The sequence below is a fragment of the Escherichia sp. E1130 genome (assembly GCF_005781065.1).
Taxonomy (GTDB): Bacteria; Pseudomonadota; Gammaproteobacteria; order Enterobacterales; family Enterobacteriaceae; genus Escherichia.
In genome coordinates this window covers 288357-346027 of sequence record NZ_VATL01000015.1, presented here as the reverse complement: position 1 = coordinate 346027, position 57671 = coordinate 288357, and the positions used below count along the sequence as shown (strand labels likewise).

The window sequence follows — 57671 nt, the reverse complement described above, 5'->3', positions numbered from 1 at the left end:
CGGATGAATATTTGCTGCAACAGTTGGACGATACAGAAATCCGCGGCCCGGTGTTAATCCTGAATGATGCTTTTGGCGCGTTAAGCTGTGCGCTGGCGGAACATAAGCCGTACAGCATCGGCGACTCATACATCAGCGAACTGGCGACACGCGAGAATTTACGCCTCAACGGGATTGATGAGTCGAGCGTGAAGTTTCTTGACAGCACCGCTGACTACCCGCAACAGCCGGGCGTGGTGCTGATCAAAATACCGAAAACACTGGCATTGCTTGAGCAGCAACTGCGTGCGCTGCGCAAAGTGGTCACGCCGGAAACACGCATTATTGCCGGTGCCAAAGCCCGTGACATTCACACCTCCACGCTGGAACTGTTCGAAAAAGTGCTCGGCCCGACCACCACCACGCTGGCATGGAAAAAAGCGCGCCTGATTAATTGCACTTTCAATGAACCGCCGCTGGCCGATGCGCCGCAGACCGTTAGCTGGAAGCTGGAAGGTACTGACTGGACTATCCACAACCATGCGAATGTCTTCTCCCGCACCGGGCTGGATATTGGCGCGCGCTTCTTTATGCAACATCTGCCGGAAAATCTCGAAGGGGAGATTGTCGATCTCGGCTGTGGTAACGGCGTTATTGGCCTGACGCTGCTTGATAAAAACCCGCAGGCGAAAGTGGTGTTTGTCGATGAATCACCGATGGCGGTTGCTTCCAGCCGTTTGAACGTCGAAACCAACATGCCAGAGGCGTTGGATCGCTGCGAGTTTATGATCAACAACGCGCTCTCCGGCGTGGAGCCTTTCCGCTTTAATGCTGTGCTCTGCAACCCGCCGTTTCATCAGCAACATGCGCTAACCGATAACGTCGCCTGGGAAATGTTCCACCACGCCCGCCGCTGCCTGAAAATCAACGGCGAGCTGTATATCGTTGCCAACCGTCACCTGGATTACTTCCATAAACTGAAGAAGATTTTCGGCAACTGCACCACTATTGCGACGAATAATAAATTTGTGGTGCTGAAAGCAGTGAAGCTGGGGCGTCGTCGATAAGATTGGGAGTTACCTGCCGGATGCGGCGTAAACGCCTTATCCGACCTACGTTCAGCACGTTACCCGTAGGCCGGATAAGACGCGGCAAGCGTCGCATCCGGCAATGTCTGCCCAGTTCTGGAATCGCGCTTCCATAAAACAAAAAATCCCAGTCACATCCTCTGCATTCTCTTGTTTAGCGTTGTTCAACGTTTATTCTTCCGTCACGCAGATAAAATCATCCGTTGCCAATCTGTCAACGGGTGTTATCATATTGCCAATTTGTCAACGGACGTGATGAAGAATGCACCTGATAACTCAAAAAGCATTGAAAGATGCTGCGGAAAAATACCCGCAACATAAAACGGAGTTGGTGGCTCTGGGGAACACGATTGCTAAGGGATATTTCAAAAAACCTGAGTCATTAAAAGCAGTATTCCCATCTCTGGATAACTTCAAATATCTGGATAAGCATTATGTTTTCAATGTTGGGGGCAATGAATTACGTGTTGTAGCAATGGTCTTTTTTGAATCGCAAAAGTGCTACATACGTGAAGTTATGACGCACAAAGAATACGATTTCTTTACCGCCGTTCATCGTACTAAGGGGAAAAAATGATTGCGATTGCCGACATCTTGCAAGCAGGAGAAAAGCTAACCGCTGTGGCACCTTTTCTGGCGGGTATCCAGAACGAAGAACAATACGCCCAGGCGCTGGAACTGGTCGATCATCTGCTGCTCAACGATCCTGAAAACCCCTTGCTGGCTCTGGTGTGTGCCAAAATAACCGCGTGGGAAGAATCAGCGCCTGAATTTGCTGAATTTAATGCCATGGCTCAAGCCATGCCTGGCGGTGTTGCTGTGATTCGTACACTGATGGATCAATACGGTTTAACCCTTTCTGATCTGCCGGAAATTGGCAGTAAATCGATGGTGTCACGCGTTTTGAACGGAAAGAGAAAATTAACGCTGGAACACGCTAAAAAACTGGCAACGCGATTCGGCATTTCCCCTGCATTGTTTATTGATTAACGCGGCCTGCCGGATGCGGCGTAAACGCCTTATCCGGCCTACGTTCAGCACGTTACCCCGAGGCCGGATAAGACGCGGCAAGCGTCGCATCCGGCACTTCATGCACGATTTAAATCTCCAGCGCCAGCCGTGTCCCCTGCGCGATCGCCCGTCGTGCGTCCAGCTCCATAGCCACATCGCAGCCGCCAATTAAATGCACGGTTTTCCCGCTATCAATCAGCGGTTGCGCCAGCGCGCGGTTTGGCTCTTGCCCTGCGCAGATCACCACATGATCCACTGCTAACACCTGCGTTTCGCCATTTATCACCACATGCAGCCCGTCATCGTCGATCTTCTGATAACTTACGCCAGGGATCATTTTCACGCCGCGCGAGAGCAGGGTGGTGCGATGGATCCAGCCCGTAGTTTTGCCCAACCCTTGTCCTGGTTTGCTGGCTTTGCGCTGGAGCATCACAATTTGCCGTGGGCTACGGGGGATCTGCATGCCTTGCGGACTCAAACCTCCAGCCTGTTGCAGGCTACTGTCGATCCCCCACTCATTACAGAACTCGGCGATATTCTGGCTGGTGGATTCGCCCGGCTGACTTAAATACATCGCCGTATCAAAACCAATCCCGCCACAACCGATGATGGCAACTTTGTTGCCCACCGGCGCTTTGTCGCGCAGTACATCGAGATAACTCAACACCTTCGGGTGATTGATCCCGTCAATGGGCGGAATTCGCGGTACGATCCCGCTAGCGAGGATCGTTTCATCGAACGCCTGTAACTGATCCGCCGTCACGGTGTGATTGAGTTTTAGCGTCACGCCCGTCACTTCGATCATGCGGCGGTAATAGCGCAGCGTTTCGTAAAACTCCTCTTTGCCGGGGATCTGTTTGGCGATATTAAATTGCCCGCCGATCTCGCTGTGAGCGTCAAATAACGTTACCTGATGACCACGCGCCGCCGCGTTAATGGCAAACGCCAGCCCTGCCGGACCTGCACCGACTACCGCCAGATTTTTTTTCTGCATGGCGGGAAGGATTGGCATTTTGGTTTCGTGGCAGGCGCGAGGATTCACCAGGCACGAGGTGACTTTGCCAACGAAGATCTGATCGAGACAGGCTTGATTGCAGCCAATACAGGTGTTGATCTCATCGGCTCGTCCCGATTGCGCTTTTGATAGCAGCTCCGCATCAGCGAGAAACGGTCGCGCCATCGACACCATATCGGCATCACCGCGCGAGAGAATGTCGTCGGCAACCTGCGGATCGTTAATCCGGTTGGTGGTCACCAGCGGCAGCGAAACGTGGCCTTTCAGTTTGCGCGTGACCCAGCTAAAGGCACCGCGCGGCACGGGCGTGGCGATGGTCGGAATACGCGCTTCATGCCAGCCAATGCCGGTGTTGATAATGGTCGCGCCCGCCGCTTCAATGGCCTGCGCCAGCTCTACCGTTTCGGCAAAAGTACCGCCGCCTTCGACCAGGTCGAGCATCGACAGTCGGTAGATAATAATGAAGTCGTTGCCAACAAGTTCGCGCACCGCACGCACTACTTCTACGGCAAATCGCATCCGATTGCGGTAATCGCCGCCCCACTGGTCACTACGCTGATTGGTGCGCAGCGTCAGAAATTCGTTGATCAAATACCCTTCGGAACCCATTACCTCTACACCGTCGTATCCGGCCTCCCGCGCCAGTTGTGCGCAGCTGGCGAAATCGTCGATCAGTTGCAGGATCTCTTCATGGGTGAGTTCGTGAGGAACGAAACGGTTGATGGGGGCCTGCAATGCGGAGGGAGCGACCAGATGCGGTTGGTAGCTGTAGCGCCCGGTATGCAAAATTTGCAGGGCGATTTTGCCACCTTCCTGATGTACCGCTTCGGTAATGGTGCGATGGTGTGGGGTCTGGCTGGCGTCGTTGAGCATTGCGCCGCCTTCCATGCCAACGCCTGTTAAATCTGGTGCAATGCCGCCGCTGACGATCAGCGCCACGCCGTGACGGGCGCGTTCGGCATAAAACGCTGCCAGCCGCTCGGCACCGTCCGGGTATTCCTCCAGCCCGGTGTGCATTGAGCCCATCAGCACGCGGTTTTTTAACGTGGTAAAACCTAAATCAAGCGGGGCGAACAGCGACGGGTAGCTCATAAAATTGTCCAGTATGTAAAATAATTGTTATGTGGTCGGATGAGTTCTAATTTAGCCGTCGTCGGGGAAAAGGGAAAAGGGGAATGCGGGGTTTGTGATGGGATTCAAAAAGAATACGCCCGGTGGTAACGCCGGATGCGACGCTTGACGCGTCTTATCCGGCCTACGGGAACGTACATGTAGGGCGGATAAGGCGTTTACGCCGCATCCGCCAGCCGTTGCAAATTACTGCTTACGGAAAAAATCGTTATACAACATATACAAATGCGCGGCACTCCAGGAGAAATTTGGTGCGCCTTGCTGTGCGCCGGTCAGCGGGTTGTAATTTTCCTGAATCGGGCCATCGGCGGTTAACCCTTTGGCGTGCCGGAAGAACGTATCCGCCAGCTTCAGGGCATCATCGCGATAACCGTAACGCTCCATCCCTTTCAGACCAAACCAGAACTGATCCACCCATACGCGCCCGCGCCAGTAGATATCCGCGCCAAAGGCCGGGTTGGTTAACGCCGCCGTTCCCAGCGGGACAAAGGTGTTGAACTCTTTAGGATCGAGCATCACCTTCACCACCGCGTCGGCGTTGGCCTGCGTTGCCGCACCGTTAAACAGCGGCGACCAGCCTTCCGGCCCTTTACCGCGCTCAACAATCGGTTTGCCCGCGCAGCCGTTCGCCAGCGGTTTATCTTCAATGCGCACGTCATAGTAGAACTGTGTAGTCGGGTCGAACATACAGGTGTTGATGTAGTCCGCGAGCTGCTGTGCCAACTGGCGATAGTGCTTAGCCTCTTCCGACTTACCGAGGATGGTTGCCATCTCCGCCAGATAATGATTATCGCTGTACATATAGCTGGCCTGATCCACCGACTCCTGCAATAGCGAGTAGCCCAGCAACGTTCCGTCCTGACTGCGGTTTTCGGCGAATTTCACCGTCCAGTCGCTACGTTTGCCGCCATTAGCGACATATTTATCCAGCTGTTCTTTGTCGATAAACCCAAAGACGGCGGCATCATCACGGCCCGATTCCCACGACGCAGCGACCTGTGCCGGAATTTCCAGACTGTCGTACTGGCCTTTCTCCACCACGTGGGCGTAGTTGTTCAGCCCAGACTGCGTCTCTTCTTTGTCACCTTTTTTCACCGTAAACAGCATCTCGCCATTCTCAGTGTTGTGGGCTTTGTCGCGGGTCGCGCCATATTCCGGCACGCCGTTGCCGTTATGATCGCGGTTACGTAACCACCAGTCGTGATAGGCCACCAGTTTCGGGTACATCTCTGCCAGCCAGGTTTTATCCTGGGTGACGTTATACACTTCCATCACCGACCAGGCGGCAAGGCTGGGTTTGGTGTTACGTTCGTTCCAGTTGCCACCATCGCCGCCACGCTCGGGGCTAAGGTTCCACGCTATCAGGTCGGGGACAAAGCCCACATCCTGTGGACGCACGGTGTCGCCAGGTTGGATCTGCCAGGAGAAGACCGCGCGGATATTCTCTTTGGCGATGTCCGGATTGAAATGCGCCATCGCAAACGCCTGCTTCCAGGTATCCCACGGCCAGGTCTGATTGCCGGAGAACCAGCGTCCGGTCACCGACGGCGTGACGGTGTTATATTTCACCGCGCCGCCCGGTGAGCGCCAGTTACCGTTGAGCGTTTCGATTGCTTTTACCGCGACGCGCGTCTGTTCCGGCGTCGCATCCGGATTGGTTAACCCTTTCTTCAGGTACTCTTCCCAGCGTTGCTGCGAGGCGGTGAGATAAAACGCCGGACGCGCCAGAATATCGCGGATCTGCATCTGCTCTTTGCTAACTTCCTGGGCGGTCAGCAGGTGGGAATAGGTGGTATAGAGCGTGGTTGAACCGTTGATATGCGCCTTACTGGTAAAGCGATTACCGTTGATTTCAGTCTGCACCGGCAGGGATTTATGCACCTGATATTCCGATTCGCCGGAGGTCAGCAGATCCCAGGTGGCGCGCACTTTGCCAAAGGTGACTTTCAGGCCATCACGGGTGGCGCTGATTTTGCGCTGATAGTCAGGGTACTCGCCAGCAATGGTTTTATCGGAAAGCGGTTTCCCTTCTTTCGCTTCCAGTTTTTCCAGCAGTTCGCCGTCCCACACCAGATCCAGCGGTTTATTGCTGATGATTTTAGTTTCCAGTAGTGACGTGCGCGGCGTGGCGAAGCGCAGAGTCATTTCGACCTGCACATCTTTTGCTGTCAGTTTTTGCACCAGCGCGCCGGGAATACTGTATGCCTCCAGCGTGAAGTCGACTTTCTTGCCGTCCTGCCAGACGGTCAGGCGGTCGAAATTGCTGGCCATAAAGTTGATGTATTCTTCCGTCAGCAGCGCTACACCCGGAAAACCGCCCATGGTGTTCGGGCCGTCTGGCAACAAGTGACCATGCCAGGCTCCGAGATCGAAAAACGGATTAAAACGCTGGTGGTCGTCGTAATCGTAATCCTTCATGTACTGCGGCGCGCCGGTACGGTTAATCACGTTTTTATAATTGTCGGCGTTGGCGGCATGGGCGGAAAAACTCATCAGCAGGGCACAGGCTACTGGTGTTAAAATAGTTTTGATTTTCATGAGATTACTGTCCTTATTACCAGTAGAAATATTGCATCAGGAAGATTTGGTCGCTGGGATCGTGAGAGGCATTTTTCATGTAGAAGCGGCTATCAAAAGCCGTTGCGAAACGTCCGCCGCCGTATTCGTACCAGATACCAAACTGCATGAAAGAGGTGGTTTCATCATCAGCGTGGTCAGGGCGATGTTTGGCGTAGGTGTAAGCGGTGGAGAGATAAACGCCCTTTAACGCTTCATACATGGCGCTCACCATCATCCCGCTCTCACTTCCTGGTACGTCCAGCCCGTCGGCGCGTCCGGTATGGTGCCAGGCGCGAGCGGCAAAGTTAGGGGTAAGCAGGCCCGTCAGATAGAGTTGTCCGGTGCCGTCGGTGATTTCCAGACCGTTCATCCAGGTGATGCCTTCGGCAAGGTCATACTGGATGTAACCGTTCATCATTGCCGGATAGGTGTATTTGTCGTCGTAGCGATCGTATTTGCCAAAATGTAGCCAGGCTTTGCTTTCGTCATGATGTCCGGCAGGTGTGGCGGTGACGCTATAACGAAAGTTGCCGCTTAAGTTCTGTACCTTCAGCGCGGTCATAATGTCGCGGGTATTGGGAATGACGTAGCCCAGATCGGGCGTGAAATCGCCCCACCATTGCAGGTCATCCAGCGAGGAATCCTGACGCAGACTGAGCATGATTTCGGTGCCATCGTTGGTACGATAACCGCCATAAAAACGGTTAATCCCACCTTCGAAACCGCCCCAGCTATGGTCAGGCACCCAGGCATTACCGTCGTGGTCGGCCTGCACGGTCCAGCCTTCGCCGTAAATCAGGCCGAACCAGGAGCCGTACTTCATCTCCAGACCACCTTCAATATAGGTACCGTCGCTGTATTTATGTTTATTCTCACCCTCTAAATCCATATATCCACCAACCCCTAATTCGCCGTAAAAACGAAATGAAGGAGAAGATGTTGAGGTAATTGCGGGTGTTTTTGTGTCGTCATGTTCTGCCGGACGTACTTCTTCGCCCATCGCAGAAAAGGCATAGCAAAACGGCAGAGCAAGTAATGCTCTGCATGGTGCACTGATTAATTTCATTGTGTTAATCCATGAGCTAAAGAAAAAGTACAGCCTTTTATCGTTGTAATTATAAAAATAGAAAGGCAGAAACTATTTTCCCTCTCCCCATCCAGGAAGAGGGAAAATGCCTGCTCATTTTTTATTAGTCTGCTTAATCAACATTGCTGGCTGGCGTCGCTTCAATATGGCGCTCTTCAGCCGTTAATCCCTTTATATATTTACTGTATTTCCACCACGCAAATCCGAGGAAGATAACAATACCGCCGACGTTATAAAAAATGATGGTCAGAATATTCGCGCCAGTCGGGAATGTCGAAGCGACAAACCCTACGGCAAATATCGCAATCAGCATTGAAACAATGATAATACCGGTGCGGCGGGAGCCCATACGGAAATCGCGTGGCAGGTGATCTAATTTGGCGCGTAAATTCAGGTAAGCCAGCATGATGAATAACGGCGGAAGCATGGACGCTGCGGCAGTCATATTAATAATGGTATTCATCAGATCCTGCACGGTATTGGAACCGAGCATCGGGATAATCATCAGCGGGATGACGATCAGGAACTGGATCCACGCCGCGCGCGCCGGAACGCCGTTTTCGTTAAGTTCGACGGTTTTCTTACCAAAGATGCCTTCCGGGATTTCGGAGAAGAAAATTTTCACCGGTGTTGCGGTCCACATCAGCAGGGAGCCGAACATCGCGGTAAAGGACACCAGACCGACAAAGCGATTCATCAGCGCTTCCGGTAGACCAAAATACGCCGCCATGCCGTGGAATACCTGCACCGATCCACCGGTAAATTTCAACTCTTTGCTGCTGACGAAGACGTTAATCAGCACTGAGGAGACGGAATACAGTACGCCGATAAAAATCCCGGCGATGATGATCACTTTAACGAACGATTTCGAACCGCCTTTGACGTCGTTAACGTACACCGCGACGGACTCCGCGCCACCTGCGGCCATAAAGATCCAGGTGGTAACGCCGAGGAACGCCCAGTTGAAGTTCGGGATCATCGCGTCAACGGTGATCGGATCGGCAGGCTGTACGCCGCCAACCAGTGCCGTACCTGCCAGTAAAATGTAGGAGAGCGTTAACAGCAGCATCAGCGTTGAAGTGACGGAGGTGATTGGCCCCAGCATTTTCGCCCCGTTGGTGGAAACCCAGGTGGAGAAGGCGAATAGCACCATACTAATAATAGTGGTGGCAATCGGCGTCATAATATATTCGTAGCCGAGGAAGGCATACGAAGCATAAGCAATAACGCGCGGCAACAGCGAGGTGAAAAAGAACAGATTTACGAACCAGTAGGTATAGGCAGTAATAAATGCCCAACGTCCGCCCAGCGAACTTTTTACCCATGCGTAGACACCAGCTTCTGAGTTTTTATTTAACGAAACAAATTCTGCGATAATCAAACAGAAGGGAATAAAATAAAAAATCGTCGCGAGGAAAAACATCGGTGCCGAGGCCAGTCCAAGCTCAATATTATTATTGATAACGTTATTAAAGCTGTAAACGGCGGCAAAAGTCAGCGAGAGCAAGCCGAATTTGCCGATTGTATTACGTTTGGTATCAGACATAACACATCTCCGAAAATGAGTAGGGTAGAGGTGGTGGCAAACTCCTTTTGCCGCCGTAATTGTTATTTGTTATGGAAATAACCATCTTCGATGGTGACTTTGAGAACCACTTTTTTGACCGCGTTATTGCAGATAAACCGATATGCTTCATGGATATCGCAAATAACGATTTGCCCTTCGTGGACCTCTACGGTTTCTCCGCAGCCTTTTAAATATTCACGGTCAGTTTCATCGCGATAATATTCCACTACCTGTAACGTCTCTTTCGGCGCATATTCAATTTTTTGCTGCCCTTGCAGGTAGTAATGCACTTCAAAATAGCGACGATGCCCGGTAAATAGCGCATCGGTCGCGGAGTCTGTCTCCACGCGGTAAGTCAATGAGTCACCGATGGAGTGGGCGACGCCAGGCTGAATGTTGTCGATATTTTCAATCGCTTCAACGCAGCGTTGCCACTTCTTGCCAGAGGCGTAAATCTGGCGGAACTGTTCTAAGTTATCGATGATCCTCATTGCTTATTCTCGCTGTGCAAATTCGTGGAAAAGAACCCTGCGCCGAACTCATACGACGCCAGGCTTTGCGCGGTAGCTTCTCCGCCAGAAACCGGCAGCAACGTAAAGCCGTAGCTGAAGTCACGGAACCAGACGCGCCAGGAGTCCAGCACCTCGCTGCCCCAGGAGTTAGAGCCGAGGCCAAGCAGCTGGTGGTCGAGATTCAGGGTGATGTCATCACTGCGCTGCAGCTCGTTACAGTGCTGGGCAGCGTGGATGTTTTCCTGGGTATAGTGCCAGGCGCTGAAGTTAATTGGGCGCTGCGGAACCACCAGCAGACCGTTGCCGTGGCGGTTAGTCAGTGCCGTCCAGCGGACATGCTGACGGTTGCCGTTGTTCTGCGGGAAGGGATAGTTCTCGAACATGGCATCGACGGTGCTGCGCCAGATATCGATGATGTTAGCCTGCTGGCTGTCGGCGTAGTTTTCGCCCGGTCCACGTCCGTAATACGCCACCTGGTCGTATTCGCCGTTAATTCCCATGGTGAAACCGATGCACGGAATGATGTGCGGATAGTCGCCATAACGTTCGCCGGAAAGCGCCACGTTAACCTGGCCATCGGCAGCGATGCGCCAGATGTAGGTGCAGCGCATCCCGAAGTCAAACACCGGTGGGGCAATAACCGTGCGGCTGATGATCAACACTTCACCATCGCTCTGTTCTACGGCAAAGTCGCGCAGATGTTCCTGCATGATCTGCAAATGATTCGGTTGCCACAGTCCTTCGTACTCCTGCTTGTGGTTGTCGATCATTGGTTTGAAGAAATTGATCTTTGGCTCGCGAGTCAGCAGCGATTCGCCATTCACCTGCCAGGATGTCGGTTTGCCACTCATTTTTGAGAAGGTGATCGCGAAGTTGTAGCCGCGAACGGTGCAGCTCAATCGATCGTCTTCCAGCGTCAGCGGACGCGCATTATTCGGCGCGAAAGGCACTGGCTGCGCGGTGTTTTCCTTCAGCGGGAACTGATACGTGGCGATAGGGTGTCCGGCTTCGCTGTAGCGGGTGCGGGAATCTTTGGTCACCGTAATGTTGAGAAACGCTTCGCGGGCGTCCAGCTGCGGCAGCGTGATCTGTAAGGGGGCTTCGCTGTTCGGCGCAACGTCGCGCAGTTTAATCTGCTGCGTCGCGAGCGTTTCACCTTCGGCGCGCACCTCTGCGTGCAGGGTGTAGTCATCAAGCGTGGTAAACCACAGTTTATTTTCGACTTTCAGCTCGCCGCGAGTCAGATCCAGCGCGTGGATTTTTACCGGCGCAATAACCTGTTTGTACTCTTTCAGGCCCGGTCCCGGCGTCTGATCGGAATAGATCAAACCATCAAGACAGAAGTTATAGTTGTTGGGATAGTCGCCGTAGTCGCCGCCGAATTTATACCAGACATTGCCGTTGTCATCCTGCGCCTGGATCCCGTGGTCGCACCATTCCCAGACATAATGGCCCTGAATGCAATCGTGCTTATAGAAAACGTTCTGGTATTCCGTCAGCCCACCAGGTCCGTTCCCCATCGCATGAGCGTATTCGCAGATGATGCGCGGCTTCGGATGCGGGTATTCACCAAACTCATTCATCAGCGGCACGCGGGTGTACATGGTGGAAATAATATCAACCACTTCAGCATCGCGATCTTCTTCGTAATGCACCAGTCGCGTGTCATCCAGCGCCTTCGCTGCGTGGTACATCGCGCGGATGTTACAGCCGTAGCCGGATTCATTGCCCAGCGACCAGATGATGATCGACGGATGGTTTTTCTGCGCGTGAATATGGCGAACAATGCGCTCGACGTAGACTTTTTCCCACTGCGGATCGTCGGTAATGCGGCTGATATCGCCGACATTAGCAAAGCCGTGCGATTCGACATCGGTTTCCGCCATCACAAACAGGCCGTAGATATCACACAGTTCGTAAAAACGCGGATCGTTGGGGTAGTGAGCGGTACGCACGGAGTTGATGTTGTGCTGCTTCATCAACTGGAGATCTTTCTCGACGCGATCCATCCCAACGGCGCGGCCTTTGCGATGATCGTTGTCGTGGCGGTTGACGCCGTGCAGCATCACATAACGGTTATTGATCCAGAACAGACCGTCACGCACTTTGATATCACGGAAGCCAACGCGTTGTGGCACCACTTCCAGAACGTTGCCGTTGGCGTCTTTCAGCGTCATGACCAGATGGTAAAGATAAGGGGATTCTGCTGACCATTGTTGCGGCTGTTCGACAGTAAAAGCAAAGCTGGCGCTGGTCAGTTTTTCAATTGCCAGATGATCAATGGCGCTGCTGTGCACCACACGCTCGCCGTCGAACAGGGTATATTCCAGCGTCGTGACGACAGGGGAGGCTGCGAGATTTTCCAGTACCACTTCGCAGGATAGCGTGGCATCGCAATAGGCTTCGTCAAAGTCGGTGCGCACGGTGAAATCGTTAATATGCGTGAGTTGTTTTCCGACCAGATAAACATCGCGGAAAATCCCCGCTGACCACCACATATCCTGGTCCTCCACGTAGGTGGAGTCCGCCCATTGCATCACGCGCACACATAACAGGTTGTCGCCGGTTTTAACCATCGAGCTGATGTCAAACTCTGCGGTCAGTCGACTGCCCTTGCTGAAACCAACATACTGACCGTTAACGTAGACTTCAAAATAGGTTTCGACGCCGTCAAATTTAATCAGGGTCTGTTTACCCTGCCAGCCGTCGCTGAGGGTGAAAATACGTTGATAGGCACCGGTTGGGTTATCGCTGGGGACAAACGGCACATCGATGGGGAACGGAAAACCTTCGTCGGTATATTGCAGTTTGCCGTGACCTTCCATTTGCCACATGGCGGGGACGGTAATATGCCCCCAGTCAGCCATTAACTCAGAGGTGAAGGCTTCTGGCACTTGCAGCGGATGGTCAAAAAAGTGGAAATTCCACTGACCGCTTAAGGGCAGAAACAGGCTGCTGGTTTCACGGGCAAAAGTACGCGCCTGCGCAACAGAGTCATATGAAAAAAAGTACGCACGCGGAGCAAGTCGGTTTTCGTGGGTGAGCTGAATGTTTTCCCAGCGATTCATAGGGCCTCCCGGTAGAGAGAAATCGGAACCATTCATGGTGATGGTAGTTTGTGTAATTGCTGGGGAGTTTAGTAAAATTTTTACTAAAATGTAGCGAGTAAATGCATTTACTTTAACTGGATCACGAAAATAAACGGCAGCACTGTCCGGCAAAAACGATTGCCGGACAGTGTGTAAGGGGATTTAACGGGTCGTGCCGCGCAGTTTTAATTTGCTGGGAACGAAGACTAATAGCGGCAGCGCGCGACCATCGCGGGCTTTTTCATACACCAGGTTAACGCCCTGGCTTCCCATCATTTCGGAATGGATGCGCACGGTGGAGAGCGGCGGAAAGGTAAATCGCGCGGTGGGGATGTCGTTCACGCTGATAAGCGAAATATCCTGTGGGATGTTCAGACCACGTTCATGAATTGCCCGCAGTACGCCGATAGCAATGGAATCGGAAGCAACAAACAGTGCCTTCGGATAGTCTTCCCGCGCCAGCATCTGTTTTGCCAGTTCATAGCCCGACGAACTGGAAAAACCGCCGCGCCAGATATCCTCTTCGCGTACCACTTGTTTCAGTCGGCCATATTCCGCAAAGGCGACCTCACGAATATCCGCCTTGCCAGGCAAGTCCTCGCCGCCAATAAAACCAATGCGATTAACGCCCTGATCGATATAGAAGTCGATGATTTCTTTACTGATGCGTGCCAGATCGATATCTACTGCATCGTAATTACTGCCGGGTTCGTGAAAGTCGATAAAACAGATATTGTCGGTCAACGCGCTGGCAGCGGCGCGCAGGGCGGGCGTGGGTTTGCCGACAATTAAAATACCGGTGACGTTTTTAATGTCTGGTAAGCCGCTGTGTTCATAACAATTGGTCAGTTCGATCGCCAGCTTTTCGCACTGGGTTTCAATGCCGTGGCGGATCGCCAGATAGTAAGGATCGTTGATCTCCAGCTCCTGCTGGTAGCTGTAGATAGCCAGAATATGGTGTTGGTTGACTGCACCTGTCTGGAGTTTACGGGCACTACTGGTCTTGTACTCCAGCTTTTCGGCGATCTCGAGAATGCGATGTTTCGTCTCTTCTTTCACATTCAATGTCGGATCGTCATTTAAGACCCTGGATACTGTCGCCAGGGATACGCCAGCTTCGATTGCGATGTCTTTTAGTGTTGCCATGTTTACCTTTTTTACTTTCCCTGATGTGCGCCCCCATTGTAGAGGAAGTGCTTATCGGGTCACCTGTTTTCAGTAAATAAAGCGCGTTTCTTTGACGCTGTAACGGTAACACAGCGGCTTACGAATGTGATCACGCCTGCATTCTCCATTTTTAGCCTACAGGATTGAGAAAAACTTTTGCTATAGTTTAGTAAAATTTTACTCGAAGGGAGGAAGCAATGGAAACCGTGGCTTACGCTGATTTTGCACGTCTGGAAATGCGCGTCGGAAAGATTGTGGAAGTGAAACGCCATGAAAACGCCGACAAGCTGTACATCGTACAGGTTGATGTGGGTGAAAAAACGCTGCAAACCGTGACCAGCCTGGTGCCGTACTACAGCGAAGAAGAGCTGATGGGGAAAACGGTGGTGGTCTTATGCAATCTGCAAAAAGCGAAAATGCGCGGTGAAACGTCGGAATGCATGCTGTTGTGTGCGGAAACCGATGACGGCAGTGAAAGCGTGCTGTTAACGCCGGAGCGGATGATGCCTGCGGGCGTACGTATCGTATAAATAGATCGGATGGCGACGTCGTATCGCCATCCGATTTGATATTACACTTCTTCGACACTTACTCGCATGGCCGCCAGCGCCTTACGCGCCGCTTTGATCACCAGTTCACACTGTTCAATGGTCAGTGTCAGTGGCGGTTCAATGCGGATCGTTTTGGCGTTATTGAGCGTTCCGGCCACCAGTACGCGCTGGCGGAACATCTCGCTGGCAAAGTTATAGCCGATTTCGTTATCAACAAACTCAATCGCCATCAACATCCCTTTACCACGCGCTTCCTGCACCAGATCGGGATATTCCCGCGCCAGTTGACGGAAACCGTCCAGCAACATATCGCCTTTTTGTTCTGCCTGAGCCGGTAAATTCTGCTCCAGCAACACATTGATGGTCGCCAGCGCCGCCGCACAGGCCAGCGGGTTGCCGCCAAAGGTGGTGGTATGCAGGAACGGGTTGTCGAACAGGACAGAGAACACCTCTTCAGTGGCGATGGTTGCGCCAATCGGCATCACGCCGCCGCCGAGGGCTTTTGCCAGACACAGGATGTCCGGCTGTACGTTCTCATGTTCGCAGGCAAACATCTTGCCCGTACGCCCCATGCCCGTTTGTACTTCATCGAGGATCATCAGTGCGCCGAACTCATCGCACAGCTTACGCACGGCGGTGAGATATCCCGGCGGCGGCAGAATTACGCCACCTTCACCCTGAATCGGTTCGAGGATCACCGCAGCCACATCATCACCGGTTTTTTTGCACTCGTTAAGAGCCGTGCGCATGGCTTCGATATTGCCAAAAGGCACATGACGGAACCCTGGCAGCAGTGGCATAAACGGTTTGCGGAAGGTCGATTTCGCCGTGGCCGACAGCGCGCCAAGTGATTTACCGTGGAACGCGCCGCTGGTGGCAATAAAAGTAAACTTGCCGCGCGGTGACTGGTAAGCTTTCGCCAGCTTCAGCGCTGCTTCAACGGACTCGGTGCCGCTATTACAGAAGAAGCTGTATTTCAGTTTACCGGGCGTTAGCGCAGCAAGGGTTTTCGCCAACATCGCCCGTAACGGATCGAGCAGCTCCTGGCTGTGCAGCGGTTGTTTCGCAAGTTGATTCTGTACGGCGGAAACCACAACTGGATTACGGTGCCCCACGTTGAAAATTCCAAAACCTCCCAGGCAGTCGATAAACTCCTGTCCCTGGGTGTCGACAAGCGTATTTAAACCTCCCGCTTGCCACTCTACGGCTCCGTAATCCCCGCCGGCGGTAACAGATTTGCGATACTCTAAAAACCCCGGATTGACATGCTCTTTGAAGTATTCAATCACTTCTCGGTTAAGTGCTTTCATCTCCTCATGATCCAGCGTTCGCTTCTCAATGAGATTCAGGGCGTGGGCGCTGCACGCTAAAGCCGATGCGCTCGAAGGTAACCTGTTCAAAATATGCTCCGGAGGCTCGCGTATCACATGATACCGATTTAAGTATTGCAGGGATTGCGCCACTCCGGCTGCGATCGCGAAAATCGGGATAAACACAAATCGCATTATCATTTGCGTAACATTTAATGCTAAACGTTAACTGTTGTCGTTATTTTGCACGATTTTATCGGGGGTGAATTTTGCTATCGCTGCGCAAATGCACTCTTTCAGGGCAATAAATGCCTGATTTTTGGGCAAGATAATTAACGGCTTCGGATAATAACAGAGTGAAAGTATTTTAAATCAATGGATTAGAGCTTGTGCTTAGATCGCAAATTGCGATCTAAATCAAATTAAAGTGCTAAAGATAACCGCGCCGGGGCCGACATAACCTCCGACAAGAAGTTAACAACCATATAACCTGCACAGGACGCGATTATGTCTTCTCATCCGTATGTCACCCAGCAAAATACCCCGCTGGCTGACGATACTACCCTGATGTCCACTACCGATCTGCAAAGCTATATCACCCACGCCAATGATTCTTTTGTACAAGTAAGCGGCTATACCTTGCAGGAGTTACAGGGCCAGCCGCACAAGATGGTGCGTCACCCGGATATGCCAAAAGCGGCGTTTGCTGATATGTGGTACACCCTGAAAAAAGGGGAACCCTGGAGCGGTATCGTGAAAAATCGCCGCAAAAATGGCGACCATTATTGGGTGCGGGCCAATGCGGTGCCGATGGTGCGCGAGGGCAAAATTAGTGGCTATATGTCGATTCGCTCCCGGGCGACGGATGAAGAGATCGCGGCGGTAGAGCCGCTGTATAAGGCGCTGAACGCTGGACGTACCAATAAACGTATGCATAAAGGGCTGGTGGTACGTAACGGTTGGTTGGGAAAACTGCCGTCATTACCGCTTCGCTGGCGAGTGCGTGGAGTGATGACACTGATGTTTATCGTGCTGGCGGCCATCCTCTGGTTTGCCGCTGCCCCGGTGGTGACGTATTTCCTCTGTGCGTTAGTGATGTTGTTGGGAAATGCCTGTTTTGAAAGGCAAATTGTACGCCCGATAGAAAATGTCGCCAGCCAGGCACTGAAGGTGGCTACCGGAGAACGTAATAGTGTTGAGCATTTGAATCGCAGCGATGAGCTGGGGCTGACATTACGCGCGGTAGGGCAGCTTGGCCTGATGTGTCGCTGGTTGATTAATGATGTCTCAAGCCAGGTTTCCAGCGTCAGAAACGGTAGTGAGGCGCTGGCAAAAGGCACTGATGAACTGAACGAGCATACTCAGCAGACGGTAGATAATGTCCAGCAAACTGTAGCGACCATGAACCAGATGGCGGCGTCGGTGAAACAGAACTCAGCCACAGCATCGGCTGCCGATAAACTTTCTATCACCGCCAGTAATGCGGCTGTGCAGGGTGGGGAAGCGATGACCACGGTGATCAAGACGATGGACGATATCGCCGACAGTACCCAGCGCATTGGCACCATTACTTCGCTGATTAACGATATTGCGTTTCAGACCAATATTCTCGCCCTGAATGCGGCGGTGGAAGCGGCGCGTGCCGGAGAACAGGGCAAAGGTTTTGCAGTGGTGGCAGGGGAAGTGCGTCATTTAGCCAGCCGCAGCGCCAATGCTGCCAACGATATCCGCAAGCTAATTGATGCCAGTGCTGATAAGGTGCAATCCGGTTCGCAGCAGGTACACGCCGCCGGACGGACGATGGATGATATTGTGGCGCAGGTAAAAAACGTCACGCAGTTGATCGCCCAGATTAGCCATTCAACGCTGGAACAGGCCGATGGGCTTTCCAGCCTGACCCGTGCGGTGGATGAACTTAACCTGATCACGCAGAAAAACGCCGAGTTGGTGGAAGAGAGTGCGCAGGTGTCGGCGATGGTGAAACACCGCGCCAGCCGACTGGAAGACGCGGTGACGGTGCTGCATTAATCGGTATGCCGCATCCGGCGGTTGAAGCACGATGCCTGATGCGATGCTGGCGCATCTTATCAGGCCTACGGGCGCGTAGGCTGGATAAGGCGTTCACGCCGCATCCGGCAATCGGTGATTAATCCAGTTGCGTAATATCAAAAGCGGCGCGGTCGATCACCGCAATGATCTTTTTTATCTGCGCGTCGCTGATGTCGCTCTGATTGACGCGTAAATCCAGCACCGCTTTAAAATTATCCAGCGCTCGCTTCATTTGCGGGTTCTGGCGCAGCGCCGCGCCAACGCAACGTGCTTTGATGCGTTCTTCAATCATCTCCACCTGTTCGCGGTTTTCTTCCAGCCACTGCGCGCCCTGTTCGGTCAGCGCAATCTGCTTCTTACCACCTTCCTCTTCGCGGATGGTAATCAGTGACTGCTCCTGCAGAAAATCCAGCGTCGGGTAGATGACGCCTGGGCTTGGGGTGTAATTCCCCTGGGTCAGATTCTCAATCGCTTTAATCAACTCGTAACCGTGGCTGTCATCGCGCGAGAGAATATCCAGAATCACCAGACGCAATTCACCGTGACCAAAGAAACGTTGCCGACGACCGCCGCCGCGACGCCCCCCGCAGCATTGACCGTGTTCATGCTGGTGACCGTGTCCGCAGTGCTCGTGCTCTGACTTCTCACCTTTGCAGCAGCCTTCATGGCGTGGCTGGCCTTCATGTTTACAACACCCTTCGTGATGATGGCTCATATCAGCCTCCTTTTGCTTAATTAGATATATCTAATTTATATCTGATGTGAGAGTTCTTGCAAGTGTAAAAATGATTTTTAAACGCAGATGTACTCAACATCCAGGCCGGATAAGGCGTTCACGCCGCATCCGGCAGCCTTGCTATGGCGCTGAATGCCTTCACATACTTCAGATATATCAGTTCTACAAATCGCTTGCATTTATCATGATTAACAATCATTATCATTTGCGAAATTTATTTAGATATATCTGATTACCATCACGAAGGCGATAACAATGAATAACTCCCCCCGCTACCCGCAGCGCGTTCGCAATGATCTGCGCTTCCGTGAACTGACTGTGTTACGCGTTGAGCGCATTAGCGCCGGTTTTCAGCGCATTGTCCTCGGCGGCGAGGCGCTGGACGGCTTTACGTCGCGCGGCTTTGACGATCACAGCAAACTCTTCTTTCCTCAATCTGACGCTCACTTTGTGCCGCCAACAGTAACGGAAGAGGGGATCGTCTGGCCGGAAGGACCACGCCCACCGTCGCGTGACTATACGCCGCTGTATGACGAACAACGCCATGAACTGGCGATCGATTTCTTTATTCACGACGGTGGGGTCGCCAGCGGCTGGGCGATGCAGGCGCAACCGGGTGATAAACTCACGGTGGCAGGACCGCGTGGTTCGCTGGTGGTGCCGGAAGATTACGCGTATCAGCTGTATGTTTGCGATGAGTCCGGGATGCCCGCACTACGCCGCCGCCTGGAAACGTTGAGCAAACTTGCTGCTAAACCGCACGTTACCGCGCTGGTCAGCGTGCGGGATAACGCCTGTCAGGATTATCTCGCGCACCTTGATGGTTTTAATATCGAATGGTTGGCGCATGATGAGCAGGCGGTAGATGCGCGTCTGGCGCAGATGCAAATCCCTGCCGATGATTACTTCATCTGGATAACCGGTGAAGGGAAGGTGGTGAAGAATTTAAGCCGTCGCTTTGAAGCGGAACAGTATGACCCTCAACGGGTACGCGCAGCGGCTTACTGGCACGCGAAGTAACTGATATATGAAAAGAAAAAGGCTGACGATTTCTCGTCAGCCTTTACTGTATTTGGTGGCCCCTGCTGGACTTGAACCAGCGACCAAGCGATTATGAGTCGCCTGCTCTAACCACTGAGCTAAGGGGCCATGGTAGCGGATTATAAAGTAACTCCGTGTCGCAATCCAGCCATTACCGCGCGCCTGCTGTTTTTATAAACAATGTGTTTTCAATTCGTTATACTTTCCCCAGGTTGTGTTGTTCAGGGGTTAATATGGTTGAAGATATTATTGCACCAGGGTTGCGCGTGGTGTTTTGCGGCATCAATCCGGGGCTTTCATCTGCGGATACTGGCTTTCCTTTTGCTCATCCGGCGAACCGTTTCTGGAAGGTGATTTATCAGGCCGGGTTTACTGACAGACAGTTGAAGCCGCAGGAGGCACAGCATCTGCTGGATTATCGTTGTGGCGTCACCAAACTGGTAGACCGTCCAACAGTGCAAGCCAATGAAGTTTCAAAGCAGGAGCTGCACGCAGGCGGGCGTAAGTTGATTGAAAAAATTGAAGATTATCAGCCTCAGGCGTTGGCGATTTTGGGCAAACAGGCCTATGAGCAGGGATTCAGCCAGCGTGGCGCACAGTGGGGGAAACAAACGCTCACTATTGGTTCGACGCAGATCTGGGTACTGCCAAATCCCAGCGGTTTAAGTCGAGTTTCTCTGGAAGAGCTGGTGGAGGCGTATCGGGAACTGGATCAGGCACTGGTGGTGCGGGGCTTGTGAAGTACAGTGTAACGAAGTTATGAGCGGGCCAGGCACCGCTCCTCACCGCTACTGGCTTATTCTTCCGCCAAACGGTCTCTGACTACCATAAGCGCAAATCCCAGCAGATTTTTCCCCTTCCAGTGAGATGGCACACCGGCATGGGGATGATCTTTTGCAAGGCCAATCCCCCAGATTTTATCCACCGGGCTGGCTTCAACCAGAATGCGAGGCTGCGTATTCAGCAGGAATGTTTTTAATGCCGAATGTTGGCTAAATTTATGGTAGTTCCCTTCGCAGACCAGATCAAAGCAGCAAGCTTGCCAGCGTTGCTCGTCAAAGTTTGTCACCTGTCGTCCCAGCTTTTTGGCTTCTGCCGGAGTCGCCGCCGCCAGAATTCTGGCAAGTGTTTTACTGTCATTAAACAGCCGCGCTTTTCCCGCCATCATCCAGTGTTCTGCGGTGGCATAGGTTATACCATCATAGGTAAAAGGCGAACCCTGCCACCATTGGCTAAAGCAAGAGGCGGTAACGTGATTCGCGGCAGGTTGATGGCCCCAGAACCACAGGTATTTCACTTTTTTCCCGGCATCGAGAGCGGAAATAAGGGCGGGGAGAGAGTAGTATCCTTGCTGCATTGCCAGATTTCCTTAAAAAAAAGCCCTCACGATGGAGGGCTTATGCACATCTTTACAATTAATCGTCCAGGAAGCTACGCAGTACTTCAGAACGGCTCGGGTGACGCAGTTTACGCAGCGCCTTCGCTTCGATCTGACGGATACGTTCGCGGGTAACGTCGAACTGTTTACCCACTTCTTCCAGCGTATGGTCGGTGTTCATGTCGATACCAAAACGCATACGCAGAACTTTCGCTTCACGCGCGGTCAGGCCAGCCAGCACGTCGTGTGTTGCCGCACGCAGGCTTTCGGTGGTCGCAGAATCCAGCGGTAGCTCGAGGGTGGTATCCTCGATGAAATCCCCCAGATGCGAATCTTCATCATCACCGATCGGCGTTTCCATGGAGATTGGCTCTTTGGCGATCTTCAGCACTTTGCGGATCTTATCTTCCGGCATCAGCATACGTTCAGCCAGTTCTTCCGGCGTCGGCTCGCGGCCCATCTCTTGCAGCATCTGGCGAGAAATACGGTTGAGCTTGTTGATAGTCTCAATCATATGCACCGGAATACGAATGGTGCGCGCCTGATCCGCGATAGAGCGGGTGATCGCCTGACGGATCCACCAGGTTGCGTAGGTGGAGAACTTGTAACCACGGCGGTATTCGAACTTATCAACCGCTTTCATCAGGCCGATGTTACCTTCCTGAATCAGGTCAAGGAACTGCAAACCACGGTTGGTGTATTTCTTGGCGATAGAAATAACCAGACGTAAGTTTGCTTCAACCATCTCTTTCTTCGCACGGCGGGCTTTCGCTTCACCGATGGACATGCGACGGTTGATATCTTTAACCTGCTCGATGGTCAGGCCGGTTTCTTCTTCAATCTGTTGCAGTTTCTGCAGGGCGCGATGTACTTCTTCAGAGACATCGTGCAGTTTTTCCGACCACGGCTTGTTCATCGCAATTGCCGCATTGAACCAGGTATCGCTGGTTTCATTGCCGGTAAACAGGGTGATGAAGTTTTTCTTCGGCATTTTGCACTGCTCAACGCAGAGCTTCATGATCAGACGTTCTTGCGTACGAACGCGGTCCATCATGACGCGCATGCTGTTGACCAGGTAGTCAAACTGCTTCGGCACCAGGCGGAACTGTTTGAACACTTCAGACAGTTTCAGGATCTCTTCCTGAGCGGCTGCATGGCTACGGCCTTTCGCTTTGATGGTGTCACGCGTTACAACGTACTGAGCGCGCAGTTCCGCAAATTTTTCACGAGCCAGTTCCGGGTCGATGCTGTTGTCATCGTCGGCGGTATCGTCGTCACCATCTTCTTCGTCTTCATCTTCGTCATCGTCCAGATCTTCCTGGGAAAGCTCAGAGCCGACGTGAGTGGCGGTTGGTGCCAGATCTTCTTCTGCGTTCGGGTCAACAAAGCCGGTGATCAGATCGGACAGACGCGCTTCTTCTGCTTCCACACGATCGTACTGTTCCAGCAGATAGGTGATCGCTTCCGGGTATTCAGCAACGGAGCATTGAACCTGGTTGATCCCGTCTTCAATACGTTTAGCGATGTCAATTTCGCCTTCGCGGGTCAACAGTTCAACGGTGCCCATTTCACGCATGTACATGCGTACCGGGTCAGTCGTGCGCCCGATTTCAGATTCCACGCTGGAAAGCACCTGCGCGGCGGCTTCGGCAGCATCTTCGTCCGCGGTGTTTTCAGCCAGCATCAGATCATCGGCATCCGGTGCTTCTTCCATCACCTGAATGCCCATGTCGTTGATCATTTGGATGATGTCTTCGATCTGATCTGAATCGACGATATCTTCCGGCAGATGGTCATTGACCTCGGCATAGGTCAGATAGCCTTGCTCCTTACCACGGGTGACAAGAAGTTTCAGCTGTGACTGCGGGTTTTGCTCCATAAGACGGTATCCACACTTATTTCATGAGGTTGGTGTTGGGCGATTGACCCGATGTCCTTCAGGTGTTAACGCTGAAATCCAACGGCTGTTTACCGCCAACGATAATTACGAGGGCGTACTTATATATTTGCCGCTGCCTCTCAGTGCGGCTGTCGGGGGCTTCCCGATCGCTATTCGGCACTTAAGCCGTTAAATCACTTTTTCGCCAGTTCCTGGTTCAATGTCCAGAGTTCCAGGCGTTCTTCGTTGCTTAAACCATGCGTGCGCTCACGAGCGATTAACTCTTCTTGACGCAGTTCAAGCAGCGAATCAAACATATGGTTGAGTGAGTCGGTGAAGGTTTGCTCAGCAATATTCTTATCTGCTATATCGTCCCACATCGACAGTTTTTCAAGGGTGGCAGCATTATTTGTACCACGATAGTGCTCTAAAAGTTGCCCGGTGGTCAGACCTGGCTGAGAGAGACAAGTGTTGACCAGTTCTCTGAATAAGCCAAGTCCAGGGAGCTTATTTTCATCCAGATTCTCAAGCGGCGGGACCAACGTCGCTAATTCTGGATTTTGCACCAGCAACCCTATAAGTATACGCATGGTCGTGCGTTTTAGCTGCGGAACAGGACGAGAAACGCCGCTCTCTGCCGCTTTTGGCATTAATCGTTCAAGCTGGCTGTCATCAAGTATGCCTAACTTATTGCCTAATTCCTGACGAAGATATATTCGCAGCGTTTCGCCCGGCACCTGCGATATCAATGGCAGTGCCAGCGTACTCAAACGCGCGCGCCCGTCTGGGGTGCTCAGATCAACTTGCGGCATCAGGCTGTTAAAGAGAAATGCGGAGAGCGGCATCGCCTGCTCCATCCGCGCTTCAAACGCCTCTTTACCTTCTTTGCGCACCAGCGTGTCAGGGTCCTCGCCATCAGGCAAAAACATAAAACGTAGCTGACGACCGTCTGTCATGTAAGGCAGCGCCGTTTCCAGCGCTCGCCAGGCGGCATCGCGACCTGCGCGGTCGCCGTCATAACAGCAAATGACATTGTTGGTTGCGCGGAACAACAGCTGTATGTGATCGGCAGTGGTTGACGTACCCAGCGACGCAACGGCGTAATTAATGCCGTATTGCGCCAGCGCAACTACGTCCATATAGCCTTCGACCACAAGCAGACGATTGGGTTCAGCGTTATCCTGCTGCGCTTCATAAAGACCGTAAAGCTGGCGGCCTTTATGGAAAATATCAGTTTCCGGCGAGTTCAGGTATTTGGGGGTATCGTTGCCCAGCACGCGCCCGCCAAACCCAATCACCCGACCGCGTTTATCGCGAATGGGGAACATCACCCGCTCGCGGAAACGATCGTAACTGCGACCCTGATCGTTAGTGACCAACATACCCGCATCAATCAATGACTGACGATTTTCTGGATTGCCACCAAACCGTTTCAGGACGTTGTCCCAGCCGGGGGGCGCAAAACCAATCGCAAAGCGGGCGATAACCTCGTGGCTTAATCCGCGTTTTTCCAGATACTGGCGCGCAGACGTGGCAACAGGTTGCTGTAAAGATTGTTGGTAAAACGTATTCAGACCGTCCATCAACTGATAAAGCGTTTGCCGTTGATGGCGCTCGATCTGGCTGGGGCCGCTGCCTGCTTCAAATGGCACTTCAAGATTGTGCATTGCCGCCAGCTCTTCGACCGTTTCGACGAATTCGAGCTTGTCGTAGTTCATCAGGAAGTCGATCGCGTTGCCGTGCGCGCCACATCCAAAGCAGTGGTAAAACTGTTTCTCACCGTTAACGGTGAATGACGGGGTTTTCTCGTTGTGGAATGGACAACACGCGTGGAAATTCTTGCCCTGCTTTTTCAGCTTCACACGGGCATCGATCAGATCGACGATGTCGGTGCGTGCCAGCAGATCATTAATGAATACGCGTGGGATTCGTCCAGCCATAGGCCCCGATTTTTAGCAATTCATAAACGAAAATAAGCCGCGCATTCCTTTCGGAAGCACGGCCTTACAACTACAACTCGGTCTGATCGGAGAGCAACGCTCTCGGGGAATTAGTACAGACGAGTGCGGCGTGCGTTTTCGCGAGCCAGTTTCTTCGCGTGACGTTTCACTGCAGAAGCTTTAGCGCGCTTACGTTCGGTAGTCGGTTTTTCATAGAACTCACGACGACGAACTTCCGCCAGAACACCTGCTTTTTCACAGGAACGCTTGAAGCGACGCAGAGCTACGTCGAACGGCTCGTTTTCACGTACTTTAATTACCGGCATGTGCCTCTCACCTTTGATTAATTCGGTTTGCCGCTGGCATCAACGCCAGCTTATTTCAAAATGGTGCGGAATTTTACTGCAATTGCTGCTGCTTTGTAAAGCACCGCGGCCTCTTTTGAAAGGGACTTTTATAAGGGTGGGGAGTATACACGAGGCTTTATCCAGGGGCGAACAAAGTTTTACATCAACCCGCATTGGTCCTACACTGCGCGGTAATAAAGCGAGGTAAAACAAGTCATGCGTGTACTGGGTATTGAAACTTCCTGCGATGAAACTGGCATCGCCATTTACGACGATGAAAAAGGTTTGTTAGCCAACCAATTGTATAGTCAGGTGAAATTGCACGCTGACTACGGCGGCGTCGTGCCTGAACTGGCTTCCCGCGATCACGTGCGTAAAACCGTACCGTTGATCCAGGCAGCGCTGAAGGAGTCTGGTTTAACGGCAAAAGACATTGACGCTGTGGCCTATACCGCAGGTCCTGGATTAGTCGGCGCGCTGCTGGTTGGCGCGACCGTGGGGCGTTCTCTGGCGTTTGCCTGGGACGTTCCGGCGATCCCGGTACACCATATGGAAGGACATCTGTTAGCGCCGATGCTGGAAGATAACCCACCGGAATTTCCGTTTGTGGCGCTACTGGTTTCCGGCGGTCATACGCAGTTAATCAGCGTGACTGGCATTGGTCAGTACGAGCTGCTCGGTGAGTCTATCGATGATGCTGCTGGTGAAGCGTTTGATAAAACTGCAAAGCTGCTGGGGCTGGATTATCCTGGCGGGCCGCTGCTGTCGAAAATGGCGGCTCAGGGTACTGCCGGGCGCTTTGTCTTCCCGCGCCCGATGACCGACCGTCCGGGGCTGGATTTCAGCTTCTCTGGCCTGAAAACCTTCGCCGCGAACACGATTCGTGACAACGGCACCGACGACCAGACGCGTGCTGATATCGCCCGCGCCTTTGAAGATGCGGTGGTCGATACGCTGATGATTAAGTGTAAGCGAGCACTGGATCAGACGGGCTTTAAGCGACTGGTAATGGCAGGCGGCGTGAGTGCTAACCGCACGCTGCGGGCGAAACTGGCGGAAATGATGAAAAAACGCCGTGGAGAAGTGTTCTACGCGCGTCCAGAATTTTGTACTGATAACGGCGCGATGATCGCCTATGCCGGAATGGTGCGGTTTAAAGCAGGCGCGACGGCGGATCTCGGCGTTAGCGTGCGCCCGCGCTGGCCGCTGGCGGAGTTACCGGCTGCGTAAAACTATCAGGTGCCGGATAGTCTCTTCCGGCACCTTCCTTTCTTAAAGCAACACAACGGGCATCCACAGCAAGCCGGTAATCACCAGCAACACGAGGAATATCAGCCCAAAAATCGCCCCCAGTCGCCAGTAATCCACCGTTGGCAGATAACCACTACCGTAGTAAATCGGGCTGGGTCCGGTGGCGTATGGCGTAAGAATGCTCCCCAGACCAATTGCCGCGCCAACCATCAGGCAGAACACCGGCAGCGGGATTCCCGGCATCGCCAGCGCGGCGGCAATCATCATCGGTGCGAGGGCGGAGGTATACGCCGTGGCGCTGGCAAAAAAGTAGCGTAGCAGATAAAAGACCACAATCAACGCCACCATCACCATCGTCGGCGAATAACCGTTTAAGCTGCCTGCTAACAGTTTGCCAAACCAGCTAATAAAACCGGTGTTGTTGAGTCCGGTAGCGAGGGTGATAAGCGAAGCCAGCCAGAAGAAAACGTTCCACGCCGCTTTATTACTGACAATATCGTCCCAGCAGATAATGCGCAGAAGCAGCATCAGTGCCACTACGCTGTAACCGACCATCGCGGCATCGATATAATCACCGCCAAAAATCCACAGCACCAGCGCGCCCACCATCAGCCCCAGCATCCGTTTTTCACGCGAACAGAGCGGGCCCATTGCCTGCAGTTCCGTCTCTGCCCAGCGCGGCACCTGATCGCCAGACTTCAATACCGGCGGGTACAGTACGTAAGCCAGCCAGGGAACCAGCAGAACCAGTAAAATACTGAGCGGCAACATCCCGAGGACCCAGTCGCCCCAACTCAGCGTGGCGTGAGATGCGCTTTTCATCAGTCCAATTAACAGCAAGTTTGGTGCCATCGCCGTCAGGAAAATGGCGCTGGTCACGCAGTCGGCAACAATCCCCATCCACATGATGTACGAGCCAATACTGCGCGAACTGCTGTCGTTCGGCTGTGATTGATAGAGCGGCGGCAGGTTACGGATGATGGGATAGATAATCCCCGCACCGCGCGCCGAGTTGGACGGTGTTACAGGTGCCAGGATCAGCTCGGAGAACATCACCGCATAGCCGAGAAACAATGTGCGATGCCCCATCTTTTTCACCAGAATCAGCGCGATGCGACGTCCAAGACCGGTTTTTTCATAGCCAGTGCCAAACATAAAGGCGGCGAAAATCAGCCAGATAACCGAATTAGAAAAACCAGAAACCGCCCAGGAAAGAGATTTGGCGGTGAATTTAAAACCTGGCTGGGCGAGCTGCTCCGGGCTGAACAGCAGCCAGGGAGAGAGAATGGCGATGATGGAGATACCCACCATCGCCACCACGGCACCCGGCACGGGTTCGAGGATCAGCCCAACGATCACGCCAGTAAAAACGGCAAAGTAGAGCCAGGTATGACTCTCCAGCCCTGCGGGAACCGGAATTAGAGCAATAATGGCGATGACCGCCAGCGGCGCAAGGTATCGCCACCATTCAGTGGAAGGTTTCATCGTGTTATGCCTGCGAAAAAGGAGAGGGGGCGAGCCTCTCCGTGAGGGTTATTTGATGTAATGGACGTGCTCGCAGATCTCTTCCACGATGGGCTCGCGGCGTTCGGCGAACAGCTTTTTGTTTTCGGCTATCAGGTTGTTTCCGTGGGTATCTATAGAGACAATCAGCGGGCCGAACTCTTTGACCCGGCAGACCCACAACGACTCCGGCATCCCGAGTTCTGTCCAGTGCACCTCTTCAATTTCTTCCACCTGAGTTGCTGCCAGCACCGCGCAGCCAGCCGGGAAAATCACATGCAGCGCCTTGAATTTCTGACAGCCCTCTTCGGTCAGCGGCCCCATTCCGCCTTTGCCAACCACCAGTTTCACGCCGGTCTGCTCGATAAACTCACGTTCAAAACTTTCCATACGCATACTGGTTGTCGGGCCAACGGACACCATCTCCCATTTGTCGCCGTTTTTGCGCACGATGGGGCCAGCGTGGAAAATCGCTTTGCCGTTGAGATCGTAAGGGATCGGACGTTTCAGTTCGATCAAGCGGCGGTGACAAACGTCACGGCAGGTCACCAGTGTACCGGTCAGGTAGATCACATCGCCGACGCGAATATCTTGCAGATCTTCAGCTTTGATCGGGGTTGTCAGGATCTTTTTCATAACGCGCTCCGGGTGTGAGACAGATTTTCAAAGGTGAGATCGGCATGAACCAGCAGTGTGCCGCGACGATGCGCCCAGCAGCCTGTAGAAACAGCAACGCCGATGGTTGACGGATGGCGGGCGGCAGATTCGATATGTACGCCCATCACTGAACTGTTGCCAGTCAGCCCTTGTGGACCAATCCCCAGACGGTTGAGTCCTTCTTCCAGGCGTACCTCCAGCTCTGCCGCTTTTGGATTAGGATGGCGGCTGCCAATCGGGCGCAAAATGGCTTTACGCGAGAGCACGGCGGCGGTTTCCACTGAGGTGGCGATGCCCACGCCTACCAGTACTGGCGGACAGGCGTTTACAGCGAGAGTAGAGATATTTTCAAAGACGAATTTCACTACGCCTTCGTAGCCTTCCGAAGGCATTAATACTTTCGAGCGACCAGGCAGTGTGCAGCCGCCGCCAGCCATGTAAACTTCGATTTCCGCATCGTCACCGTCGGGAATGATGTCCCAGGTAACCCACGGTACGCCGCTGCCGGTATTTTTGCCGGTGTTCACTTCGTCAAAAATTTCCACCGCGTTGTGGCGCAGTGGCGCTTTGACGGTTGCTTCTTCCACAGCTTGCTTAAGAATGCTTCGCAGCTCGCCAAGCAGCGGGAAACGGGAACCGACTTTAACGAAGAACATAATCTCCCCGGTGTCCTGACAGGCAGGACGATTCAGGTCGATCGCTTTTTGCATGTTGTCGAACATCGTGTGGTAGATGATTTTTCCCATCGACGATGTTTCGGCATCCTTTAGCTGTTTTAGTTTATCCACCACGTCATCAGGCATCCGGGTAGATATCATAGCGGTAAAGTTAGCGACAATATCCGTCAGCTTATTCACTGCCTGTTGCTTATTACTTTCGCTCATCATGGCAACTCCAGTTTCTGTATTTGTCTGGAAAAATTCACCGTCACAAACTACCACTAAAAATGTGGTTTTATATTTTTTGCCGCCGTGAATATGTAATTAACAGTTCGTTAATCAACACGAAAATAAGAACGAATATTGCGCCAGAGCAGGGAATGGCAATGTTTTGCGAAATACACTGCGTTTATCAAAACTGCGGATATTTAACAATGCTAAATAGCTGGCCTTTAGCCAAAGACTTGCAGGTACTGGTGGAAATCGTCCATAGCGGGAGTTTTAGCGCCGCTGCGGCAACGCTTGGGCAAACGCCTGCATTTGTCACCAAGCGGATCCAAATCCTTGAAAATACGCTGGCAACCACACTGCTGAACCGCTCTGCCCGAGGCGTGGCACTGACTGAAAGTGGCCAACGTTGTTACGAACATGCGCTGGAAATCCTCACCCAATATCAGCGACTGGTCGATGACGTCACGCAAATCAAAACGCGCCCGGAGGGGATGATTCGTATTGGTTGCAGCTTTGGCTTTGGGCGCAGTTATATTGCGCCAGCCATTACCGAACTGATGCGCAATTACCCTGAATTACAGGTGCATTTTGAATTGTTCGATCGGCAAATTGATTTAGTGCAGGATAATATTGATCTTGATATTCGTATTAATGATGACATTCCTGATTATTATATCGCGCATCTGTTAACGAAAAATAAAAGAATATTATGCGCCGCACCTGAGTATCTGAAAAAATATTCCCCGCCACAATCATTACAGGAATTAAGTCGCCATGACTGTCTGGTGACTAAAGAGCGTGACATGACCCACGGAATATGGGAGTTAGGGAACGGCCAGGAGAAAAAGTCGGTGAAGGTTAGTGGGCATCTTTCCTCCAACAGCGGCGAGATTGTGCTGCAATGGGCGCTGGAGGGCAAAGGGATTATGCTGCGTTCCGAGTGGGATGTTTTGCCGTTTCTGGAGAGTGGCAAACTGGTGCGAGTATTGCCGGAGTATGCACAAAGCGCCAATATCTGGGCTGTTTACCGGGAGCCGCTCTATCGCAGCATGAAATTACGTGTCTGCGTGGAATTTTTGGCGGCGTGGTGCCAGCAACGGCTGGGTAAACCTGACGAGGGCTATCAGGTTATGTAGGCTCGTCATAAATCACTCGGGATCTTTTTCACGCTTTCTTTTGAATTTCGTCCAGATTTTTGTCTCCTGGTGACGCCACAGACGCTGGATGTTGTCATGATGACGCAGCAGGATCAGGCAAGAGAGCATCGAAACCGGGAAGGTGAATTGAGGCTTGAACCACCAGACATAAAACGGAGCAATCAGCGCGCTGACAATCGCCCCCAGCGACGAATATCCACTCAATAGCACGGTAAGCAGCCAGGTCCCCGCCATCACGCCCGTTAAATCCCAGCCGATCGGAGCAATAGCGCCAAAAGCGGTGGCAACGCCTTTTCCCCCTTTAAAACCGAAGAAAACGGGCCAGATGTGTCCAAGACAGGCGGCAATCGCAATTAATCCCAGCCAAAATGGGCTGACGCCTAATTCATATGCTCCCCAGACAGGCAACATACCTTTTAGAACGTCAAAGATCAGCACTGCTACGGCTGCTCCTTTGCCACCCATGCGTAAAACGTTGGTCGCGCCAGGATTACCGGAGCCGCTGGTTCGCGGGTCGGGCAAGCCACAAAGGCGGCAAACCAGAATGGCACTGGAAATGGAGCCGCAGAGGTACGCGATGAGGATCATTCCAGGCGCGATTGCACTCATAAGCTGTTCCGTTTTGAAAATTCGTGTTCAACGATGAATCTGTGGATAATACGCACATTTCGCCGGAAGTGGTATCCGGTTAGCCAAAAAGCAGGCAGGACGTGATGGATATTGTATTTATAGAGCAACTTTCGGTAATCACCACTATTGGTGTTTACGACTGGGAACAGACCATCGAACAGAAGCTGGTGTTCGATATCGAAATGGCGTGGGATAACCGTAAAGCGGCGAAAAGTGATGATGTGGCGGATTGCCTCAGTTACGCTGACATTGCAGAAACGGTGGTCAGCCACGTCGAAGGGGCGCGTTTTGCACTGGTGGAACGCGTGGCGGAAGAAGTGGCGGAACTGCTGTTAACTCGCTTTAATTCGCCGTGGGTTCGCATCAAACTTAGCAAGCCAGGCGCAGTGGCGCGGGCGGCGAATGTCGGCGTCATCATTGAGCGTGGCAATAATCTGAAAGAAAATAATTAATTTTACAGCTGTTAAACCAAACGGTTATAACCTGGTCATACTGCAGTAGTTCGGACAAGCGGTACATTTTAATAATTTAGGGGTTTATTGATGAGCGATATGCACTCGCTGCTGATAGCGGCAATATTGGGTGTGGTCGAAGGATTGACAGAATTTCTGCCGGTATCCAGCACGGGCCATATGATTATTGTCGGTCACTTGTTGGGGTTTGAGGGCGACACGGCGAAAACCTTTGAAGTCGTGATCCAGTTAGGATCAATTCTGGCGGTAGTAGTGATGTTCTGGCGGCGTCTGTTTGGTCTGATTGGCATTCACTTTGGACGCCCGTTGCAGCACGAAGGAGAAAGCAAAGGTCGTTTAACGCTGATCCACATTTTGCTGGGGATGATCCCAGCGGTGGTGCTGGGACTGTTGTTCCACGACATGATTAAATCATTGTTTAACCCGATAAATGTCATGTATGCGCTGGTTGTCGGCGGTTTGTTGCTGATTGCCGCCGAATGCCTGAAGCCGAAAGAGCCGCGTGCGCCGGGTCTGGATGATATGACCTATCGTCAGGCGTTTATGATTGGCTGCTTCCAGTGTCTGGCTCTGTGGCCGGGATTCTCTCGCTCCGGGGCGACCATTTCAGGTGGGATGCTGATGGGGGTGAGCCGTTACGCGGCTTCTGAGTTCTCGTTCCTGCTGGCGGTGCCGATGATGATGGGCGCAACGGCGCTTGATCTCTACAAAAGCTGGGGCTTCCTGACAACCGGCGATATCCCGATGTTTGCTGTTGGGTTTATCACTGCCTTCGTAGTGGCGCTGATAGCGATTAAAACCTTCCTGCAATTAATTAAGCGGATTTCGTTTATCCCATTCGCCATTTATCGCTTGATTGTGGCGGCTGCGGTGTACGTCGTATTCTTTTGATGTGAAGAATAGTGTCGGATGCCTGGAATTGTCCACGATTGCGTAGGCCGGAGAAGGCGTTTACGCCGCATCCGGCAATCAACGCCTGATGCGACGCTTGCGCGTCTTATCAGGCCTACAACCGTCGTTGCATGTAGCCGGATAAGGCGTTCACGTCGCATCCGGCAAAGTGCCCAACACTCACTCAGGCTTTGGGCAACGCTGTTCCTTCCAGCTGGCTACCGCTGCAATTCGGCGGCGGGTCAGCTCTTCGCGAATCTCTACACCTTTAAATCCTGCTTCAACGACGGCTTTTGTCGGCACTGACTGCGCCACTTCCCAGGCTTCGCGCAACCAGCGGCCTTGCGGGTAGTCCGCCGATTCAAAACCGGTTCTGCCGCGCACGTCTGCCTCGCTGGTCAGCGCCAGTTGCTCTACACGTTGCGGCTTACGCCAGGCGTCAATGGAATCAAACAATTTAACAATGGTTTTCGGGTTCAGCATGGGGAAGGTGTGGATGAGATCGTGAAACTCAGCCACCAGTTTGGCTAAATCGCGAATTTCATTTGGCACGCGCAGACGCTGACATAGTTGTTCCACCAACTTAACACCTGCCGGACCGTGGCCGTGATGACGAGGCCAAAGCTCTGGCGGCGTCAGCCCTTTACCGAGATCGTGGCATAACGTCGCGAAACGGACATCGACCTGCGGACTTAGCATCGCCGCCATGGAGAGCGTCATTAAGGTATGAATCCCGGTGTCGATTTCCGGATGCCATTTGGCGGGGGCCGGAACGCCGAACAGGGCGTCGATTTCCGGGAATAAAACGCGCAGTGCGCCGCAATCGCGCAGCACCTGGAAGAACACTTGTGGATTGCGGGTGGTGAGGGCGCTTTCCGTCTCTTTCCACACCCGTTCAGGCGTCAGGTGTTCCAGTTCGCCCGCGTGGGTCATCTCGCGCATCAGCGCCAGGGTTTCATCAGCAATACGAAAACTGAGGTGGGCATAACGCGCAGCAAAACGCGCCACGCGCAGCACGCGTAGCGGATCCTCGCCAAAAGCGGGGGAAACATGGCGTAACAGACGATTTTGCAGATCGCCCAGACCGTTGTACGGGTCGATAATCTCGCCGTCATCGTCCTGGGCCAGCGCATTAATGGTCAGATCGCGACGCTTAAGATCATCTTCCAACGTGACATCCGGTGCGGCATAGCAGGTAAAACCGGTGTAACCGGAGCCGGATTTCCGTTCGGTACGTGCCAGCGCATACTCTTCATGCGTTTGCGGATGCAGAAAAACAGGAAAATCGCGGCCTACCTGCTGGTAGCCCGCGTCGAGCATCTCCTGTGGCGTGCTGCCGACAACCACCCAATCTCTGTCTTTGACCGGTAGCCCTAACAATGCATCCCGTACCGCACCACCGACCAGATAAATCTTCACGCCATCTTCCCTTCGTCAAATACACAATTCCTAATAATAAGACAGTGCAACGAAGAAGGCGATTTAGTTCATCCAGCGATCTTTGCGTTTGCGCGTTGGGATCAGGTGCGGTAATACCAGCCCGAGCAGCAAGCCAAGCCCCAGCACGCCGCCGCCATACATAAACCATTGCATGATGATGGTGCGCTGTTTGTCATCTAACTGCACGCTGGCGGCATCGACCTTTTTCTGTGCGACAATCAGTTCGTTTTTCAGCTTCTGATTTTCTTCTTTTAACCCGTTGATCACGCTGTCGCTCTGCGCCACTTTTTGCTGCATTTCAGCAGTGCGCTGATTCCAGGTGTTATCAATATTGGTGAGCTTATCGGTCAGCGTTTTGACCTGATTTTCCAGCACCGGTACACGAGTGCGCAGGCTTGGCTCGGTATTAAGTTCTTTTAACGGGATCCAGGCGGTACGGCCGGAGCTGTCTTTCACCTGGGCATAATTGGTGTTGGCGTCAGTTTGTAATAAGGTTACTTCCTCGCCCGCGTTAACTGTGCCCACGAGGCGATAATTATCCCCCGGACCACTGCGGACCCAAGTGTTCAGTTCGTCAGAAACATAGCGCTTTTCTTCGGCGTGCGAGACGGCAGTGGCGCTAAGTGCAAGTATAGTTAATCCGATCAGGCGTAATTTTGGCATCAGGCTGTCGTTATTGTCTGGGAAAAGTGGAACGATAGTAGTGGCATCAGTGTCGCTACGCAAAGCATTCGCTATCAATCGGAATCCTCTGTGTCAGGTCTTGCCACAGCTTCAATCTTTTACGCCCGTCAAATTGCCCGTTGCATGGCAATTTGGCGCAAAATACTATCTACTGACAAAAAAGATCGCATTAAGTTCGCCGTTCATCGTCACTAATGTGACATAACCGGATAAGTAAAGGCCATGGCTCAGGAAATCGAATTAAAGTTTATTGTTAATCACAGTGCCGTTGAGGCGTTGCGTGACCATCTCAATACGCTGGGCGGCGAGCACCATGACCCCGTGCAGTTGCTGAATATTTACTACGAAACGTCGGATAACTGGCTGCGTGGGCACGATATGGGCTTGCGTATTCGTGGCGAAAATGGTCGCTATGAAATGACGATGAAAGTCGCCGGGCGAGTGACTGGCGGTTTACACCAGCGCCCGGAATATAATGTGGCGTTGAGCGAACCAACGCTCGACCTGGCGCAGTTTCCGACGGAAGTCTGGCCGAACGGCGTGTTACCTGCCGATCTCGTTTCCCGCGTACAACCGCTGTTCAGCACCGATTTTTATCGCGAAAAATGGCTGGTGGAGATCGATGGCAGTCAGATTGAAATCGCCCTCGATCAGGGCGAGGTGAAAGCCGGAGAATTTGCTGAACCTATCTGCGAGCTGGAACTGGAACTACTTAGCGGCGAAACGCGCGCGGTGCTGAAACTGGCAAACCAACTGGTATCGCAAACTGGTTTACGCCAGGGCAGCCTGAGCAAGGCGGCGCGTGGCTATCATCTGGCGCAGGGAAATCCCGCGCGTGAAATCAAACCCACCACCATTTTGCATGTTGCGGCAAAAGCCGATGTGGAACAGGGGCTGGAAGCGGCGCTCGAGCTGGCGTTAGCACAATGGCAGTACCATGAAGAGTTGTGGATACGCGGCAACGAGGCGGCGAAAGAGCAGGTTCTGGCAGCAATCGGCCTGGTTCGCCATACTCTGATGCTGTTCGGCGGTATCGTGCCGCGTAAAGCGAGCACTCACTTACGTGATCTGTTGACTCAATGCGAGGCGACCATTGCTTCTGCGGTTTCTGCTGTGACGGCGGTCTATTCTACCGAAACGGCAATGGCGAAACTGGCGTTGACCGAATGGCTGGTAAGCAAAGCCTGGCAGCCGTTTTTAGATGCCAAAGCGCAGGGCAAAATCAGCGATTCCTTCAAACGCTTTGCCGATATCCATCTTTCCCGCCATGCCGCTGAACTGAAAAGCGTTTTTTGCCAGCCGTTGGGCGATCGCTACCGTGACCAGTTGCCACGCCTGACACGTGACATTGACTCAATACTGTTGCTGGCGGGTTACTACGATCCTGTCGTCGCGCAAGCCTGGCTGGAGAACTGGCAGGGGCTGCATCACGCTATTGCGACCGGGCAACGCATTGAAATTGAACATTTCCGTAATGAAGCAAACAATCAGGAACCGTTCTGGTTGCACAGCGGAAAACGTTAATCAGGCAAGGATAAAATCGCTTATGAAGCCGCTCTCTTCACCGTTACAGCAGTACTGGCAGACCGTTGTTGAGCGGCTGCCAGCGCCTTTAGCCGAGGAATCACTTAGCGCACAGGCGAAGTCAGTACTTACTTTTAGTGATTTTGTGCAGGACAGTGTAATTGCGCATCCAGAGTGGCTGACGGAGCTGGAAAGCGAGCCGCCACAAGCCGATGAATGGCAGTATTACGGCGAGTGGTTACAGGAGGCGCTCAGTAACGTGAGTGACGAGGCTGGGTTAATGCATGAACTGCGGCTGTTCCGGCGGCGCATTATGGTACGTATCGCCTGGGCGCAAACGCTGGCACTGGTTACTGAAGAGAGCGTATTGCAGCAGCTCAGCCATCTGGCGGAGACGCTGATTGTTGCGGCGCGTGACTGGTTGTATGACGCATGCTGCCGCGAGTGGGGAACGCCGTGCAATGCGCAGGGCGAAGCGCAACCGCTGCTGATTTTAGGCATGGGTAAGCTGGGTGGAGGGGAACTGAATTTCTCCTCAGATATCGATCTGATTTTTGCCTGGCCTGAACATGGTTGTACGCAGGGCGGACGCCGGGAACTGGACAACGCTCAGTTCTTTACCCGCATGGGGCAGCGGTTGATTAAAGTGCTGGATCAACCAACGCAAGATGGCTTTGTCTATCGCGTAGATATGCGGCTGCGTCCGTTTGGCGAAAGTGGCCCGCTGGTGCTGAGCTTTGCGGCGCTGGAAGATTATTACCAGGAGCAGGGGCGTGACTGGGAGCGTTACGCGATGGTCAAGGCGCGGATTATGGGCGATAGCGACGGCGCTTATGCTAACGAATTGCGTTCGATGCTGCGCCCGTTTGTTTTTCGTCGTTACATCGATTTCAGTGTGATTCAGTCTCTGCGCAACATGAAAGGGATGATTGCCCGTGAAGTGCGTCGCCGCGGTTTGACCGACAACATCAAACTGGGCGCGGGCGGTATTCGCGAAATTGAATTTATCGTCCAGGTGTTCCAGCTTATTCGCGGCGGGCGAGAACCGTCGCTGCAATCGCGCTCTTTACTGCCAACGCTCAGCGCCATTGCCGCGCTGCATCTGCTTTCAGAAAACGATGCTGAACAATTGCGAGTGGCGTATCTGTTCCTGCGGCGCCTGGAAAACCTGCTGCAAAGCATTAATGACGAACAAACCCAGACGCTTCCTGCAGATGAGCTTAACCGTGCGCGGCTGGCGTGGGGGATGGAGTTCGCTGACTGGCAGCAACTGACCGGAGCGCTGGCCGGACATATGGCTAATGTGCGTCGGGTATTTAACGATCTGATTGGTGACGACGAAAGCGAAACCCAGGAAGAGACTCTGTCAGAGCAGTGGCGTGAGCTGTGGCAGGATGCATTGCAGGAAGATGACACCACGCCAGTGCTGGCGCATCTTAGAGAAGATGATCGCAAACAGGTGCTGACGCTGATTGCCGATTTCCGCAAAGAGCTGGATAAGCGCACTATCGGGCCGCGCGGACGTCAGGTGCTCGACCATCTCATGCCGCATTTGTTAAGTGACGTATGTGCGCGTGAAGACGCTGCTGTCACGCTGTCGCGCATCACCGCCTTGCTGGTGGGGATTGTTACCCGCACCACCTATTTAGAATTGCTCAGTGAATTCCCCGCGGCGCTTAAGCATTTGATTTCTCTGTGTGCCGCATCGCCGATGATTGCCAGTCAACTGGCGCGCTATCCATTATTGCTGGATGAACTGCTCGATCCGAACACCCTCTACCAGCCGACAGCGACGGATGCCTATCGCGACGAATTGCGCCAGTATTTGCTGCGCGTGCCAGAAGATGACGAAGAACAACAGCTTGAGGCGCTGCGTCAGTTCAAACAGGCGCAGCTGTTACGCATTGCCGCTGCGGATATTGCCGGTACGTTACCGGTAATGAAAGTGAGCGATCACTTAACCTGGTTGGCAGAAGCCATGATAGATGCCGTCGTTCAGCAGGCATGGGTTCAAATGGTCGCCCGTTACGGAAAACCGACCCACCTGAACGAACGTGAAGGTCGCGGCTTTGCGGTGGTTGGCTACGGTAAGCTGGGCGGTTGGGAGTTAGGCTACAGTTCCGATCTTGACCTGATCTTCCTCCATGATTGCCCGATGGATGTAATGACGGACGGCGAGCGGGAAATCGACGGGCGGCAGTTTTACCTGCGTCTGGCGCAACGCATTATGCACTTGTTCAGCACGCGCACGTCTTCCGGTATTTTGTACGAAGTGGATGCACGGCTACGCCCGTCCGGGGCGGCGGGAATGCTGGTGACTTCCGCAGAAGCGTTTGCCGATTATCAGAGAAACGAGGCCTGGACGTGGGAACATCAGGCGCTGGTACGTGCTCGCGTGGTATATGGTGATCCACAATTGACCGCTCAATTTGACGCAGTACGCCGGGAGATTATGACGCTGCCGCGTGAAGGCAAAACTTTACAGACAGAAGTGCGGGAAATGCGCGAGAAAATGCGCGCCCATCTCGGCAATAAACATCGCGATCGCTTTGATATCAAAGCCGATGAAGGCGGAATTACCGATATCGAATTTATTACCCAATATCTGGTGTTGCGCTACGCCCATGAAAAACCGAAGTTAACGCGCTGGTCAGACAACGTGCGCATTCTGGAACTACTGGCGCAAAACGACATTATGGAAGAGCCGGAAGCGATGGCGCTGACCCGTGCTTACACTACGCTTCGCGATGAACTTCATCATCTGGCATTACAAGAGTTGCCAGGCCATGTGCCGGAGGATTACTTCACCGCAGAGCGTGAACTGGTCCGGGCAAGCTGGCAGAAGTGGCTGGTGGAGGAATGAAATATGGTATTATCGCGCGCAAATTTTGAATCTCTCAGGAGACAGGAATGAAAGTAACGCTGCCAGAGTTTGAACGTGCAGGAGTGATGGTGGTTGGTGATGTAATGCTGGATCGTTACTGGTACGGTCCCACCAGCCGTATCTCGCCGGAAGCGCCAGTACCCGTGGTTAAAGTGAATACCATCGAAGAACGTCCGGGCGGCGCGGCCAACGTGGCGATGAACATCGCTTCTCTCGGTGCAAACGCACGCCTGGTGGGGCTGACAGGTATTGATGATGCGGCGCGCGCGCTCAGTAAATCGCTGGCGGACGTGAACGTAAAATGCGACTTCGTTTCTGTGCCGACGCATCCGACCATCACCAAACTGCGGGTGCTTTCTCGTAACCAACAGTTGATCCGCCTGGATTTCGAAGAAGGTTTCGAAGCTGTTGATCCGCAGCCGCTGCATGAGCGGATTAATCAGGCTCTCGGTACGATTGGCGCGCTGGTGCTTTCTGACTATGCGAAAGGTGCGTTGGCAAGCGTACAGCAGATGATCCAACTGGCGCGTAAAGCGGGCGTTCCGGTGTTGATTGATCCAAAAGGCACCGATTTTGAACGCTACCGCGGCGCTACGCTTTTAACGCCTAATCTCTCGGAATTTGAAGCTGTTGTTGGTAAATGTAAAACCGAAGAAGAGATTGTTGAACGCGGCATGAAACTGATTGCCGACTACGAACTCTCTGCGCTGCTGGTAACCCGTTCCGAGCAGGGGATGACGCTGCTGCAACCGGGTAAAGAGCCGCTGCATATGCCAACTCAGGCGCAAGAAGTCTATGACGTTACCGGTGCAGGCGACACGGTGATTGGCGTGCTTGCGGCAACGCTGGCGGCTGGTAATTCGCTGGAAGAAGCCTGCTTCTTTGCCAATGCGGCGGCTGGTGTGGTGGTCGGCAAACTGGGGACATCCACGGTTTCGCCGATCGAGCTGGAAAACGCAGTACGTGGACGTGCAGACACTGGTTTTGGCGTGATGACCGAAGAGGAACTGAAGCTGGCTGTAGCGGCGGCGCGTAAACGTGGCGAAAAAGTAGTGATGACCAACGGCGTCTTCGACATTCTCCACGCCGGGCATGTCTCTTATCTGGCAAATGCCCGCAAGCTGGGTGACCGCTTGATTGTCGCCGTGAACAGCGATGCCTCCACCAAACGCCTGAAAGGGGATTCTCGCCCGGTTAACCCGCTCGAACAGCGTATGATTGTGCTGGGCGCACTGGAAGCGGTCGACTGGGTGGTGTCGTTTGAAGAGGACACGCCGCAGCGCCTGATCGCCGGGATCCTGCCAGATCTGCTGGTAAAAGGAGGCGACTATAAACCAGAAGAGATTGCCGGGAGTAAAGAAGTCTGGGCCAACGGCGGCGAAGTGCTGGTGCTCAACTTTGAAGACGGTTGCTCGACGACCAACATCATCAAGAAGATCCAACAGGATAAAAAAGGCTAACCGGAAAGCGGTTCACAGATCTCGCTTCGTGCCAGGTAGACCTATTGACGCTGTTGTTTTTTCAACCTAGAGTAAAGGGACAAGGGTGAGGGAGGATTTCTCCCCCCTCTGATTGGCTGTTAGTAAGCGTGGAAACTTATCAGTAACAACACAATCAGTATGATGACGAGCTTCATCATAACCCTTTCCTTCTGTAAGGCCCCTTCCTCGGGAGGGGCTTTCCCGTTTCAGCCCCTTGCTGACTCCCCGATTGTTGATTAGCGCCTGACCCCGCGCAACGCTTTCCCTGATACAGATTTCTCTTCCCCGAGTCGACTCGCAAAACGCTGTAACAACCTGATCATTTGCACTTTTTAGCGGAATGCAGATATAAAAAATCCCCGGCTTTTTGGGCCAGGGATGTGTGTTAATGAAACCTTCTTGACGCTGTTGTTTTTTCAACCTAGAGTAAAGGAACAAGGGTGAGGGAGGATTTCTCCCCCCTCTGATTGGCTGTTAATAAGCTGCGAAACTTACGAGTAACAACACAATCAGTATGATGACAAGCTTCATCATAACCCTTTCCTTCTGTAAGGCCCCTTCCTCGGGAGGGGCTTTCCCGTTTCAGCCCCTTGCTGACTCCCCGATTGTTGATTAGCGCTGGACCCCGCGCAACGCTTTCCCTGATACAGTTTTCTCTTCCCCGAGCGGTCACGTAAAACGCTGTAACAAACTGATCATTTGCACTTTTTAGTGGAACGCAGATATAAAAAATCCCCGGATTTTTGGGCCAGGGATGTTCATAGATGAAAATTTATTCTACGTTTTCTGCGACGGGAGTTGTTGAGGTTAAGGGTGAAGTCAATGCCGCCAGCGAGCCGCCTGAAACGCCAATTTCATTGAGCAAGGAGTCAATCAGCGGTGCCTGTGTGCGGTAAGAAAGGGCGGCAGACAATGCCTGTTCCGCCAGATTTCCGCCACCAACGCTGCCTGATGCCGCATCCCCCGCAGCGCCACCACGGTTCAATCCATCTACCTGAATAATCTTGATGCCGTCGATAGACTTCATCGGTTCAACGGATTTCTCTATTACCGCAGGTAACGACTGTAATAGCGCCAGTTTGAATTTTAGGCTGGTTTGCTCGTCAGAAAGCACGTTGATTGCATCGTTCAGCGCACGTTGCGCTTCTGCTTCCGCCAGACCTTTTTTACGCGTAGCTTCGGCTAACTCAACGATCGCTGCCGCCTGCATCTCTGCGGCTTCTTTCTCTGCTTTTGCTCGGACGGTCAGTTCGACCGCTTTGGTTTCTGCGTCTTGCGCTGCGGCAATCAGCGCCACCTGCTTGGCACGATCGGCTTCGGCTGTCTGGCGAGTGGTTTCTACGTTTTGTTGCGCACTTACCGCTTCTGCAAGTGCGAGGTTGGCACGCGCTTCTGCCTGTGATTGTTGTTCTGATTTTGCCGCAATAGCGATCGACTTCGTCTGGTTGGCGATTTCGGTAACCTGCTGCTGTTCGATCTCTTTAATGCGAACTTCACGTTCAGCCTCAACCTTTCTTGAGCGGACGGCCTGTTCGCGGTCGATTTCCGTTTCCTGAATCTGTCGTTCAGCCAGAATTCGCGTCTGCTCTGCTTCACGACGACGTTCAGCTTCAAAAGCCGCAATTTTCGCATTCTGCTCAGCGGTACGGGTTTTAACCTGCTGCTCCTGCTCAAGCGTCATAAACGCTTCTTGCTGTTCAATCTCCAGCTTCCGCGAAAGAGCATCTCGATTTTTCTCACGCACTGCAACTTCTACATCCTGTTCAACTTCGTTACGCTCGCGACGACGGCGTTCCGTCTCCTGGGTTAGTTTGGTCAAACCTTCGGCGTCAAAAGCGTTGTTCGGGTTAAAATGCTCTTTCGAAGTCTGGTTAAAGTTGGTGAGTGAAACACTTTCCAGTTCCAGTCCGTTTTTCGACAAGTCTTCTGCCACGGTATTTTGTACACCCTGCACGAAGTTCTCGCGGGTATCCTGTAACTCATGCATGGTCATTTGCGCAGCGGTGGCGCGTAGGGCATCGACGAATTTATCCTCGACCAGCATACGTAAATCTTCTGGTGATAGAGTGCGTTGCCCCAACGTCTGGGCCGCAGTGGCGATGCCTTCTACTGACGGTTTTACCCGTACAAAGAAAGCCACTACAACATCAACACGCATACGATCTTTCGTAATCAGGCTATCAATAGTAGAACGGCTGACTTCCAGCTTAAGCGTATTCATATTGATAGGAATGATTTCGTGGAAGATCGGCATTACGATTGCGCCGCCGCTCATTACCACTTTTTGCCCGCCTAACCCGGTACGAACAAATGCCTGCTCGGCAGATGCCCGACGATAAAGTCGCGCGAAAATAATACCGATAATAAACAGAACACATACGGCAACAATCGCCATAAACATCCATGACGGTACTAAGTTAACGATATCATCCATTATTAAATTTCCTTTTGTTTAAATATTTACAATATATTTGGCCAGGGATTTTTTTCTGCTAAATATCGTGTTGCAGAAAGTCGGCAAATAATCAATACCTTGTCACCTTTGGTGAAGTTTTTTCCTTCTTCAGGTTCCAGTAATAAATAGTGTATTTGACCAAATTGATCGGTAAGTTTTCCTTCACAGGGTCTGCCTGATATTGCCTGATGACCGGTAATTAATGCCATGCAGCCAATATATTCTTCTTCTGTAATAGCAGAACTATGATCGCGAGGAATCCAGGGGGCGATCGCCTTGCCGATATAATGCACTGTAATAACAGTGAGCAGTAAACAAACAGGAACCACCAACAGGTTTGAGAGTGGAGCTTTCCAGACCGTCACGCAGGCATGCTGTAGAACGATGCCGATAAGGCCAAAAAAACCAGCCAACAGGCAGAGGATGACGAGGGCTGGTAGCCTTCCAATATTAAGATAATGAAGTGCCTGACTAATATTACCTGTGGTTATGGAATCGTAATGATCAAGATGTGCATCAAGAGCACCGGAGAGCATGTGACCGCAGACAATAGCAATAATTTCTAACAGGCCGATCAAAAGTACAAAGGAAATAGCGAAAAGATAAGGTGTGTTATAGTCGGCAAATAAAATCATCAGTCACTCCATCGTCCATTCAGTGACGCATTGTTTACTATGGTATGATTTCATTTCTTACATTTATCTTTGCTAATAATAACATGTGTTAGTGAAATTTTAAAAGGGAAAGTCTTTTAACGTTGTAATTATTTTCAATAAAAAGTGTGATCCAAAACAATATATTTACGCACGTTATGTTTAAAGGCACTACACTGATTAAGGAATACTGAAATCAGAAAAAGCATATGGCCTTAAAAGGTATGCGATAACCGGAGGATGTGCTTATGGATCATGGTCTTAATTCTTTAAATAATTTCGATTTCCTGGCGCGTAGTTTTGCCAGAATGAATGCTGAAGGTCGACCGGTCGATATTCTGGCCGTCACTGGTAATATGGATGAAGAACACAGAACCTGGTTTTGCGCTCGTTATGCCTGGTATTGCCAGCAAATGACACAGTCAAGAGAACTGGAACTAGAACATTGAGATTACGGGCCGTCAGGCCCGTTTTTGTGGTGCTTTATTCTGCTTTATCAACTGGCGGGATGGCGGGAGGAGATTGAACTTCTGCTGCCGGATTACTACGAGCTTCCAGTTCACTGATGCGCTGCTCCAGTAACGCCAGTTTCTCACGAGTCCGTAACAGGACCTGCGTCTGCACATCAAATTCTTCGCGGCTTACCAAATCGAGGCGAGTCAGCTGTGCTTGTAGGGTTTGGCGGATTTTTTTCTCCACATCTTCCCCGAACTCCCTGATTCCTTTAGGCATTGATTCGTGAACCTGGCGAGCAATTTGCTCAATTTTTTTCGGGTCAATCATTGTAGTTTCCCTGTACTGATAGGTGTTTGGTGCCATTGTAGTGCGATAAGGGTAAGTCATAAACCAGAATTATGTGAACCTATGCGTTGCTGCCGTTAATCATTAGCGTTATAGTGAATCCGCTTATTCTCAGGGCGGGGCGAAATTCCCCACCGGCGGTAAATCAACTCAGTTGAAAGCCCGCGAGCGCTTTGGGTGCAAACTCAAAGGACAGCAGATCCGGTGTAATTCCGGGGCCGACGGTTAGAGTCCGGATGGGAGAGAGTAACGATTCTGTCGGGCATGGACCCGCTCACGTTATTTTGGCTATATGTCGCCACTCCTAAGACTGCCCTGATTCTGGTAACCATAATTTTAGTGAGGTTTTTTTACCATGAATCAGACGCTACTTTCCTCTTTTGGTACGCCTTTCGAACGTGTTGAAAATGCACTGGCTGCGCTGCGTGAAGGACGCGGTGTGATGGTGCTTGATGATGAAGACCGTGAAAACGAAGGCGATATGATCTTCCCGGCAGAAACCATGACCGTTGAGCAGATGGCTCTGACCATTCGCCACGGTAGCGGTATTGTTTGCTTGTGCATAACCGAAGAACGCCGTAAACAACTCGATCTGCCAATGATGGTCGAAAATAATACCAGCGCCTATGGCACTGGTTTTACCGTGACCATTGAAGCTGCTGAAGGTGTGACTACCGGTGTTTCTGCCGCTGACCGTATCACGACCGTTCGCGCAGCGATTGCCGATGGCGCAAAACCTTCAGACTTGAATCGCCCTGGCCACGTTTTCCCATTGCGCGCACAGGCGGGTGGTGTACTGACTCGTGGCGGTCATACCGAAGCGACTATTGATCTGATGACGCTGGCAGGCTTTAAACCTGCAGGTGTGCTGTGTGAACTGACTAATGACGATGGCACTATGGCCCGCGCGCCAGAGTGCATCGAGTTTGCCAACAAACACAATATGGCGCTGGTCACTATTGAGGATCTGGTTGCATACCGTCAGGCGCATGAGCGCAAAGCTAGCTGAAAATAACTGCTAAAACTGGTGCGATAATCAAAGAAACCGAAGCTGTTGAAGGCTTCGGTTTTATTTTGCCCTTACCCTGCTGAATGTAAATTTCACCGCTTTATCTATGAGTAAATTTCACTAATATCAGACAACCTTTTTCATTATGATCAAAATCATATAAATGTTCCGATATTATGCGACCATATAAATATATCCGAAAATGGATATGTGAAATTTATGCGCTAAATGTTTGGTATTGTTAAATATTAAGGGTAAAAAGGATGTTTATCTCCTGGTACTGGATTGTATTGATTGCGCTGGTTGTGGTGGGGTATTTCCTGCATTTGAAACGTTATTGTCGGGCGTTTCGCCAGGACAGAGACGCACTGCTTGAAGCGAGAAACAAATACTTAAACAGTGCGAGAGAAGAGACAGCAGAAAAGCTGGAGTAGTGCTTCTGCGATGCCTGCAGATGTTGTCCATGCTGGACAACATCTGAAGTTGTTTTCAACCAATTCCCGCCGTTTGTAACAGCACTAAACTAAATCCCATTACTGACATCCCACACAGCACGCCATAGCTGGGATTATTATTGGGATCAATCTCTTTGGCTAACGGCATTAATTCGTCCACGGAGAGCGCCACCATGATTCCTGCAACCGCCGCCATGATTGCCGCCATGACCACAGGGGAAATCATGCTACCAAGGATTAACCACGCCAGAACGCCGCCGAGAATTTCCGCCAGCCCAGAAATCCCCGCCCACAGAATTGCGGTGCGTTTCGACCCCGTTGCCGCGTAAACCGGCCCCGCAACCGCCAGACCTTCAGGAATATTGTGCAAAGCCACGGCCAGTGCGATGCCAAAGCCCAGCTCCAGGTTACTGCTTGCCGTAACAAAGGTGGCAATCCCTTCCGGGAAGTTATGCAGACTGATTCCAAGAGTGAGCAGAATAGCAGTGCGCTTGAGCGATTTGGGCAACGGTTGCACCGATTTTTGCATTAAATCCTGCGGATGCGCATGCGGCAACATGCGGTCCAGACCAAAATAGCCCAGCAGACCAAAAATAAACATCCCGTAGCCCAGAACGGGGGACATTCCTTCGGCGGCTAATGCGGCAGGGAGCATCTCCATCAATGAGATAAGCAACATGATCCCCGCTGCAAACCCTAGCGAAAATGCCAGCAGTCGGTTCGAGGGTTTTTGCCCGAGAACGCCGAGAAACGCGCCAATAAACGTGGCTGCCCCCGCCAGTATGGTCAGAATGAGAGGTACTGACATCGACAACTCCTTATAAATCTTCACCTTCAGGCAGATCGTCAAAATAACTGATGATGATCATCATCGTTATCCGGGTTCTTACTCCGCCGAACGAGCGTATTGTGAGGATATCAAAATGACACCTTTAGTTAAGGATATCATCATGTCTTCAACACGTATGCCAGCATTGTTTTTAGGTCACGGTAGTCCGATGAACGTGCTGGAAGATAATTTGTATACCCGCAGCTGGCAGAAGTTGGGGATGACATTGCCACGCCCGCAAGCGATTGTCGTGGTTTCGGCTCACTGGTTTACCCGTGGTACAGGAGTGACTGCGATGGAGACGCCGCCAACGATTCATGACTTTGGCGGCTTTCCGCAGGCGCTGTACGACACCCATTATCCGGCTCCTGGCTCACCGGCTTTGGCTAAGCGATTGGTTGAGGTGTTAGCGCCAGTGCCTGTCACACTGGATAAAGAAGCCTGGGGCTTTGACCACGGCTCGTGGGGCGTACTAATTAAGATGTATCCGCAAGCGGATATCCCGATGGTGCAGTTGAGTATCGACAGTACCAAACCCGCCGCCTGGCACTTTGAGATGGGGCGTAAACTGGCAGCGCTGCGAGATGAAGGAATAATGTTGGTCGCCAGCGGTAACGTGGTGCATAACCTGCGCACGGTGAAATGGCATGGCGATAGTTCCCCCTATCCGTGGGCGACGTCGTTTAATGAGTATGTGAAAGCGAATCTGACGTGGCAAGGACCGGTGGAGCAGCATCCTCTGGTGAATTATCTCGACCATGAAGGTGGCGCGTTATCGAATCCAACATCGGAGCATTACCTGCCGCTATTGTATGTTTTAGGTGCATGGGATGGGCAGGAGCCAATTACCATTCCGGCCGATGGTATAGAAATGGGCAGTTTAAGTATGTTGTCGGTGCAGGTAGGTTAATAGATGAAGAAAACCGAAGCCAATTTCTGGCTTCGGTTTGCATTACCTTACTTTCTCAGCAGCTTGAGTCCCCATGCGCCGCTCATCACTAATAGCAGCAATAAGCAAAGACCAAAAGCCAACATACAGGCCTGAGCCATGTTCATAAAGTGCCACGGCGGTAGCAGATACCAGCCTTCAGATTGCTGATACATCGCCACAAACCACTGCTGCATACTGCTCAGAGTAACGCCATCGGGAACGATTGGCGCATCATAGCCGCAATCCCCGGTAGGTTTGAACCAGTTTGGTGCCCACTGTGCCAGCGGCAGGTTAAAGGGGAAAGTTGGATCGGTAGAGCAACCCTGAACGCCAAACAGTGAATCGGGATCCGGGTTATGCACCGCATGGTGGATATCGTTCAGTTTGAATGAAAACTTCAGCCCCATGATGCTGCCGTAAAATGCCATCACGCAGCCAATTAGCTTAAGGATGATGTTCTTCGGGTTGATCGCCGCAACCAATCCTCCAATAACCATCACAAACATGGCATAGCGAATGTATACACATTGCTCACAGGGGGCCATGTAGAGATAGATCTGGAAGAAAGAGTGCGCCAGGATAATTAACGCGCCCATCGCAACGGTCATTAACAACCACAAAAAGCGTTGCTCCTGCCATCTGACCAGTGTGTCGACTGGTGATGTGCGAAGGTCTTTCCACATTCCCTTAATACCCATAGCCTGTTTCCCTGTTATTTGCTTGCTAACTCACGGATAAGGTCTGCCATCGCGTCGATGGATTTGATGCTCTTGGTGTAGATCAAATACTTACCATTAACGACGTAAGCCGGAACCCCCTGGATTTTGGCGACTTCATAAGAGGCTTTCCATTTTTCCAGTGTTTCTTGTACCGCTGGCTCTTTCAGTGCAGCTTCAAAATCCGCCTGGCTCATACCAGCAGCATCCAGACCCGTTTTGATAAAGGCAGCGGGATCTTTACCGTCAGACCAGCGTTCTTTTTTGTCGTGATAAGCCGCGTAGTAGGCAAACTTGGCTTTCTTAAACTGAGAGTTAGCATCAAATAAGGAAATACCTGCTGCTTTATCTTTATTGATCAAGACAGCAAAGACTTCGCTCGCCTGTTTACCGTATTCGCCTTTGGTTTCCAGATGGAACGGCGTGAAAGCAACGACATCTTTCACTTTTTCCGATACCGGACCGGTAACCGCTTTGTCGTACTTGTAACAGAACGGGCAGGCGTAGCTGAATACCTTAATCAGCGTTTTGTCGGCATTCGGAATCGGTTTTTCCAGTACCATATAATCCGTGCCTTCGGTAAATGCAGAAGCAGTAAATGAAACCGCCAGAGCCGCAGTAAGCAGTACGCTTTTAAACAGTGATGAGATCCCTAATTTCGACATTTTTATTCCCTTCTTAATTATTTAAACATCTGTTTTGGACGGACTAACAGCGCACGGTAGTGAGTCTGGTTGGGTTTATCAGACATCACGTCAATTTCCACTTTCACTTCTTTGGTTTTGTAGTCGATCTCGTTCAACTTGCCGACGGTCGGCTGGCCGACGTCAAACAGATGAATGGAGCCACCGAAGCCGAACATGGTGTCACGGTCAGCCTGGTATTCGATAATGGAGGTGATTGGGCTATAGAAATCGTAACCACGTTCTTTACCGTATTCCCAAACTTGCTGAACGGTACCTTTCTTCTCATCAATCTTATATTCCACAAAACGGGAATATTTCATGGTTGGTAAGGCAGGTTGTTCCAGATGGCGACCGTCGCCGTTATCAAAGATAGTGAGTGTACCTTTGCTGGAGATCCATGCGGTATGCTGGGTATAGGTAAAGTCGAAGTCTGAGTTTTCACACAGGCCATTTTCGTTACAGGTGATCGGCTTACCGTTAGCGTCAACGGGTTTCAGCAATTTGCTGGCCAATGGTTTTTCCCAGCCTTTCGATGGGGCAAGGATCCATTTCACTTGTTTATCACGACCAATTTTCACAACGCCCTGGTGACGAGAAGAGAGGATAATTGAGTCATCTTTCGCGTCATAGGCGATGGAGTTGACGTGCGCCCAGTTACGACCTGGTCCTACACCCAGCGCGTCGCCAAACGGTGTATCTGGCTCCAGTTTTGCCTGCTGTCCGGCGTGAGCAAGGTCAACGTTGACGCAAACTGCGCCTGCATCCAGTGCACCGAGCAGAGCATCACGTTTCGGATCGAGGATCTTCGTCAGATCCCATACATCGACAACGCGACCAGATTTATCGACTTCGAGGATATGGTCACGAATGGTGGTGACGTGTACGCCGTCATCGCGACGGTAGTTACTTTTACCTACGCGCAACAGTACCGTACCATTAGGCGTCTCAATGGATTCATGAGTGGCGTCAGCGAATCCGCGCGGCAGTTTATGATCTTCCAGCACCTGACCCATCATGTCGAACTCGTACCAGTGCTGGCCTTGTACTGCGGTAAAGGTGCCGCGTGGTGTTTCGCGGATACCCATCAGATAACCACGTTTGTTGATATTACGGTCACGGCCATCGTAGAAGGTGTCTTGATCCAGCCACCAGCGGTATTCACCTTCGGTATCGACAATGAAAGTAAAGGGCGCGATATCAAAGGGCAGTGCGCCGGTTGCCGGACCTGCATCGAGGATCCCTGCATTTTTATCTTTCTCACCGTGCCAGTGGAGATCGGAACCTTGTGCAGTAAAGGTGTGGGTATTAACCAGATAGAGGCGATCTTCAAAACCAGGTGCGACTTTAACGACTTTGGTCTGCTGTAGATCAGAGATGGAACGGTTATCCATGTAATTGTTGACGATGGCTGAAGTTTGCACCACGTAATCATCTTTCATGGCCTTGCCGTTTTCTTTCCACTCAACGGTCACTTTGTTGGCAAATTTCTGATAAAGACCAAAAATCGGTACACCATCGTAAGTTTTTAGTGACTCCTGGCCCACGGAATAGCTGATTTCAACGCCTTTTTCGCCCTTCCCGTGGACGGTAACTTTGACGTCAGAAATGACGTGGCTATCTAAGTCAACCAGAGCGGTCAGTGGTGCATTGCCGTAGGGATCGACAATGATTGCACCGAGTTGCCCGGCAGGTGGTGCAGGTTTAAAACCCGCCGCCATTACGCTAGTTGCAGACAACCCCAGGGCTAATGCTACTGTTCCGGCTACTAGTGTTTTTCTATATTTATCAAACATGGATATATCTCCTTATATAACGCAAATATATAATAATGATGAATATCGACTGTTGAGATGGTACTAATAAATTTGTTTTGTGAATGAATAATGTAACTCTAATAAAATATGAGAATGTTTTGCTGCTTTTGAATATGTTGTTATTTGTTGAAACAACTATTTATTTTTAATGGATAGTAGGGTGGCGATATATCAATAACAATGTTCAATATTGCGTAGTGTGATCTCTGCGACATTGTTTTTTAATTATTAAATTAAAATATGAAGAGGTAAATATAAAATATTTAATATATATCAATGTGTTGTGCGGTGATTTATTTACTTACTTTAATTGCAATACCACTTACATATGACGATTTAACATTAAATTGGTTATTAATGTTAAATAAAAGTTGGAGATGTATGGATTTATATATTGATGAAGATTATAAATGATGGATTATGAAAAGTTGCCCCGATTATCGGGGCAATATTAAGCAGTGTTATTCAACAAAAATATGTGGATAAAACCGAGACATATCCTGGGTGATCAACGCACGGTCTTCACGAATGCCAATTCCGGCGGGTTGATCGTTCACCAGCCAGCTACCAATCAGCATATAACTGTCGCCAAATTTTGGTAACGGATGGAATTGCTGAACAATCATGCCTTCTTCGCCATACGGACCTTCTGCTGCTTCAATGGTTTTGCCATTCTCGATAATCGACACGTTTGCGCCTTCACGCGAGAAGATTGGCTTAACCACATATTTTTCCATTTCTGGATAATCATCTTCAGCAAAATAAGCGGGCAACAGGTTCGGATGATTCGGGAACATCTCCCATAGTAGCGGCAGAAGTGCTTTGTTGGAGATAATGCTCTTCCACGCCGGTTCCAGCCAGCGTACGCCAGCATCTTCCAGCTTGGTGGAGAACATCTCGCGCAGCATAAATTCCCATGGATAAAGCTTGAACAGGTTAGCAATCACCTGATCCTGCAAATCCGTGAACTGACCTTTTTCGCCTAAACCAATATCGTCGATGTACAGGAACTCGGTAGCGATTTCAGCTTCCGTCGCGCAGTCCTGCAAATACTGGATGGTGCCACGATCTTCCACCGTGTCACGACAGCAGGTGAGATGCAGCAACTGGAAGCCATACTGTTCACGCAGCTCGACAAAGCGATCGATCAGCTTTTCTTGCAGACTGTTAAACTGGTCGCTGCCTTCCGGCAGGTTGCCCGCGTTAAGCTGATCTTCCAACCAGATCCACTGAAAGAATGCTGCTTCATACAGTGACGTGGGCGTATCAGCGTTATTTTCCAGAAGTTTAGGTTCGCCAGTGCCATCCCACGCCAGATCAAGGCGTGAATAAAGCGACGGCTGGTGCGTCAACCATGACTGACGCACAAAACTCCACGTGTGCTTTGGAATGCGGAATTTGGTCATCAGCTCATCGCTGGAGATCACTTTTTCCACCACTTTCAAACACATCTGGTGCAGTTCGGCGGTGACGTCTTCCAGCTTTTCAACCTGGGCGAGGGTCAACTTGTAGTAAGCATCTTCACACCAGTACGGCTCGCCGTACATGGTGTGAAAATTGAAACCGTATTCGTGGGCTTTTTCACGCCAGTCTGGGCGCTCGGTAATACTGACTCTTTCCATCGGTATCAGCCACCCATTGAACGAGAAGAGGTGCCGGTTGCGCTACGCTGCATAGTGCTTTGTTTGGCAACAGATTCACCAAAACCGCCACGGGTAACGGTAGTGGTGGTCGCCGGTTTTGGTGCCATTGCCGTCTTCGGTACGGTCATGGTGCGGCCTGGCTGGGCTGCGCCATAGTTTTTACCCGTCGCGTCGGTATATTTACCATAAGCCGGGCTGGCTGGGTTTTTCGAGGAGAACAGCGGCTGCTGTGCAAATCCCGCGCCGCCGCCCATCAGACGTCCCATCATGTAGCCGGCCATCAGCGGCATCCAGAAACTCCCGCTGGATTGCTGGGCCTGCGCCTGGTTTTCAGGTGCCATGCCAGCCTGGGCTGGTGCCTGCTGGCACTGACCTTCACCAAATTCGGCAATACAGTCTTCACGAGTGGCGTATTTCGGCGCAGTACGTTCTGCTTCTTTCAGCGCATTGTTGTACGCGGTGGTACATTCGGCGCTTTTGCCTGGGTTTGCAGCTGAACAGTCGTCAGCATTTTGATAGAGAGACACTGTTTCATCACTCTTTTCACAGCCTGCCAGCATAAAAACAGTAGCAACAGCGAGAGCGACAGGTGTCAGGTGGCGTGCGCTCCAGTTTTTGCGGAACGATGCGTGGCGTATGGATTTTGTCCGTTTCATTTTTGTCTTCCAGGACCAGTGGTAAATACCCATCAGAATAGAGGATGGCTGGTCGAAATTGAAGCGAGAAGGGGGAAGAATGCGGCAGATAACCCGTATCTTTACGTTGCCTTACGTTCAGACGGGGCCGAAGCCCCGTCGTCGTCATCAGTTACGGAAAGGGTTATGACCGTTACTGGTGTTAGTGCGTGCGGATGCTTGCTGAACGGCTGGAGCCGGGCTATCAGGTGCATAACCATCAGCAATAGCATTCTGTTCTGGCGTTTGCGGTGCGACGTTTTCCGGGTTAGTGGAAACCGGTTTGCTCAGTGCATTGTTCAGTGCCAGCAGATCCTGCTCGTTCAGCGTACCCAGAGCTGATTTAATATTCAGCTGGTTAATCAGGTAGTTATAACGCGCATTCGCCAGTTCTTGCTTGGCGTTGTACAGCGTAGTGGTCGCATCCAACACGTCAACAATGGTACGCGTACCGACCGAGTAGCCCGCTTCCATCGCGTCTAAAGAGCTTTGGGCGGAAACCACGGCTTGTTTGTAGGCGTTAATGCTACTAATAGATGCATTAATGTTGTTGAAGGAGGAACGCACGGTCTGCACGACGCTACGATGGGCGCTTTCCAGTTGCTCGCTGGCGCCGACAAAGTTGTACTGTGCCTGTTTCACCTGCGAGTTAACCATTCCGCCCTGATAAATCGGCAGCGAGAAGCTTAGGCCCACTTTGTTCTGACCCATATTGCTGTCGTCATATTGGGTACCTGTCGCACCACGGGTTTTTGAACCGCTGTAAGAGGTGTCAGAAATTCCGGTAGAGGCCGTCAAATCCAGAGTCGGTAAGTGACCGTCCTGCGCCTGGCGAATTTGCTCGCGCGCCAGATCCTGGCTCAAACGTGCCTGTAACAGCGACAGGTTGCGTTTTTCGGCTTCTTTCAGCAGCGCGTTAACCGGTTGTGGTTTGTCGGTCTTGAAGTTTTCGACATTCAGCGCCGCCAGTTCCGGATAGTAGTTACCGGTGATCTGACGCAGCTGCTCAACGGCGTTGTCGAGGTTGTTACGTGCGGTCACTTCGTTCGCCAGCACGGTATCGTACTGTGCGCGGGCGTTCTGCACGTCGGTGATCGCCACCAGGCCCACGTTAAAGCGTTGGGTGGTTTGATCTAACTGACGGTAGATTGCCTCTTTTTGTGCCTGGGTATAAGAAAGCACGTCAATGGCATTCAACACGTTGAAATAAGCGGTCGCGGTGTTGAGGATCAAGGTCTGTTGATCGGTCTGATACGTGACGTCCTGAATCCCTGCTGCTTTTTCCTGCAGTGTTAACGCACGCCATTTCGACATATCAAAAATGGATTGAGTTAACTGCAGGGACGCACTGGTCGCGTTAGAGTTGATGCCGTTCGCGTCGCGGTAGCCGTTGCTGTAGGTGTAATCTGCACCTAAACCTAGCTGTGGCAGTAATGGACTGCGTGCTTCATTAATTTTTTCAAAGGCAGCATCACGATCGGCGGCAGACTTACGCAATTCCGGGTTACTAAGGCGTGCTTGCTGATAAACTTGCATCAGGTTCTCGGCCTGGCTCAACGAACTGAACCCAGAAAGGCTCAGGCCGATAAGAATGGGGAGCAATTTCTTCATTTGCATTCCTTGTGGTGAAGCAGTATTTAGCGCGATCAAACTGTAAAATTATTGCGGATTCTAGCAGAAGCCGCTACCGCAAAAGGTTGGCGTTACGTGCCATAGGGCGTTAATGTGCCTCAATTTAACACATGACTGCTCAAACGGCAGTCAAACGTCGCTGAAATTCACATTTTATTCACTATTAGTGCCAGGACATTAGCCATGCTTAAGCCAGACAACCTGCCCGTTACATTTGGCAAAAACGATGTAGAAATTATTGCACGAGAAACACTTTATCGCGGCTTTTTTTCATTAGATCTTTATAGATTTCGTCATCGTTTATTCAACGGGCAAATGAGTCATGAGGTCCGACGGGAAATTTTTGAACGCGGTCACGCCGCAGTCTTGCTACCCTTTGACCCAGTGCGCGATGAAGTTGTACTGATTGAGCAGATACGAATCGCCGCGTATGACACCAGCGAAACGCCCTGGTTACTGGAAATGGTTGCCGGGATGATTGAAGAAGGTGAGAGTGTGGAAGATGTTGCCCGTCGCGAAGCGATTGAAGAGGCGGGACTAAACGTGAAACGGACCAAACCGGTGTTAAGTTTCCTGGCAAGCCCGGGCGGCACCAGCGAGCGTTCGTCAATTATGGTGGGCGAAGTGAACGCCACGACCGCAAGCGGCATTCACGGTCTGGCTGATGAAAACGAAGATATTCGCGTTCATGTGGTAAGTCGGGAACAGGCATACCAATGGGTAGAAGAGGGGAAAATCGACAACGCAGCGTCGGTCATCGCTTTGCAATGGCTGCAACTGCATCATCAAGCGTTAAAAAATGAGTGGGCATAAATGAAGCGTTACACACCTGACTTTCCTGAAATGATGCGCCTGTGCGAGATGAACTTTTCACAATTGCGCCGTTTGTTACCGCGCAATGACGCACCCGGTGAAACTGTAAGCTATCAGGTGGCAAACGCACAATATCGGCTAACGATTGTGGAATCGACCCGATACACTACCCTGGTGACTATTGAACAGATTGCGCCAGCGATCAGTTACTGGAGCCTTCCGTCGATGACGGTGCGTCTGTATCATGACGCGATGGTGGCTGAAGTGTGTTCAAGTCAGCAGATTTTTCGCTTCAAAGCGCGGTATGATTATCCTAATAAAAAGTTGCATCAACGCGACGAAAAGCATCAAATTAATCAGTTTTTAGCGGACTGGTTGCGATACTGTTTAGCACATGGAGCGATGGCGATTCCGGTTTATTAGCGTCGTGAAACCTAAGGACACCATTTGGAAAGCCTGTTAACCCTTCCTCTGGCTGGTGAGTCCAGAGTCAGGATTTTACAAATTACCGATACTCACCTGTTTGCGCAAAAGCACGAAGCCCTGTTAGGGGTGAACACCTGGGAAAGTTACCAGGCGGTGCTGGAGGCGATTCGCCCACACCAGCACGAATTCGACCTGATTGTCGCGACAGGTGATTTAGCGCAGGATCAAACGGCTGCGGCCTATCAGCACTTCGCTGAAGGCATCGCAAGTTTTCGTGCGCCCTGCGTCTGGCTGCCGGGCAACCATGATTTCCAGCCTGCGATGTACAGCGCGCTACAGGACGCGGGTATATCTTCAGCGAAACGCGTGTTTATCGGTGAACAGTGGCAAATCCTGTTGCTGGACAGCCAGGTGTTTGGCGTACCGCACGGTGAGCTAAGCGAGTTTCAACTCGAGTGGCTGGAACGTAAACTGGCTGATGCGCCAGAGCGCCATACCTTGCTTTTGCTGCATCATCATCCGTTGCCTGCGGGCTGTAGCTGGCTTGACCAACACAGTCTGCGTAACGCGGGTGAACTGGATAACGTGCTGGTGAAGTTTCCGCACGTCAAATATCTGTTATGCGGCCATATCCATCAGGAACTGGATCTCGACTGGAATGGTCGTCGCCTGCTGGCAACGCCATCGACCTGCGTGCAGTTTAAGCCGCACTGTTCCAACTTCACGCTGGACACTATCGCGCCCGGTTGGCGTACGCTGGAACTCCATGCCGATGGTACGCTGACCACAGAAGTACACCGCCTGGCAGACTCCCGTTTCCAACCAGATACCGCTTCAGAAGGTTACTGATGTCGACGCTTCTTTATTTACACGGTTTCAATAGTTCGCCGCGTTCTGCGAAAGCGAGCTTGTTGAAAAACTGGCTGGCGGAACATCACCCTGACGTTGAGATGATAATTCCGCAGTTACCGCCGTATCCTTCCGATGCGGCAGAACTGCTGGAATCCATTGTCCTGGAACATGGCGGCGATTCGCTGGGTATTGTCGGTTCGTCACTGGGGGGATATTACGCCACCTGGTTGTCGCAATGTTTTATGCTGCCCGCAGTGGTGGTAAACCCGGCGGTGCGCCCGTTTGAACTGCTTACTGACTATCTCGGTCAGAACGAGAACCCCTACACCGGGCAGCAATATGTGCTAGAGTCTCGCCATATTTACGATCTTAAAGTCATGC

Annotated in this window: 53 protein-coding genes, 1 tRNA gene and 1 riboswitch (2 of these 55 cut by a window edge); of the genes, 22 read left to right on the top strand and 32 right to left on the bottom strand. The window is 51.8% G+C overall.

Annotated elements, in window-relative coordinates; translation table 11 throughout:
* The 3 genes from rlmG to higA all read left to right on the top strand — a co-directional run.
* On the top strand, positions 1-1046 hold the 3' portion of the coding sequence (gene rlmG, locus FEK66_RS15285; RefSeq protein ID WP_130210408.1) for a 23S rRNA (guanine(1835)-N(2))-methyltransferase RlmG. The gene continues 91 nt to the left of window position 1, outside the view; only the last 1046 of its 1137 coding nucleotides appear in the window; its start codon lies off the left edge, out of view; it ends in the stop codon at positions 1044-1046.
* A 283-nt stretch (positions 1047-1329) separates the two neighbouring features.
* Positions 1330-1644 carry a type II toxin-antitoxin system toxin HigB gene (higB, locus tag FEK66_RS15280; protein WP_000550189.1) on the top strand — a complete coding sequence of 105 codons (315 nt, stop codon included), beginning with the start codon at positions 1330-1332 and terminating at the stop codon, positions 1642-1644.
* Positions 1641-2057, top strand: coding sequence for a type II toxin-antitoxin system antitoxin HigA (higA, locus tag FEK66_RS15275; RefSeq protein WP_130210410.1), 417 nt, complete (start codon positions 1641-1643; stop codon positions 2055-2057). Before higB ends, higA begins: the two co-directional genes overlap by 4 nt.
* Positions 2058-2166: 109 nt before the next feature.
* Here higA and fadH read toward each other — a convergent pair whose 3' ends face one another.
* The 7 genes from fadH to ebgR form a co-directional block, all read right to left on the bottom strand.
* Positions 2167-4185 carry an NADPH-dependent 2,4-dienoyl-CoA reductase gene (gene fadH, locus FEK66_RS15270; RefSeq protein WP_135495183.1) on the bottom strand — a complete coding sequence of 673 codons (2019 nt, stop codon included), beginning with the start codon at positions 4183-4185 and terminating at the stop codon, positions 2167-2169.
* A gap of 225 nt (positions 4186-4410) precedes the next feature.
* Positions 4411-6762, bottom strand: coding sequence for an alpha-glucosidase (gene ygjK / locus FEK66_RS15265; protein WP_135492997.1), 2352 nt, complete (start codon positions 6760-6762; stop codon positions 4411-4413).
* A gap of 16 nt (positions 6763-6778) precedes the next feature.
* Positions 6779-7849 (bottom strand): protein YgjJ, encoded by a 1071-nt coding sequence (gene ygjJ, locus FEK66_RS15260; protein ID WP_138211491.1) that lies wholly within the window; start codon positions 7847-7849, stop codon positions 6779-6781.
* A 133-nt stretch (positions 7850-7982) separates the two neighbouring features.
* Positions 7983-9416 carry an amino acid permease gene (locus FEK66_RS15255; protein WP_135495182.1) on the bottom strand — a complete coding sequence of 478 codons (1434 nt, stop codon included), beginning with the start codon at positions 9414-9416 and terminating at the stop codon, positions 7983-7985.
* A 62-nt stretch (positions 9417-9478) separates the two neighbouring features.
* On the bottom strand, positions 9479-9928 hold the full coding sequence (locus tag FEK66_RS15250; protein ID WP_001219954.1) for a beta-galactosidase subunit beta: 450 nt from the start codon (positions 9926-9928) through the stop codon (positions 9479-9481).
* Positions 9925-13017, bottom strand: coding sequence for a beta-galactosidase subunit alpha (gene ebgA, locus FEK66_RS15245; RefSeq protein WP_135495181.1), 3093 nt, complete (start codon positions 13015-13017; stop codon positions 9925-9927). The genes FEK66_RS15250 and ebgA overlap by 4 nt, the downstream gene beginning before the upstream one ends.
* Before the next feature lie 183 nt (positions 13018-13200).
* Entirely contained in the window at positions 13201-14184 is a 984-nt protein-coding gene (gene ebgR / locus FEK66_RS15240; RefSeq protein WP_130210420.1) for a transcriptional regulator EbgR, read from the bottom strand.
* Between the two features lie 218 nt (positions 14185-14402).
* Between ebgR and FEK66_RS15235 the strand changes: the two genes are divergently transcribed.
* A complete protein-coding gene (locus tag FEK66_RS15235; RefSeq protein WP_000450588.1) occupies positions 14403-14735 on the top strand; it encodes a tRNA-binding protein in 333 nt (110 codons plus the stop codon).
* A gap of 41 nt (positions 14736-14776) precedes the next feature.
* Here the strand turns inward: FEK66_RS15235 and ygjG are convergent, their stop codons facing one another.
* On the bottom strand, positions 14777-16156 hold the full coding sequence (gene ygjG, locus FEK66_RS15230) for a putrescine aminotransferase (RefSeq protein WP_130210422.1): 1380 nt from the start codon (positions 16154-16156) through the stop codon (positions 14777-14779).
* Between the two features lie 417 nt (positions 16157-16573).
* Here ygjG and aer point away from each other — a divergent pair, with 417 nt between their 5' ends.
* Positions 16574-18094, top strand: a complete 1521-nt coding sequence (gene aer / locus FEK66_RS15225) for an aerotaxis sensor receptor Aer (protein ID WP_135495179.1) — start codon at positions 16574-16576, stop codon at positions 18092-18094.
* Between the two features lie 118 nt (positions 18095-18212).
* Here the strand turns inward: aer and nfeR are convergent, their stop codons facing one another.
* On the bottom strand, positions 18213-18830 hold the full coding sequence (gene nfeR / locus FEK66_RS15220) for a DNA-binding transcriptional regulator NfeR (protein ID WP_130260140.1): 618 nt from the start codon (positions 18828-18830) through the stop codon (positions 18213-18215).
* A gap of 276 nt (positions 18831-19106) precedes the next feature.
* On the opposite strand from nfeR, the gene nfeF reads away from it, so the two are divergent.
* Complete coding sequence (nfeF, locus tag FEK66_RS15210; RefSeq protein ID WP_131160935.1) at positions 19107-19871, top strand: NADPH-dependent ferric chelate reductase NfeF; 765 nt, start codon at positions 19107-19109, stop codon at positions 19869-19871.
* Between the two features lie 53 nt (positions 19872-19924).
* Here the strand turns inward: nfeF and FEK66_RS15205 are convergent.
* Positions 19925-20000: transfer RNA gene (locus FEK66_RS15205), tRNA-Ile, on the bottom strand.
* A gap of 125 nt (positions 20001-20125) precedes the next feature.
* On the opposite strand from FEK66_RS15205, the gene mug reads away from it, so the two are divergent.
* Positions 20126-20632 (top strand): G/U mismatch-specific DNA glycosylase, encoded by a 507-nt coding sequence (gene mug, locus FEK66_RS15200; protein WP_135495178.1) that lies wholly within the window; start codon positions 20126-20128, stop codon positions 20630-20632.
* Between the two features lie 56 nt (positions 20633-20688).
* Here the strand turns inward: mug and FEK66_RS15195 are convergent, their stop codons facing one another.
* From FEK66_RS15195 to rpsU, 4 genes are all read right to left on the bottom strand, one after another.
* Complete coding sequence (locus FEK66_RS15195) at positions 20689-21249, bottom strand: NADAR family protein (protein ID WP_135410475.1); 561 nt, start codon at positions 21247-21249, stop codon at positions 20689-20691.
* Between the two features lie 58 nt (positions 21250-21307).
* Complete coding sequence (gene rpoD, locus FEK66_RS15190; RefSeq protein WP_064529606.1) at positions 21308-23149, bottom strand: RNA polymerase sigma factor RpoD; 1842 nt, start codon at positions 23147-23149, stop codon at positions 21308-21310.
* 194 nt (positions 23150-23343) lie between these two features.
* A complete protein-coding gene (gene dnaG / locus FEK66_RS15185; RefSeq protein ID WP_000918827.1) occupies positions 23344-25089 on the bottom strand; it encodes a DNA primase in 1746 nt (581 codons plus the stop codon).
* A gap of 110 nt (positions 25090-25199) precedes the next feature.
* The gene (gene rpsU, locus FEK66_RS15180) at positions 25200-25415 is read right to left on the bottom strand and encodes a 30S ribosomal protein S21 (protein WP_001144069.1); all 216 of its coding nucleotides are present in this window, start codon (positions 25413-25415) and stop codon (positions 25200-25202) included.
* 237 nt (positions 25416-25652) lie between these two features.
* Here rpsU and tsaD point away from each other — a divergent pair, with 237 nt between their 5' ends.
* Positions 25653-26666 (top strand): tRNA (adenosine(37)-N6)-threonylcarbamoyltransferase complex transferase subunit TsaD, encoded by a 1014-nt coding sequence (tsaD, locus tag FEK66_RS15175; RefSeq protein WP_001264352.1) that lies wholly within the window; start codon positions 25653-25655, stop codon positions 26664-26666.
* Positions 26667-26708: 42 nt separating this feature from the next.
* On the opposite strand, the gene ttdT is transcribed toward tsaD, so the two are convergent.
* Genes ttdT through ttdA form a run of 3 tightly spaced genes read right to left on the bottom strand, consistent with a single transcriptional unit; the run spans position 26709 to position 29734 of the window.
* On the bottom strand, positions 26709-28172 hold the full coding sequence (gene ttdT, locus FEK66_RS15170) for an L-tartrate/succinate antiporter (protein ID WP_135495177.1): 1464 nt from the start codon (positions 28170-28172) through the stop codon (positions 26709-26711).
* A gap of 48 nt (positions 28173-28220) precedes the next feature.
* The gene (gene ttdB / locus FEK66_RS15165) at positions 28221-28826 is read right to left on the bottom strand and encodes a L(+)-tartrate dehydratase subunit beta (RefSeq protein ID WP_021559517.1); all 606 of its coding nucleotides are present in this window, start codon (positions 28824-28826) and stop codon (positions 28221-28223) included.
* Positions 28823-29734: a L(+)-tartrate dehydratase subunit alpha gene (ttdA, locus tag FEK66_RS15160; protein ID WP_130210438.1), complete on the bottom strand. Its 912-nt coding sequence runs from the start codon at positions 29732-29734 to the stop codon at positions 28823-28825. Before ttdA ends, ttdB begins: the two co-directional genes overlap by 4 nt.
* Before the next feature lie 206 nt (positions 29735-29940).
* Between ttdA and ttdR the strand changes: the two genes are divergently transcribed.
* Positions 29941-30873, top strand: coding sequence for an L-tartrate utilization transcriptional activator TtdR (gene ttdR / locus FEK66_RS15155; protein WP_130260137.1), 933 nt, complete (start codon positions 29941-29943; stop codon positions 30871-30873).
* A 12-nt stretch (positions 30874-30885) separates the two neighbouring features.
* On the opposite strand, the gene plsY is transcribed toward ttdR, so the two are convergent.
* The gene (gene plsY / locus FEK66_RS15150; protein ID WP_130210442.1) at positions 30886-31503 is read right to left on the bottom strand and encodes a glycerol-3-phosphate 1-O-acyltransferase PlsY; all 618 of its coding nucleotides are present in this window, start codon (positions 31501-31503) and stop codon (positions 30886-30888) included.
* Positions 31504-31607: 104 nt separating this feature from the next.
* Between plsY and folB the strand changes: the two genes are divergently transcribed.
* The gene (gene folB, locus FEK66_RS15145; RefSeq protein ID WP_010347879.1) at positions 31608-31976 is read left to right on the top strand and encodes a bifunctional dihydroneopterin aldolase/7,8-dihydroneopterin epimerase; all 369 of its coding nucleotides are present in this window, start codon (positions 31608-31610) and stop codon (positions 31974-31976) included.
* Between the two features lie 90 nt (positions 31977-32066).
* Positions 32067-32888, top strand: coding sequence for an undecaprenyl-diphosphate phosphatase (gene bacA, locus FEK66_RS15140; RefSeq protein ID WP_135495176.1), 822 nt, complete (start codon positions 32067-32069; stop codon positions 32886-32888).
* A 180-nt stretch (positions 32889-33068) separates the two neighbouring features.
* On the opposite strand, the gene cca is transcribed toward bacA, so the two are convergent.
* Together cca and FEK66_RS15130 are read right to left on the bottom strand one after the other, a co-directional pair.
* A complete protein-coding gene (gene cca, locus FEK66_RS15135) occupies positions 33069-34307 on the bottom strand; it encodes a fused tRNA nucleotidyltransferase/2',3'-cyclic phosphodiesterase/2' nucleotidase/phosphatase Cca (RefSeq protein WP_131162533.1) in 1239 nt (412 codons plus the stop codon).
* 63 nt (positions 34308-34370) lie between these two features.
* Complete coding sequence (locus FEK66_RS15130) at positions 34371-34991, bottom strand: TIGR04211 family SH3 domain-containing protein (protein ID WP_130210468.1); 621 nt, start codon at positions 34989-34991, stop codon at positions 34371-34373.
* Positions 34992-35234: 243 nt separating this feature from the next.
* Between FEK66_RS15130 and ygiF the strand changes: the two genes are divergently transcribed.
* The 3 genes from ygiF to hldE are packed head-to-tail and all read left to right on the top strand — an operon-like array spanning position 35235 to position 40880.
* Positions 35235-36536, top strand: a complete 1302-nt coding sequence (gene ygiF, locus FEK66_RS15125) for an inorganic triphosphatase (protein WP_135495088.1) — start codon at positions 35235-35237, stop codon at positions 36534-36536.
* Positions 36537-36558: 22 nt separating this feature from the next.
* Entirely contained in the window at positions 36559-39399 is a 2841-nt protein-coding gene (glnE, locus tag FEK66_RS15120) for a bifunctional [glutamate--ammonia ligase]-adenylyl-L-tyrosine phosphorylase/[glutamate--ammonia-ligase] adenylyltransferase (RefSeq protein ID WP_135495087.1), read from the top strand.
* 47 nt (positions 39400-39446) lie between these two features.
* Positions 39447-40880 (top strand): bifunctional D-glycero-beta-D-manno-heptose-7-phosphate kinase/D-glycero-beta-D-manno-heptose 1-phosphate adenylyltransferase HldE, encoded by a 1434-nt coding sequence (gene hldE / locus FEK66_RS15115; RefSeq protein WP_135495086.1) that lies wholly within the window; start codon positions 39447-39449, stop codon positions 40878-40880.
* A gap of 119 nt (positions 40881-40999) precedes the next feature.
* On the opposite strand, the gene FEK66_RS15110 is transcribed toward hldE, so the two are convergent.
* From FEK66_RS15110 to FEK66_RS15095, 4 genes are all read right to left on the bottom strand, one after another.
* Positions 41000-41059, bottom strand: a complete 60-nt coding sequence (locus FEK66_RS15110; protein WP_104917541.1) for a type I toxin-antitoxin system Ibs family toxin — start codon at positions 41057-41059, stop codon at positions 41000-41002.
* A 316-nt stretch (positions 41060-41375) separates the two neighbouring features.
* Positions 41376-41435 carry a type I toxin-antitoxin system Ibs family toxin gene (locus tag FEK66_RS15105; protein ID WP_001387081.1) on the bottom strand — a complete coding sequence of 20 codons (60 nt, stop codon included), beginning with the start codon at positions 41433-41435 and terminating at the stop codon, positions 41376-41378.
* A gap of 238 nt (positions 41436-41673) precedes the next feature.
* On the bottom strand, positions 41674-43335 hold the full coding sequence (locus FEK66_RS15100; RefSeq protein ID WP_130218218.1) for a flotillin family protein: 1662 nt from the start codon (positions 43333-43335) through the stop codon (positions 41674-41676).
* Positions 43336-43361: 26 nt separating this feature from the next.
* Positions 43362-43991 carry an OB-fold-containig protein gene (locus tag FEK66_RS15095; RefSeq protein ID WP_130210458.1) on the bottom strand — a complete coding sequence of 210 codons (630 nt, stop codon included), beginning with the start codon at positions 43989-43991 and terminating at the stop codon, positions 43362-43364.
* A 266-nt stretch (positions 43992-44257) separates the two neighbouring features.
* Between FEK66_RS15095 and glgS the strand changes: the two genes are divergently transcribed.
* Positions 44258-44458, top strand: a complete 201-nt coding sequence (gene glgS / locus FEK66_RS15090; protein ID WP_130210460.1) for a cell surface composition regulator GlgS — start codon at positions 44258-44260, stop codon at positions 44456-44458.
* A 34-nt stretch (positions 44459-44492) separates the two neighbouring features.
* On the opposite strand, the gene ubiK is transcribed toward glgS, so the two are convergent.
* Complete coding sequence (ubiK, locus tag FEK66_RS15085; protein WP_064529620.1) at positions 44493-44792, bottom strand: ubiquinone biosynthesis accessory factor UbiK; 300 nt, start codon at positions 44790-44792, stop codon at positions 44493-44495.
* A gap of 121 nt (positions 44793-44913) precedes the next feature.
* A riboswitch (FMN riboswitch) is annotated at positions 44914-45062 on the top strand.
* Positions 45063-45165: 103 nt separating this feature from the next.
* On the opposite strand from ubiK, the gene ribB reads away from it, so the two are divergent.
* Together ribB and yqiD are read left to right on the top strand one after the other, a co-directional pair.
* The gene (gene ribB / locus FEK66_RS15080; protein ID WP_113305203.1) at positions 45166-45819 is read left to right on the top strand and encodes a 3,4-dihydroxy-2-butanone-4-phosphate synthase; all 654 of its coding nucleotides are present in this window, start codon (positions 45166-45168) and stop codon (positions 45817-45819) included.
* 263 nt (positions 45820-46082) lie between these two features.
* Positions 46083-46253, top strand: coding sequence for a protein YqiD (yqiD, locus tag FEK66_RS25710; RefSeq protein ID WP_165382779.1), 171 nt, complete (start codon positions 46083-46085; stop codon positions 46251-46253).
* 55 nt (positions 46254-46308) lie between these two features.
* On the opposite strand, the gene zupT is transcribed toward yqiD, so the two are convergent.
* A complete protein-coding gene (gene zupT, locus FEK66_RS15075; protein WP_001339991.1) occupies positions 46309-47082 on the bottom strand; it encodes a zinc transporter ZupT in 774 nt (257 codons plus the stop codon).
* Positions 47083-47224: 142 nt separating this feature from the next.
* Between zupT and ygiD the strand changes: the two genes are divergently transcribed.
* Complete coding sequence (gene ygiD / locus FEK66_RS15070; RefSeq protein ID WP_167854253.1) at positions 47225-48013, top strand: 4,5-DOPA dioxygenase extradiol; 789 nt, start codon at positions 47225-47227, stop codon at positions 48011-48013.
* A gap of 47 nt (positions 48014-48060) precedes the next feature.
* Here the strand turns inward: ygiD and dsbI are convergent, their stop codons facing one another.
* The 6 genes from dsbI to tolC all read right to left on the bottom strand — a co-directional run bounded on the left by dsbI (position 48061) and on the right by tolC (position 55178).
* A complete protein-coding gene (gene dsbI / locus FEK66_RS15065) occupies positions 48061-48732 on the bottom strand; it encodes a protein-disulfide oxidoreductase DsbI (protein WP_135495084.1) in 672 nt (223 codons plus the stop codon).
* Positions 48733-48746: 14 nt separating this feature from the next.
* Positions 48747-49415, bottom strand: coding sequence for a thiol:disulfide interchange protein DsbA/DsbL (locus FEK66_RS15060; protein ID WP_000040018.1), 669 nt, complete (start codon positions 49413-49415; stop codon positions 48747-48749).
* A 17-nt stretch (positions 49416-49432) separates the two neighbouring features.
* Positions 49433-51229, bottom strand: a complete 1797-nt coding sequence (locus FEK66_RS15055) for an aryl-sulfate sulfotransferase (RefSeq protein ID WP_135407891.1) — start codon at positions 51227-51229, stop codon at positions 49433-49435.
* A gap of 482 nt (positions 51230-51711) precedes the next feature.
* The gene (locus tag FEK66_RS15050) at positions 51712-52872 is read right to left on the bottom strand and encodes a glutathionylspermidine synthase family protein (RefSeq protein ID WP_130210363.1); all 1161 of its coding nucleotides are present in this window, start codon (positions 52870-52872) and stop codon (positions 51712-51714) included.
* A 5-nt stretch (positions 52873-52877) separates the two neighbouring features.
* Complete coding sequence (locus FEK66_RS15045) at positions 52878-53549, bottom strand: DUF1190 family protein (protein WP_000831534.1); 672 nt, start codon at positions 53547-53549, stop codon at positions 52878-52880.
* 147 nt (positions 53550-53696) lie between these two features.
* A complete protein-coding gene (gene tolC, locus FEK66_RS15040; RefSeq protein ID WP_130210361.1) occupies positions 53697-55178 on the bottom strand; it encodes an outer membrane channel protein TolC in 1482 nt (493 codons plus the stop codon).
* Positions 55179-55382: 204 nt separating this feature from the next.
* Here tolC and nudF point away from each other — a divergent pair, with 204 nt between their 5' ends.
* The 4 genes in view from nudF to yqiA are tightly spaced (at most 24 nt apart) and all read left to right on the top strand, a layout consistent with a single transcriptional unit that may run on beyond the window.
* Positions 55383-56012 carry an ADP-ribose diphosphatase gene (gene nudF, locus FEK66_RS15035; protein ID WP_138211490.1) on the top strand — a complete coding sequence of 210 codons (630 nt, stop codon included), beginning with the start codon at positions 55383-55385 and terminating at the stop codon, positions 56010-56012.
* Positions 56013-56435: a DUF1249 family protein gene (locus FEK66_RS15030; protein ID WP_000833390.1), complete on the top strand. Its 423-nt coding sequence runs from the start codon at positions 56013-56015 to the stop codon at positions 56433-56435.
* Positions 56436-56459: 24 nt separating this feature from the next.
* Positions 56460-57287, top strand: coding sequence for a 3',5'-cyclic-AMP phosphodiesterase (cpdA, locus tag FEK66_RS15025; RefSeq protein WP_130218206.1), 828 nt, complete (start codon positions 56460-56462; stop codon positions 57285-57287).
* Positions 57287-57671: the 5' portion of an esterase YqiA gene (yqiA, locus tag FEK66_RS15020; RefSeq protein ID WP_000105733.1), read on the top strand. Its footprint extends 197 nt past the window's final position; the window shows 385 of its 582 coding nt (coding positions 1-385); it begins with the start codon at positions 57287-57289; its stop codon lies off the right edge, out of view. Before cpdA ends, yqiA begins: the two co-directional genes overlap by 1 nt.

Bases quoted from the DNA above. Each gene is read 5' to 3' on its own strand.
- higB (WP_000550189.1), top strand. From the start codon at position 1,330: ATGCACCTGATAACTCAAAAAGCATTGAAAGATGCTGCGGAAAAATAC.
- higA (WP_130210410.1), top strand. From the start codon at position 1,641: ATGATTGCGATTGCCGACATCTTGCAAGCAGGAGAAAAGCTAACCGCT.
- fadH (WP_135495183.1), bottom strand. From the start codon at position 4,185: ATGAGCTACCCGTCGCTGTTCGCCCCGCTTGATTTAGGTTTTACCACG.
- ygjK (WP_135492997.1), bottom strand. From the start codon at position 6,762: ATGAAAATCAAAACTATTTTAACACCAGTAGCCTGTGCCCTGCTGATG.
- ygjJ (WP_138211491.1), bottom strand. From the start codon at position 7,849: ATGAAATTAATCAGTGCACCATGCAGAGCATTACTTGCTCTGCCGTTT.
- FEK66_RS15255 (WP_135495182.1), bottom strand. From the start codon at position 9,416: ATGTCTGATACCAAACGTAATACAATCGGCAAATTCGGCTTGCTCTCG.
- FEK66_RS15250 (WP_001219954.1), bottom strand. From the start codon at position 9,928: ATGAGGATCATCGATAACTTAGAACAGTTCCGCCAGATTTACGCCTCT.
- ebgA (WP_135495181.1), bottom strand. From the start codon at position 13,017: ATGAATCGCTGGGAAAACATTCAGCTCACCCACGAAAACCGACTTGCT.
- ebgR (WP_130210420.1), bottom strand. From the start codon at position 14,184: ATGGCAACACTAAAAGACATCGCAATCGAAGCTGGCGTATCCCTGGCG.
- FEK66_RS15235 (WP_000450588.1), top strand. From the start codon at position 14,403: ATGGAAACCGTGGCTTACGCTGATTTTGCACGTCTGGAAATGCGCGTC.
- aer (WP_135495179.1), top strand. From the start codon at position 16,574: ATGTCTTCTCATCCGTATGTCACCCAGCAAAATACCCCGCTGGCTGAC.
- nfeR (WP_130260140.1), bottom strand. From the start codon at position 18,830: ATGAGCCATCATCACGAAGGGTGTTGTAAACATGAAGGCCAGCCACGC.
- nfeF (WP_131160935.1), top strand. From the start codon at position 19,107: ATGAATAACTCCCCCCGCTACCCGCAGCGCGTTCGCAATGATCTGCGC.
- mug (WP_135495178.1), top strand. From the start codon at position 20,126: ATGGTTGAAGATATTATTGCACCAGGGTTGCGCGTGGTGTTTTGCGGC.
- FEK66_RS15195 (WP_135410475.1), bottom strand. From the start codon at position 21,249: ATGCAGCAAGGATACTACTCTCTCCCCGCCCTTATTTCCGCTCTCGAT.
- rpoD (WP_064529606.1), bottom strand. From the start codon at position 23,149: ATGGAGCAAAACCCGCAGTCACAGCTGAAACTTCTTGTCACCCGTGGT.
- dnaG (WP_000918827.1), bottom strand. From the start codon at position 25,089: ATGGCTGGACGAATCCCACGCGTATTCATTAATGATCTGCTGGCACGC.
- rpsU (WP_001144069.1), bottom strand. From the start codon at position 25,415: ATGCCGGTAATTAAAGTACGTGAAAACGAGCCGTTCGACGTAGCTCTG.
- tsaD (WP_001264352.1), top strand. From the start codon at position 25,653: ATGCGTGTACTGGGTATTGAAACTTCCTGCGATGAAACTGGCATCGCC.
- ttdT (WP_135495177.1), bottom strand. From the start codon at position 28,172: ATGAAACCTTCCACTGAATGGTGGCGATACCTTGCGCCGCTGGCGGTC.
- ttdB (WP_021559517.1), bottom strand. From the start codon at position 28,826: ATGAAAAAGATCCTGACAACCCCGATCAAAGCTGAAGATCTGCAAGAT.
- ttdA (WP_130210438.1), bottom strand. From the start codon at position 29,734: ATGATGAGCGAAAGTAATAAGCAACAGGCAGTGAATAAGCTGACGGAT.
- ttdR (WP_130260137.1), top strand. From the start codon at position 29,941: ATGCTAAATAGCTGGCCTTTAGCCAAAGACTTGCAGGTACTGGTGGAA.
- plsY (WP_130210442.1), bottom strand. From the start codon at position 31,503: ATGAGTGCAATCGCGCCTGGAATGATCCTCATCGCGTACCTCTGCGGC.
- folB (WP_010347879.1), top strand. From the start codon at position 31,608: ATGGATATTGTATTTATAGAGCAACTTTCGGTAATCACCACTATTGGT.
- bacA (WP_135495176.1), top strand. From the start codon at position 32,067: ATGAGCGATATGCACTCGCTGCTGATAGCGGCAATATTGGGTGTGGTC.
- FEK66_RS15130 (WP_130210468.1), bottom strand. From the start codon at position 34,991: ATGCCAAAATTACGCCTGATCGGATTAACTATACTTGCACTTAGCGCC.
- ygiF (WP_135495088.1), top strand. From the start codon at position 35,235: ATGGCTCAGGAAATCGAATTAAAGTTTATTGTTAATCACAGTGCCGTT.
- glnE (WP_135495087.1), top strand. From the start codon at position 36,559: ATGAAGCCGCTCTCTTCACCGTTACAGCAGTACTGGCAGACCGTTGTT.
- hldE (WP_135495086.1), top strand. From the start codon at position 39,447: ATGAAAGTAACGCTGCCAGAGTTTGAACGTGCAGGAGTGATGGTGGTT.
- FEK66_RS15100 (WP_130218218.1), bottom strand. From the start codon at position 43,335: ATGGATGATATCGTTAACTTAGTACCGTCATGGATGTTTATGGCGATT.
- FEK66_RS15095 (WP_130210458.1), bottom strand. From the start codon at position 43,991: ATGATTTTATTTGCCGACTATAACACACCTTATCTTTTCGCTATTTCC.
- glgS (WP_130210460.1), top strand. From the start codon at position 44,258: ATGGATCATGGTCTTAATTCTTTAAATAATTTCGATTTCCTGGCGCGT.
- ubiK (WP_064529620.1), bottom strand. From the start codon at position 44,792: ATGATTGACCCGAAAAAAATTGAGCAAATTGCTCGCCAGGTTCACGAA.
- ribB (WP_113305203.1), top strand. From the start codon at position 45,166: ATGAATCAGACGCTACTTTCCTCTTTTGGTACGCCTTTCGAACGTGTT.
- yqiD (WP_165382779.1), top strand. From the start codon at position 46,083: ATGTTTATCTCCTGGTACTGGATTGTATTGATTGCGCTGGTTGTGGTG.
- zupT (WP_001339991.1), bottom strand. From the start codon at position 47,082: ATGTCAGTACCTCTCATTCTGACCATACTGGCGGGGGCAGCCACGTTT.
- ygiD (WP_167854253.1), top strand. From the start codon at position 47,225: ATGTCTTCAACACGTATGCCAGCATTGTTTTTAGGTCACGGTAGTCCG.
- dsbI (WP_135495084.1), bottom strand. From the start codon at position 48,732: ATGGGTATTAAGGGAATGTGGAAAGACCTTCGCACATCACCAGTCGAC.
- FEK66_RS15060 (WP_000040018.1), bottom strand. From the start codon at position 49,415: ATGTCGAAATTAGGGATCTCATCACTGTTTAAAAGCGTACTGCTTACT.
- FEK66_RS15055 (WP_135407891.1), bottom strand. From the start codon at position 51,229: ATGTTTGATAAATATAGAAAAACACTAGTAGCCGGAACAGTAGCATTA.
- FEK66_RS15050 (WP_130210363.1), bottom strand. From the start codon at position 52,872: ATGGAAAGAGTCAGTATTACCGAGCGCCCAGACTGGCGTGAAAAAGCC.
- FEK66_RS15045 (WP_000831534.1), bottom strand. From the start codon at position 53,549: ATGAAACGGACAAAATCCATACGCCACGCATCGTTCCGCAAAAACTGG.
- tolC (WP_130210361.1), bottom strand. From the start codon at position 55,178: ATGAAGAAATTGCTCCCCATTCTTATCGGCCTGAGCCTTTCTGGGTTC.
- nudF (WP_138211490.1), top strand. From the start codon at position 55,383: ATGCTTAAGCCAGACAACCTGCCCGTTACATTTGGCAAAAACGATGTA.
- FEK66_RS15030 (WP_000833390.1), top strand. From the start codon at position 56,013: ATGAAGCGTTACACACCTGACTTTCCTGAAATGATGCGCCTGTGCGAG.